A 55,433-nucleotide genomic window follows, 5' to 3' on the forward strand; every position below is an offset into this window, starting at 1 on the left:
ATTATCCGGGAAGTGCCGTCAGCCTGAAGGGTTAAACTCCAGCCATCAGATCCATATTCAAGAGACTCTAGTCTCCTGTCAGAAAATAGTTTGATATTGTCGTGGTTCGCCAGAGTCTGGCAGAAAAGGGCAGGGTTTACCCATCCTGCACTCGGGAAGTAAAGGCCATCATGATCCAGCGGCAGGCCAGCGATCCCGGATAGCTCCTGGCTGGGGAGGGCCCTGAGAAAGTCAGTGGGAAAGAGTTGTGCCAGGTCTTGTTGACGTTTTCGAACTTTCTCATTGATAGCCAGCTGTACGACACCGGATTGTTGCCAGAGCTCCGGTTGGACACTGGTAAATGTGTTCAACAAATGAATGGAGTAGAGGTAGCCCTGGGTGATAAATCGACTGAGAGGCGTTTTACTGGCCGAGAGCTTGGCGTAAAGAATACCCTGAGGATTGCCGGATGCCTCCATGGCCAGAGCCTGATGTTGCTCGATCAGAGTGACCTGCCATCCTCTTTCAGCCAATGCTCTTGCTGTGCTGCAGCCAGCGAGTCCTCCGCCAACGACGATGGCACTCTGAACTGGTCCATCAGTATTACGCTGGTCGGGATTCGCAAACCATATCGGCCTGGTCTTCTGATCTTTGGCTGTTTGTTTCAGCCTGCCTTTGATCATATCCCGTTTGTGCCCGAAGCCCCCGCTTTTTTCGACACTGAAGCCCGCCTGACTGAGTCCGTCTTTGACGGCTCTGGCGGCCGTAAAGGTTGCGTAGGTGGTGCCTGCATGGCTTTTAGCTGCCATAACTGTGAACAGTTCTGGCTGCCACATCAGAGGGTTTTTCGCGGGGCTGAAGCCATCAAGAAACCAGGCATCAACCCGACCTTCCAGCTCAGGCAGTGTGTTTAGCACATCGCCGATGCAGAGTGTCAGTTTGACTCTTCCATCAGCAAAGCTGAAATGCTGATGCCCTTCTATGGCGGGCATGTAGCATTCAATCAGTGGTGTCGTGTACTTTTCCAGTTCTGGCCACAGGGAGAGTGCTTTCTGAAGATCTTTACGGGACAGGGGATACTTTTCGGTTGATACAAAATGAAGTCTTGCCGACTGAGGCGCTTCTTCATCGAAACAGGCCCAGGCACAGAGAAAGTTGAGGCCTGTCCCAAAACCGGTTTCTCCAAGCGTAAAACTTTTGTTCTGGTGCAAAGCGGCGAAGCGCTTTGGCAGATCATTGCCCTCAATAAATACGTGCCGGGTTTCCCTGAGGCCCGAAGCGGTAGAAAAATAAATGTCATCAAATGCAGTGGATGCAGGCTGACCGTTTTCTTTCCATTCCAGGTCTGCATGGGTGACAGGCAGGATTGCAGAATCAGATTTACGGCTCATTTGGCTTCCCTGATAATGTGGGAGAGGGTTTGCAGGCAGGTTTCCCGCTTCACTTTTTCAAACAGTTCACGGGCGTTGTCAGAGCTTTTACTCATTATGCTTAACCACTGCTTAAGCCTGCCATCCAGATAGCGTCTGGGATTGTTGATGAAATAAGGGTGCTCCTGCTCTGGATTATCAGGGGCAGAAACCACTTTTTCGGTAAACCTCTGGATCAGTGAAAGAGTGCGAGTCCAGCGTTCTTCAAGATCCTGGCTATGCTGGCTGGCGACAATGGCAGCAGGCAGATCAGGATCGCGAAGGATACCCCGGCCAATCATAATGTCCTGACAGCCGGATATTTCCCGACACCGTTGGGCATCCTCAACGTTAAAAATATCGCCATTGGCTACCAAGGGAATGGATAGGGCCTCTCGTAGTTGAACCAGCCCCTGCCAGTGAGCAGGAGGCTTATAACCCTGAAGTTTGGTTCTGGCATGAACCACCAGAGAGTTGGCACCGGCACTTTCTATGGCCAGGGCATTGTCCAGGGCAAGGTCACCATCCAGATAGCCCAGTCTCATTTTGGCAGTGACGGGCACCTCATCAGGAACCTCTTTACGAACTCTTGCGACAATCTCATGAATAAGCTCAGGTTCCTTCAGAAGAACTGCGCCACCCTTGTGGCGATTTACCGTTTTGGCAGGACAGCCGAAGTTGATGTCGACCCCCAGTGCGCCTAGTCGGGCAGCCTTGGCCGCGTTGTGGGCCATCATTTCCGGATTGTTGCCAAGAAACTGAATGTGTACAGGTGTTCCGCTTTGTGTACGACAGCCGTGCCTGAGTTCCGGACAGATCCGGTGAAACGTTTGTGTCGGCAGCCGGGTGTCGGTGATACGGATAAATTCTGTTACGCACAGATCAATGCCACCGGCCTCGGTCAGCAGCTCCCGTAGCAGATAGTCGACGACACCTTCCATGGGGGCCAGGGTTATAGTGCTCATGAATGATTAGGGTATAGCTCTCGGGCAAACGAGACAATCTAACAGAAATTTCTGCACCTACAAGTGCTATCTTCTGAAGGCGATCAATAATAACGTATGTCTTTTTATAAGACTCTGTTCCCTCCATTTCTGTCTGTTCTTTGCCCTAATCCTGACTTTTTCGATCACATGCAAGGATATTGTTTGACAGCAATAGTGTCAGCAGTTAAATACTTCAGTCATCTTTCTTTCAGGGTTGGAATATTCTCGATGGAATATAAAACACATGTCGTGCCAGCAAAAAAGAACATTGCACTGGTAGCTCACGATAAAAAGAAGGAAGAGCTGGTAGAATGGGCCCTGCGTCATCGTGATGAGCTGATCAATCATCAGTTATTTGCTACGGGCACAACCGGCAGTCTTCTGGAAAAGACGCTGTCTCTGCCCATCAGGAAGCTCATCAGTGGTCCGCTGGGAGGCGATCAGCAGATCGGTGCATTGATCTCCGAAAGTAAACTGGATCTGTTGGTGTTCTTCTGGGATCCTTTCGAGTCGCAACCCCATGATCCGGATGTGAAAGCGTTGCTGAGAATTGCAGCAGTCTGGAATATTCCAGTGGCCTGTAATCAGAACTCTGCTGAGTTTATGTTTTCTTCAAAAATGATGAGTCAGAGTCACGAAAGAAAGATTCCCGATTATGAGCATTATCTGAAGTCCAGACCCTTTTGATGAATAATACGGCTCGCCGGATAAGGTCAGTCGATTCATGTACAGAGCGCTCAATCATCTGTGTTGGAAGCATGCTTTGATCCTGTGAGCAATATTTCCAAGAGTATTTTTTTCCTGAGTGGGGGCAGTAGTTTGATCGAAATTTAGCTTAGCTTTAAGCCCTTTTCCGAAAAGTTGGTAAGAAATATGCCTGTTTTATGAACAGGTTTTATGAAAATTTATCAGATTTAGAGTGATGCTAAACAATAATTCGAAACAACAGCCAACAGAAAAATTGCCCGCAAAATATTACAGGCAATTTGATTACAATGTAACTCCGGGCAGCTGGAAGTCTTTACTAAGCTAGCCGAATCCAAGCTTTAATTGCCAATAGCTGATTCATAGTGACGACGTTTTTTATAGGTCACTTTCGGAGAGCAAGCCGACTTCTGCTCTTCAATGAAACTTTGACATTCAACAGGTTTTTGAGGCGTGGTTGTAAGTGAATAGTTTTGATGTCGGTACGGTTGATTCAAAGGCTGCCTGTCTGGCTCTTGCTGAAAATCAAGCTCACCATCACTGATATGATTGCAGTCGCCGGACGTTGACTCCTGAATATTGTCTTCCGATTCCTGCATATTTAAGCGCATTCTGTACGGATGACCATAGCCCCTTCTTCTACGAGGTTTATGTGATTTTGGCTCGGGCGGTTTTAAGCCGGTAAATTGCTCATAAACAGTGGCGTAAATATATTTGCTCATTACTGTCTCCAGAGGAGATTCGTCCCGGAAAGATTAATTTGTCTATTTATAACTTGATGATATTAAAACTCCACAAACCCATGTATAGGTAACAATACCTAAATAAAAAAGTCATTACCTAGGAACCGGGAACGGAGAGTTGGGTCGTTTTGCTAACGATGCATTAGTAACTTATGGACATGCTCGTGACCAATGTTGATATGGAATCATTACTATGGCGCGTCGATGTTAGGAGGGAAGAATAGCAGTCGGTGGTTTTTAGGGTTGTTTATTTAAATAATATTTTTGCATTTTGAAAAAATGTTAATAACTAATTAATTAAATGGGTTCAAATTAACGGCTATTTCCAAAAAATAACTGCTTTAAAGTTGATTTGATTATATGGCTCCAAAGCCTATATATGGATAAATTTTGAAAGAATCTTGTGTGGGTGATTTTGTTTTTCTTTGCATTCTGTTGTTATATTTTGGTTGATTTACTCTATGCAGGGTTGTGCTACCTTGTCAGTCATCAAGTTGTTTGCAGTCGTACAGTTGGTCGTGTAAGTCGTAAGTCGAGTAAATGGTTATCTTGGAGGTTAAAGTTTGATAGCTGTCCTGATAGGTATTGGACACGATAGTAGAAAGTAATTGGTTAATATATTTTGTAACTCAATGAGCGACAGTTTTTATCGAACAGAAGGGCAGTCATACTGCACTGCTTTGTAAGATGGTTGTCATTATACCGAGAGATCGTGAGTGGCTTCTGGTATTGCTCGACACAGGTATGCATTTCCTTTCTGTTTGGCCAGACTGATATTTTTTCTGTGAAGATGCGCTCTGTAAGTGTGACAGGATGTTCTTCACGGATATTCAAACACGAGGAGCTGCTATCAATGAGCAATCAAGCCAAAGACCTACCAGCAGGATGGGCAGGGTTTGCCCGGGGTGAATGGACCGAAAACGTCAATGTCCGGGATTTCATCCAGAAGAACTATACCCCTTATGAAGGGGGTGATGATTTCCTCGCCGACGCCACTGAAGCTACCAGGCGTCTCTGGGATGATGTCATGGAAGGGATCAAGGAAGAAAACCGTACACATGCGCCAATCGATTTCGATCATGATCTGCCTTCAACAATTACCTCGCACGAAGCCGGTTATATTCAGAAAGGTCTGGAGAAGATCGTTGGTCTGCAGACTGACAAGCCTCTTAAGAGGGGTATGATTGCCAATGGTGGTATCCGCATGGTGGAAACTTCCTGTGAAGTGTACGGGAAGGTTCTGGACCCCATGGTGAAAAAGATCTTCACTGAATACCGAAAAACCCACAATGCCGGTGTATTTGATGTGTACACGCCTTCTATTCGCAATTGTCGCAAGTCCGGTGTTATCACCGGCCTGCCAGATGCCTATGGTCGTGGACGAATTATAGGAGATTATCGTCGCATAGCTCTGTATGGTATTGATCGTCTGGTTGCAGACAAGAAAGTACAGCATGGAGAACTGGATTCCGTGCTGGAATCGGGAGAGAATCTTGAGCAAACCATTCAACTGCGTGAAGAAATTATGGAGCAGATCCGTGCCTTGATGCAGATAAAAGAGATGGCTGCCAGTTATGATTGCGATATCAGTCAACCAGCAGTAACGGCTCAGCAGGCAGTTCAGTGGACCTACTTCGGTTATCTTGCGGCGGTGAAATCCCAGAATGGTGCGGCCATGTCTCTGGGTCGCACAGCGACTTTCCTGGACGTTTATATCCAGCGTGACCTGGAGGCGGGCAGGATCACTGAAGTTGATGCCCAGGAATTGATCGACCACTTTGTTATGAAGCTTCGTATGGTTCGTTTCCTGCGTACGCCAGAGTACGATGAGCTTTTCTCCGGCGATCCAATCTGGGCGACAGAGTCTATTGGTGGTATGGGCCTTGATGGTCGCACACTGGTTACCAAAAACAGCTTCCGTTTCTTGCATACTCTTTACACCATGGGCCCATCACCCGAGCCTAACATCACGGTGCTCTGGTCCGAGGGCTTGCCTCAGGGCTTCAAGGAATTCTGTGCCAGGGTGTCCATTGATACCAGCTCCATTCAGTACGAGAATGATGACCTGATGCGTCCGGATATGGACAGTGATGATTACGCCATTGCCTGCTGTGTATCGCCAATGGTTGTAGGCAAGCAGATGCAGTTTTTTGGTGCTCGTGCCAACCTGGCCAAAACATTGCTGTACGCCATCAATGGTGGTGTGGATGAAAAACTGAAGGTTCAGATTGGTCCCAAGGTAGCTCCAATTACCGACGACGTTCTGGATTATGACGCTGTTTACGCCAGCATGGATCATCTGATGGATTGGCTGGCAACTCAGTACGTGACGGCTCTGAATGCCATACACTATATGCATGACAAGTATTCCTATGAAGCCTCTCAAATGGCTCTTCATGACCGTGATGTTGTGCGTACGATGGCCACAGGTATTGCCGGCTTGTCTGTTGCTGCCGACTCTCTGTCTGCGATCAAGTATGCCAGGGTCAGGCCTGTTCGTGATGAAGACGGTCTGGCGGTAGACTTCGAGATCGAAGGCGATTATCCCAAGTTTGGTAACAACGAAGAGCGTGTTGATACGATTGCCTGTGAGTTGGTAGAAACCTTCATGAAGAAGGTGGCTGCACACAAAACTTATCGTAATGCCATTCCAACCCAGTCAATCCTGACCATTACTTCCAATGTCGTGTATGGCAAGAAGACCGGTAATACGCCAGACGGTCGTCGTGCAGGCCAGCCCTTTGGCCCAGGTGCCAACCCAATGCATGGCCGTGACACAACTGGTGCGATAGCGTCTCTGAGTTCCGTCGCTAAACTGCCATTCTCTTATGCTAAAGACGGTATTTCTTACACCTTTTCAATAGTGCCAAAAGCACTGGGTAAAGATGAAGACGGTCGTCGTCGTAACCTGGTCGGTCTGATGGACGGTTATTTCCATCATGAAGTTGATCGGGAGGGAGGTCAGCACCTGAATGTGAACGTTCTGAATCGTGAAATGTTGGAGGATGCTGTGGTCAATCCAGACAAGTACCCTTCGCTAACGATTCGCGTGTCTGGCTATGCTGTTCGTTTCAACTCTCTGACTCCTGAGCAACAGAGAGATGTTATTGCCAGGACCTTTACATCAACCCTGTAAACTTTTTGGGTGCTGAGTGAAAGAGGTCGGCTCTGTGTCGGCCTTCTTTTTACGGCTTTTTATTCTTAAAATCCGTTATCCGGGATGACTTGCTGCAGGTCTGCATTTTCGCTATTTGTCATCTTTGAGATGAGGTCAGTTATGGCAATTGGGCGTGTTCACTCTATGGATTCATTTGGAACCGTAGATGGCCCGGGTATTCGTTATGTGGTCTTTATGCAGGGTTGTCTGATGCGATGCCGCTATTGCCACAACCGGGACACCTGGGATCTTCGTGAAGGCGGGGAGCTGAAAAGCCACCAAGAGGTATTTCGGGAAATCAAAAAAGTTAAAAGCTTTCTTTCAGGGGGCCTGACCGTCACCGGCGGTGAGCCTGTTTTACAGGCTGAATTTGTTGCTGACCTGTTTGAAGCGTGCCGTCAGGAAGGGATTCATACCTGTCTGGATACCAATGGCTTTGCCAAGCACATTAACGATGATGTTACTCGTCTGTTAAATAATACCGACCTGGTGTTGTTGGATATTAAGCACATGGATGAAGAGATGCATCATAAGCTGACCTATGTCACCGGCAGTCATACCCGGCACTTTGCTGAATATCTGGCAGAGATTAAAAAGCCTGTCTGGATTCGTTATGTCGTAGTCGATGGTTACACAGTCGACCCTCAGTACGCTGCTATGCTGGCTGAGTTTATCGAGCCCATGAAAAACATTGAGAAGGTTGAAATACTGCCTTATCACAGTCTTGGGGTCCATAAATGGAATTTGTTGAACGACACTTATGAATTGGAAAAGGTGATACCTCCTACTAAAGAGCAGCTTGATCTGATCCGGGATGAGTTTACTTCGAGGGGGATCGTGGCGGCCTACTAAACCTTTCCCGGCAAGCAATTGGATCGGGGTTGTAGAAGGAGCATAAGGTGGGGGTGGCCTTGCCCGAAAGGGGGAAGGCCATAGAAGTCTAGTTAAAGACTCTGTTTTCCTGTTCCTGAACGCGAATAAAGGTGGTTCGCTTGGTCAGTTCTTTCAGGGTGGCTGCGCCTACGTAAGTGCATGTTGAGCGAACGCCACCCAGGATGTCCTGGACTGTATTTTCAACGGGGCCACGGTAAGGCACCTTAACGGTTTTACCTTCAGAGGCGCGATAGTTGGCAACGCCGCCAGAGTGCTTGTCCATGGCAGTCTCGGAACTCATTCCGTAGAACAGTTTGAATTTCTCGCCATCTACTTCCACCTCTTCACCAGCGGACTCGTCGTGACCGGCAAACATGCCGCCAATCATGACAAAGTCAGCGCCACCGCCGAAGGCTTTGGAAACATCGCCTGCACAGGCACAACCACCGTCGGAGATAATCTGACCACCAACACCGTGAGCGGCATCAGCGCATTCTATCGTTGCAGACAGTTGTGGGTAGCCCACGCCAGTTTTGACACGGGTGGTGCACACAGAGCCTGGTCCGATGCCTACCTTGACAATGTCTGCACCCTTGAGAATCAGCTCTTCGACCATTTCACCAGTGACTACGTTACCGGCAATGATGACCTTATCAGGGTGCTGGTTACGAACTTTGGAAACATATTGAACAAAGTGTTCGGAGTAGCCATTGGCAACATCGATACAGATAAAACGAAGATTGTCGTTCAGCGCCAGGATATCGTTGAGTTTGGTGAAGTCGGCATCGGATGTGCCACTGCTTACCATGATATGGTTTTCAATACCTGCGGGTGCGTTGTCCAGAAATGCACCCCATTCTTCAATGGTGTAATGCTTGTGCACTGCAGTCAGCATCTTGTGTTCGGCCAGAGCGAGGGCAATGGAGAAAGTGCCCACTGTGTCCATATTGGCAGCAATGACAGGGACACCAGTCCATTCCCGGGTGGTGTGAACAAATTTGAAGGTGCGTTCCAGGCTTACCTGGGAGCGGCTCTTCAGGGTTGAACGCTTGGGTCTGAACAGAACATCTTTAAAACCCAGCTTGATATCAGCTTCAACACGCATAACTTTCCCGTTAGACCTTTTTACAGGTTAAAGACTAATTTACGGTTAAGGATTTAGTCTTCGACAGATTGATGACAAGGGAGAGTGTACAAGCGGCAGGATTTTGGAGGCTACCTATGAGGAGATACCGGTGACCCGGAAAGCGCGCGCACTTTCTACGCCTATACCGGTCGATTATACAAAAACAGGTACTCAGGTCAAAGGTTGAATTTGCGAAACGTTTTTTTTCGCTCATGGCTGGTTTACCGCCTGGACGGTCTCGCCCACGAGTGTCGGCAGAAGGGCTATGCCCTGCCTGAAATCAGGATCTGACTTATAAAATAGCAGACCTGAAAACAGAGTGTAGACAGGCATGAATTAATCAATCAGATCCTGAATCTTGGTTTTGATAAGGTCAATGGCAATTCTGTTCTTGCCACCGTGGGGAATGATCAGGTCAGCATGCTGGCGGGCAGGCTCAATGAATTGCAGGAACATCGGGCGAACCGTTTCCAGATATTGTCTGATGACCGAATCAACATCACGGCCCCGTTCGAGAATATCTCGCTTCAGTCGTCTTATCAGACAGATGTCCAGTGGCGTGTCCATGTAGAAACGAAGATCAAAGGTTTCACGGATATCCGGACGGGTAAACAACAGAATGCCTTCAATCAGAACCACCCGGGCAGGAGGGATTGTGCGGGTTTCCTTTTTACGGTTGTGCTCTGTGTAATCGTATAGCGGCACATCCACTGTCTGACCTTTTATTAGCAGCTTCATATGCTCCAGCATCAAGTCATGGTCCATGGACTCGGGATGGTCATAGTTCGTCTGAACCCTCTGCTTCATGGCCATGTGCGTCTGATCCTTGTAGTAAGAATCTTCGGAGATGACACAAACGTGCTGAGACTGTAGTTCTTCGACCAGAGTGCTGGCCAGCAGACTTTTACCGGAAGCAGAGGCACCGGCAACGCCGACCAGAATGGTTTTTTGTTTTAGCATTTATATTCCGTTATTTTTCTCTATCCACAGGTTGAGGGCGACCCTGTTCATCAATGGCTACGAAGGTAAAGACGCCTTCCGTCACCTTGATGCGTTGCTGATGAAAAGGCATATTCGTGATCCAGACCTCCAGCTTGATCCGCATAGAAGTGGTGCCAACGTGAATGACCTCAGCGTAACAACAGACTACATCACCGACATTGACCGGATGGTGAAATGACATAGATTCAACGGCTACAGTAGAAATTCGGCTGTGACTTCTCTGATTGGCAGCGATACCACCGGCAATATCCATTTGTGACATTAGCCAGCCACCGAAAATGTCGCCGTTAGGGTTGGTGTCTGCGGGCATGGCGAGGGTTCTGAGCATAAGCTCTCCCTGTGGCTCGGGCATTAGGGGTCTCCAGTGAGCACAAAAAAATCTGGCTCAAATGCTAAAAGCCACGGAAGATCATGTAAATCGGTAGTTTCAGAAAATGTACGTACACAAGTCGATCAAGTCTGGAAAGTCAGCCTCCTGGCCAGTTGATGGCCCATCAATAAGTCATAGATTTTATGACGTTTTCTCATTAATAGAATATTATTCTGTGCTGTGATTTTATTTGCTTGATTGAAGGATGCTATGAACGCTCGAGTTCTCTCTAACCCAAGCCAGTTGGTGGTTCGTAACAGTGAATGGCTGAGCTGCGATAAGATGCTCGTGCTGGGTATGCTTGCTGATGGTCTGGGAAGAGAAATTCTTCAGGAAGGCATTGCAGAAGAAGTTTACGGGCTGGCTCGAGACTTTTCAGTCTACAGGGCCATTAAAGAGGACTGGTCTGCAAGCAGTCAGATGACTCTTCACTATGGCTCTGTGGTCGAATCGACAGCAGGCCACTTTGATGGCGTGCTGATTTTTCTGCAGAAAAGCAAACCTCTGATGGATTTCTGGCTGGCGATGATTGCACCTTTGTTAAAAGAAGACGCTGTCGTCTGGCTGACGGGCGAAAACAGTGAAGGCATAAAATCCTGGCGCAAGCGACTCAGACAGAACTTTTCTGAAGTCAAAAACATGGATAATGCCCGTCATTGCAGTTTAATTGAAGCTTCAGGCTATCTGCACAATGGCGTTGAATTCTCCAGGCCGGATTATTACAGTGCCTATGAACTTAAAGTTCGTGATACATTTATGCCGTTATTCTCTCTACCTGGTGTATTCAGTCATGGACGTGTTGATGTGGGTACTGCAGCACTTCTGGATACCTTTGATCACTGCGCGGCCGAACGTGTTCTCGATTTTGGCTGTGGTGCCGGAGTGGTAGCCGGCTTTCTGGGGCAATTGAACCCCGACGGACATTATACTCTGGTAGACTCCGATGCTCTGGCTCTGGAAAGTTCAACCCGTACCCTGCAGGAAAATAACGTAAGGCACTTTAACGTGATCGCCAGCGACGGTTTATCTGAAATCACTGGTGAGTTTGACCTGATCGTTTCCAATCCTCCATTTCATCAGGGTGTCAAGACTCATTATGCAGTAACGGAACAGTTTCTTGCCCGGTCTGTTGACCTGCTAAAGAAAGGAGGGGAGCTGAGAATTGTGGCGAACAGCTTCCTCCGCTATGAGCCGATCATCAAACAGGCTTTCGGAGATTGTAAAACACTTGTCGTAAAAAAGGGTTTCTCAATCTATCAGGCTTTCAAGCGCTGATCGCAAAAATATTTATATAATATTTTCGCATAAAAACTGATGAAAATGTTATTTCAGTTATAATTGGTGACGCTGATAATCTGCGCTCCTGATTATGGGCAAGCAGCCTTCAGGACCACATTTCATTAGATTAAATGAGTGGTTGAGCACATTGCCCACAGCTGTTCTTAGGGAGACACTCATGTTCGGTCTTACATTTAAAAAAGCTATAACCACCGTCACTCTGGCTATGTCTGTGGTGCTGGCTGGCTGCTCTGATGATCAGTCTGCACAGACACAGGCAGGCAATGATGAAGTTAAGTCTTCTGTCGTTAAAGTCGGTATGTCTGGCACCTATTACCCGTTCACTTTTATGGAGCAGGGTGAACTGAAAGGCTTTGAAGTTGATCTCTGGAAGGAGATCGCTAGTCGCCTGAATAAAGATGTCGAGTTTGTTACGGCACCATTCTCTGGTCTGTTTGGCATGCTGGAAGCAGGTCAGCTGGACACTATTTCCAACCAGATTACGCTGACTGAAGCCCGTGCCGAACGTTATGCTTTCTCCGAGCCTTATGTTTACGACGGTGCCCAGATAGCAGTCCACGAAGACAACAATGATATTAAGTCAGTTGATGATCTGGCAGGCAAGAGAGTTGCTGTGAATCTGGGCTCTAACTTTGAAGCGATCCTGCGTCAGAATGATCCAGAGAACAAAATCAATGTGGTAACCTACGATACCGGCATTGAGCAAGATGTTGTGCTTAAACGTTCTGATGCTTTTGTTATGGATCGTGTCAGCGTAATGGCCCTGATTGATAAGTCTGATTTGCCTCTGAAGTTAGCCGGTGAGCCGATTGAGATCCTGAAAAATGCTATGCCCTTCGTCAATGATCAAGAGGGTCTGGCTCTGAGGGATCAAGTGAACTCTGCTCTGGCTGCCATGGCTGAAGACGGAACTTTGGCTTCTATTTCCGGTAAATGGTTCGGTGGAGACATTACTGTTAAACCTGCAGGGTAAACCTTTCATCCATTACTGTTCTCTGGAATACTGGCCCGTTTGTTCCGAAGTCAGCTACAGGCATTTGAATGATGGATTTTGAATACACTGTCGGAATGCTTCCGACAGTTGCCGTGAATCTGGATACGACGTTTTTTATGACACTGGGTGGTCTGGTGTTATCTCTGTCTCTGGGTCTTGTTCTGGCTCTGGTAAAAATTGCCCGGCCCTTTTATCTTCACCATCTGGCTGACCTGTATATCTCTTTTTTCAGGGGGTCGCCGCTGCTGGTTCAGCTCTTCCTGTTCTACTATGGCCTGCCACAGTTGCTACCTGCTCTTGCAGGTATGCCTGCCATAGTGGCTGTGATCATCGGTCTGGGTCTGCATTTTGCTGCCTATATGTCAGAAAGCATGAGGGCAGCGATCATTAGTATCCATGCAGGGCAGATGGAAGCTGCTTTGAGTGTCGGTATGACCCGGGCCGAGGGCATGAGAAGAATTGTTATTCCTCAGGCGGCAAGGGTGGCTTTTCCAGGATTGATGAACAATGGGATCGATCTGCTCAAGAGCACATCACTTGCCTTTACTCTGGGGGTTGTTGAGATCATGGCCCGCGCCCAGATGGAGGCCGCCAGCAGCTTCCGCTTTTTCGAAAGTTACCTCAGTGTGGCACTGATTTACTGGGGAGTGGTGTTAGTATGCACCTGGCTCCAGAAGTGGGCTGAAGCAAGACTCAATCGAGCATACATTTAGTTGTTCTGTTTTGCGGATGCCGAATCTACGGCACCCGCCTCTCTTCTGCGGTGATTCTGAATTTATAATGTTGTTATTCTGACTTCTACTAATATCGGCGTTATTCATTCTAATTTTTTCCTATACTAACGAAAAGTTATGACCGCGTTTGACCATGGAGAGGTCAGGATGAGTTTAAGAACACGTATAGAGTCCTTGGTACCCCGGCTTGCACATTTCAAGAGTGAAGTGTCACAGCAAGTCAAGGCATTGCACCCTAAAAAAGTGCTGGTTAAAAACTGGGGCCGTTTCGTTCAGGGAATGAAAATAGCGGCCTTCCATGCCAAACGTCTTGCCCACGGTATCTCAGACCGTATCCCCAGAGTTCGTATCACTGCCAGAAGGGTTGTCCAGATCAGGGCTGAGGAAGCCTTGATGGGTAACCGTATCAAGGCAAAGAGTAAAGAAGGTATTCCTCTAAGCTCTGATCAGTCAGAATTTCTCAAGAAGCACGCTGGCTTTGAGGTGAAGTCTCGAGAGGTTGGCTCTGAAGGTAGCAAAACAACTGTTGATTTCCTGGTTAAGGTTAAATCAAGCGCACTGAAAGAAGCTGATAAACAGTTTGAAATCGATCTTGAAGCTTTTGCCAAGGCAAGAGTTGCGTTTGAAGCCAAAATGAAGAAACGCCCTACCGAGGTGACTCAGGAAGAGATTAATGAAGTCAATCAACTGCAGAAGAACCTGGATGACTCGAAATCCCGTCTGGCTTACCTCAGACACATGGCTACAGAGCTCAAGTATAAGGAGCTGGGTGGCCAGTTTGATACTGAGGCTGCCCTTCGCGATGCCATCAGGGTTCAGGTGAAAACTCAGGGCTTGCAGAAAAGTAATGCCTTCAATCTTGTTCAGGGTGTCACCAATAATATCGCCAGTGTGATTCAGGATCGTCTGGATATTGATTCCCGGATCAGAGAGATCAGTGATAAGTACAGAAACAGAGTTTACAAAGACATTATTGCCTTTGTTGATAATCCTGATGAGCATTCAGAACACAATACTCTGGTCAGAGCCCAGCGTAACAGACAGATGATCTGGGGTACTGACAAGCTTCAATTTGCCACAGCAGAAGCGGGTTACTCCAAGCGTTTACCAGGGTTGGATTATTATATGTGTGCAGCCAAAGAAAACTGGCCACAGGGTGAGCCCGTCTATAAAGACCGCCTGGTACTGGAAGCTGTTCGACTCATGCACAATGACTGGTCTCTGTTTGCCAGTGACGTTCAGTCTGAGATTGATAAAATCAGGGTTGATATCGATAAAGAAAATGGCGTTGGCAGTTTTGATTCAGAAAAAATGTGGGAATATCACCACCTGAGAAGTTTCCAGGAAACACTGTCAAAACTGAGAAGGTTTGCAACCAAGGATGCTGACAGCACAAGCCGGGTGGTCGATTTCCTCTCCAGTTATGGTGAAGAGTTGGGACTGGGTGAACACCCGGGCTACAACCTGGATGTGTTGACGAAAGAGGCCCAGGCCAGATACGGTGTCACCAGCTTTAAGCAACTGGAAGAATCAGTGACCAGAACAGAAAAAGGTACGGCTGAGCACCCGGAGTACTTGCCCATTCCTCCTTTTGGTCAGACTCCTCCCCTTATACAACCGGCAGTGAATAACCGGTTTACGGGAGTCGCTTCAATACCATCTACTGATCCATTTCTTTCGGGTTTACAAAAACAACAGGATCCTTCAGAGGTGTTTAAATTGGCTCCATGGCCGACTGATACTGGATCACCTGTATCCAGTCCATTGCCACCGCCACCAGACTTTGGTAATGAATGGGAAGCCTTTGGAGAGCCAGATACGAGTGAATCAGAGGATCCATCCCAGAGCTCTGAAAAAGGTTCCCAAAACAATAGAAATACTTTCTAGCCCTGTTCAAAGAACAAACAAAAAAAACGGCACCTGACCTATAGGTGTCGTTTTTTTCAGGATTCCTTATCCATTTTCTGATAAGCGACAATGTCGTCTACATCGATATTTAAAGCCTCTGATAGCTTCCTTATAGTTTTTATAGACCCGGTTTTTTGTCCACTCTCGATCTGACTGATCATGGAAGCCGATACGCCTGACTTTTCATGTAGCCCTTTCTGGCTAAGCTCTCTGTACTCCCTCCAGACGGTAACGGGGTTATCACCGTTCATGAGCCTGTTTGTGACCTGATCAGGCAAAATCTCATCCTCTCCGTTGAGGAGATCTGCTTTTGCCTCTCTGAAGGCTTCAGAGTCTTCGATGTCTTCCATCTTTTCTAACATCGCCAGATATTCATTGTAAGGCATGACAACGAAAGCTGGTTTTCCTTCGTGATTCAATATTTCAGCCATTTCAAAACTCCGGAGGGACGAAGCCCTTCTCTCTAGTGTTTGTATATTGTTGCAGACTCGACAGGGAGTAAGCAGTTAAAGCTTTAAATAATAGGGCCTGAGAAGATCTATAGTCTCAGTTGTGTACGCTGGGTGTTCGCTGTAGATCGTGATCTGCTCAAGCTTATGTCTTGATCCGGAATGCCCCAGAACCAGCAGGTGACGATGATTTTTATGGGTGTCAGAAGAGCGAATAGCCAAGGTTCGCTCCAGCTTCAAGGGGGTGGCTTGGTGGAGCGCTTCCAAAAACACTGGGCTGGATTCAACCGGCAACAGAATCCAGGCTTTGCCATCTTCAGACATTAGTCTGTCAATATTTTCAGCCAGTTCCAGAAAACTCAAACTGTCTGTGTGACGTGCCAGTGATCGTCTGTCGCAGGGGGCTTTAGAGGCATTTTCAAAGAAGGGAGGGTTGCTGAGTATAAAGTCATAGCGTTTTTCAGGCACAAACGATTGAATGGAGCAGTGATGTAACTTCAGACGACTCTTCCATGGGCTGGCTGAGAAATTTTCCCGGGATTGAATAGCTGCCTGATCGTCCAGTTCAACCGCATCGATGCAGGCTGTCGATCTTTGGGCTGCCATTAAGCTGAGCAGGCCGGTTCCGGCACCAATATCAAGAATGGATTGACTGTTTTCCACCTCTGCTCTGGCGCCAAGAATGCAGGCGTCGGTGGTGATTTTCATGGCAGTCTGGCCCTGTTCTACCCTGAACTGCTTGAATTGAAAATAACTGTTTCTGGCCATCAATAGTTGCTCGCTACCGGAGCTTCTGAAGGCTTTTCAGGCTCTGGTTTTCTTTGTTGAAATACAACGGCTGAAACAATCATCAGCAGCCCCACATAGGTGGAAATATGAATGCTCTCATCCAGAACATTGGCGATGAATATCAGTGAAAGGAAAGGGCTGAGATAGCTGATGTTGCTGATGACTGAGGTGTTTTTTGCCAGTTTGAGGGCTTTGAGCCAGAAAATATAGGCAAATCCCATCTCGACCAGTCCTATATACAAAGCCCCGCTGAGACCTTCCACAGGAATAGGCCAGACACTGGACTGCCAGAAAACAGCCACCGTGATCCAGGGTAATCCAAACAGAAAGCACAACAGCAAGCCAACCTGTGAGTCACCCTTATTTCTGGCGTTTAAAATCCAGTACAAGGCCCAGACCAGGGTGCTGGAAAGCATCAGAATAACACCCTGTGGGCTACCAAAGTTGAGATTTTGCAGCTCCCCCCGGGTACTGATAATTAAGACGCCAAGATAGGCAACGAGACAACAGATGCCATCCTTGAAACTCAGCTTGTTACCCAGCAGCGGCACAGCCAGCAATGTGAGCGCCAGAGGCCAGCTGTAATTCAGTGCCTGAGCCTGCTGGGCGGGCAACAGGTCATAGCCGCCAAACAGGACGATGTGGTAGAGGAAAGGGTTAAGAAAACCTAGCAGGATGTAAAGTCCAAAGTGCTCTCTGCCCTGTTGGATCAGTTGGGGCCACTTGCCCCGGGCAATGACAAAACCTCCCAGAAGAAGGGTTGAAGTTAACACTGACCAGAATACCATTTGCCATGGATCGAGATGGTCGAGGGTAAGCTTGAAGGCGGTAGCAACGGTGGACCACATCAGGGCAGTGGCCAGAGCATAAAGGCAGGCTTTGGTTTGTGAAGACATACACTGTGTCAAGTCGCAACAGTGGGTACCAGCCTGACTCAGGCGGCTAAAACGGGCTTTATATCACGACAGTCAACTTTTCGCCATGTGGGTTTAACAGAGTCAGCCCACGCCGTTCATTTTCAGGAAGTTTTCCAGCACCGCTTCTTGCATCCTCAGGTAGTGAAAGGCAGTTGTCGTGTCGGCCTCAGGGTTTGCCAGCAGAGTTTCCATGGCACTGTTGATGCGCTGACGGGATTCATGGATGAGACGAGTGTCATTTTCCGAGAAGACTTTACTCGGTAGTGAGGTACCAATGGCATATTGATAGCACTGGCGTGTAAAGCTTTTCATCGTATCCTTGAATCGATCGAGAACTTCTTTGCTTTCAAATCCCGGAGTATTCAGAAGAGCCTGATCGATTTGCCTGACATCCTCCGTCTCACAATGAACGACATGCATTGTAAAGGCCGGTTCATCAAGCTCTGGCTTTTTCATGAAGTCTGAGTCTATTCGTAATCCCCTGCTGTTTCTCAATACCAGTGTAGGCAGAGGGTAGGTGGGGATAATGGACACCTGCTCCGGTGCATCCAGCTCGTGGCTGGCTCTTACATCGGCTAATTGCTGCTCAAATACCCAATGATGTAACCGGGCTTTTTCAAGTGGCGTCACAGAATGGTTTTGAAGTTTTCCGGAAGGTTGAACCTGATATTGGGTCGCACTTTGCAAAACAGGATGTTGCTCAGCTGCAGATGTCAACATAGGGTTTGGTTGTCGGTCGGGTAAATCCCCGACACCGTGTTGGGCATAAAGTCTCATGACTTCTGCCTGCATCTGATCATGGTTGAATTTCGTTGCTGTTTTTTCGGGGTCGGGAGCAACACCCTCAATCTTATCGATGAAAATCTCCAGCTCCGCTTTCAGTCTCTCGGTTAATGCTTCCATGCTACTGAGTTCCAGACTTTCAACCAGCCCCTGATGGCGGTGCCCCAGTCGGTCCTGCCAACCCATCAGTTTTCCCTGAAACTGTTTGAGGTCGTGCAGGTTCAGGGCTGAGTCCGGATCTATGTTTCGCTGCAGACAGTGAGCTTTGAAGCCATCATGGCCCGGTAAGAATCGCTTAGCCAGTTGCTGCCTTTTTTCCAGTGTCTTGAGCTGAGCAGCCTGTCCCAGATCTGAAAGCACAAACATGTATTCGGTCACCGCCAGTTTGATAAGATGAGGCAGTGAGTCTGCTTTTTCCATGACGCTTATGACAGTGTCGCAGAAGAATTTTATGTCTTGATAATCTGGAGTGGCTCCATTACCTGTTAGAAAATCTGTGAGCCTGGCTGCCTGATGATCAAAGTTGCGAATTGAGACATCCAGCCCGGTTTCTCTTTTAATCTTTTGCAGGCCCTTACGCAGCCTTCGGATTTGCCACCTTTTGGCTTGCTTGAAAGATATGTTTGAGTCTTCTGGCACTGCGTTATTGCCCGGCATAAGGGCTGTCAGGATTCTTCTGGCTCGTGACGAAGGTTCAGGAAAAGTTTGGTTTTCTTTCGGTGTTTCAACGTATGGAAAGCGGGGAGGGAGTTCAACACCGGAGACCATGTGGGCAGGCAGTGACTGATCGGAAAGCTTTTTGGCCAGAAGGTAGCCTTTACTGATAACAGGGCGTTGCCGGTAATCAGAGCCACTGGTTTTTTTTGGGGGCATTTTACGAACCGGATGTTTGACTGCTTCGGTCTTTTTTCCCCGGAAGCGAGAAACCACATTATCCTTGACGGTTCGGGCAAATCCGGACAGTCCATTATAAACGCTGCTTAAAATGTGCATCCTGCCTTCCCTGGCAATTTCAATCTTTCAGCTACCCGATATTAAAGGCCTGAGCCCGGCGTTTGGCGATTTTCTCAGTATATGTATCGACACTTGAGCTACCGGTATAACCCAAAGCTTTCAGTTTCTTGTCCAGGCCGGTTTTGTCGAATTGGAAGAGTAGAAGGTTGATTTTTTCGTGCATCTCTGGAAAACGATACTGCCTCGTTTTCCAGAGTATTTGGCGCTGTCAAACCTGCGGCAGGTACTTATTTGCCTGGTAGAGGGGATCGGAGGTGTAGCCATTACAGGCCAGAGGTTCCTGATTGCTGTCTGATTGGAGGGAGATAAGGTATTCCGGATAACGGATGTCGTCTATTTCGCCACCAGGGTGGGTAGCGTCCTCAAATAACCGTTTGTTGTCGAGTCCTGGATTATACATGATCGTCTTCCTTTACGATGCTGTTTTTTAAGACTTTAAAACGGGAAAGATTTAAAGCGGTAAATTGTTTAATCAGTTGTCGATGAACGCAGTATTTTTATTTTCTCCGATCTGAAAGTATTCCTGTTAAGCCTTAAAGCTATTGAGATTTGCAGCCCTGAAACATTCTGTCTGTGTTCTTCAGCTGTAAAGACTAAGGTATCGGATTTCTTTTCGACTGTCACTCTTTTGACGTGTGGTATTTTTTTGACAGCATCATCTGGATGCAGGCTCTCGCGGTTAACGCTGACAAATTCAGTTGAAAATGGGGATGCTCTGGAATGAGCGGGGCAAATTACTTATGCGGGTGATGCTATCCCACAGTCGATAGTGAGTGATCTTTACTGCCGAAATGGGCTTTCTGTTATATCATTATCCGTTCTCTAATTTTGAAAATCATTATGCCAGTGACTCAGCCCAAACCCCTGGACCGTAAGTTTTCCGTTGCCCCTATGATGGCATTAACGGACAGACATTGCCGTTACTTTCACCGTTTGCTGTCGGAGCACTCTCTGCTTTATACCGAAATGGTGACTACCGGGGCTCTGGTATTTGGCGATAAAGACCGTTTTCTCAGGCACAATCCTGAAGAGTATCCACTGGCCCTTCAGGTGGGTGGTCATGACCCTCAACATCTTGCCCGGTCAGCCGAGTACGCAGAACAGTCCGGATACCAGGAGATCAACTTGAACGTGGGTTGTCCCAGTGACAGGGTTCAGAATGGTCGTATTGGTGCCTGCCTCATGGCAGAACCCGAGACAGTTGCGGAAGGGGTCAAAGCCATGAAACAGGCGGTGGATATTCCGGTAACAGTGAAGCACAGGGTTGGCATAAACGGTCGTGATTCTTACGAGGAGCTGGTGGATTTTGTCGGAAAAGTGGCTGAAGCCGGTTGCGAAACATTTATTGTGCACGCGCGTATCGCAATTCTTGAGGGTCTGTCTCCCAAGGAAAATCGTGATATTCCTCCTCTAAAGCCTGAGTTGGTTTATCAGCTGAAAAAAGATTTCCCGCAACTGGAAATTACCATCAATGGCGGCATAGGAACCTTTGCCGAGATTGAACAGCATATGGAGCATGTGGATGGTGTTATGTTGGGCAGGGAGGCTTATCATAATCCCTATCTGATGGCTGAAGTCGATAATCGTCTATATGGTACCGGCAAACCGGTGATCGAGCGTCATCAGGTTGTTGAGAGAATGCTGCCCTACATTGAATCCGAGCTGGCAAAGGGCGCATTCCTGAGTCACATAACCCGTCATATGCTGGGTCTTTACCAGGGGCAGCCTGGAGCTCGTAAGTTCCGTCGTTATATCAGCGAAAATGCTCATAAAAATGGCGCGGGGCCAGAGGTGCTGCTTGAAGCAGTCAAGCAGGTTGAAAGTCTGAGGGAAAGAGCACAGGATGCGGCCTGAGATAGTAAAAAAGTCCCAGTGGTAAGCGACGTTGAGCTGAAACCTTCTCTCTGGAATTGATCTTCAGCTCCTGTTTTTGTCTTCCTGTTCATCTTCATCATCTTGATTTTTGTTTTTATCTCGATGTTTATTTTCGTCTTGATTTTTGTCTTCATCAGGGCCATTGGTTTGAATCTGCTCAAGCTGCTTCACCAGTCCACTGAAGGTTTCACGGTTTTCTTCGCTCAGACTCATTAATACCTTATGGGCGTCCAGAACTTTCCTGGCCTGACTGGACTGCTCCAGATTTCCATCGCAGGCAATGTCATGCATGTTCAGATTCAGGTTCAGTTTTTCATAGCCTTCCAGCTCCCTGACTATCACAAACACTCTGTCAAACCCCATACTCAGGAGAATTCGGGTGATGTCATCTTTAGTAGAAATAATAACTGGCACCAGCCCCAGATTTTTTTTGGTTTGAATCGACAATTTGGCCAGGAGGCCCAGAGAGGTGCTGTCGATGGTGTCAGTGTCGGTCAGGTCAATAATGACAGAGGTGAAATCAGGCTTGCTAAGCATCTTTTCAAGAGAAGCACAGAGGGTTAGCCGTACTTCTCCCACCAGTTTCAGAATATAAGTGCCATCGCTTTTTGCGAACAGTATCTTTCCAGTAGTCATTCAGTCTCGAGCCAGGATCAGCAGGGCAACGTCATCTGGAATGGCTTTCATGGTTTCTAGCCCCAGCTTTTCTGTCAGCGCCGATACGGTGACGGCTCCCTCTTTAATAACAGACAACAAGTAGTCTTCCTTCTCCTGAAGTGTCTGCTGTGGCAGTACCTCCAGAATACCGTCGGACAGGATAGTCAAGGTAAATTGCTCGGGCAAGTCAATGGTGACATCTTCAAAAGTGGCGTCTTCAAATAGCCCTACGGGCAACCCCCGGCCTTCAATACAGCGGGTCTCTTCCGGCGTGGAAAGAATGGGCAGAGGGTAGTGACCGCCAAAGGCATAAGTCAGCTTTTTATCACGGGTGTCGACAACACCGCCAAAGACCGCAACATGTTTACCCAGGCCGGTTTCGAGAAGGCTACGGTTGAGGAAGTTGAGCACATGGGAAGGTTTGACCCTGACCCGTCCACCATGAGACTGATATTCCTTGAGCAGGTTCATGGACATGTGTTTCAGTAATACCGTGATAAAGGCCGAAGAAGCACCATGGCCGGAGACATCAGCCAGGTAGAAGGCAAAACTGTGCTCGTTCAGGACGAAGTAGTCAACAAAGTCGCCACTGAGGTAGAGAGACGGGATGATCCGGTGGTCGACCTTGAAATTTTCAAAAATCAGGGGTTCCTGAGGCAGCATCTTCATCTGAACCTGGCGACCGGCCTTCTGGTCCTCCTGCAGCAGGTGCAGGTTGTTTTCCAGTGAGTGAATGGCCTCTTCAAGGCTTTCACGGTAGCGGCGGTTTTCAAGTATCAGCTGAGCATTTTCAAGAGCACGGTTAATGGCGTACTCAAGAACTTCCAGATCGACGATAGGCTTGATGATGTAATCACTGGCACCCAGGCGTAATGCCTGAACGACATCGGTCATGACACCGGCACCGGAAACCACAATAAAGGGTGTATCCGGAGACATCTCCCGGACGTTTCGAAGCACTGCCAGTCCATCCATCTTCGGCATCCGAAGGTCACAGAGAATCAGATCCGGGGAGGTCTCTTTGAATACAGCCAGCCCCTGCTCACCATTTTCTGCCTGAAGAATATTGAATCCGCTGTCTTCGAGATAGGCTACGATGCTTTCTCTGACAATTGTGTCATCATCAATGACCAGGATGGTCCTGCTGGTCATATTTATAATCCTGCCTGCTGGAGAGATCTGTCCAAACCTTTGTCAGGAAAATCTACGTCAAGGAAAACAGAGTGCATCTGACCTTAAACCATTATTGATTTGTCTGTGATGAAACATACTCTCAACCCGGCCTTGCTGCAAGCTGAGGGAAGGTAAAGCAAGGAAATCTATCCGGAGCTGAGGTTCCGTTTTTTCTGGTCTGATCGTCGGATTATATCGAGGCAGAATTGGCCAATTATGCCTCGAATCACTGGGTTAGGAGCCTGATTCAAGGCATTTGAAGAGGTACTACCTGTCAGAAGTCGTCTTCTGGCAGCTGACCTGTAATCAGGTATTCACGGCGTTGCAGATAGGCATCCCGAACAAAGGTATAGCTATCACCCACAATCAAATCTTCAGCGCTGAGCAGGGAGGAACGGGTGCTGACAATGTCCACTCCTCTTACAACCCATTGATTCCGTTCTGGCTCAAATTGTCCCTGAAGGTTCAACATGGAGTCTGGCAATAAGCCGATACCGGATCTGAGTGTTCTGGGCCCGAGAAACGGCAGTACAATATAAGGGCCCGACGGACTGCCCCAGTGAGCAAGCGTCAGGCCAAAGTCTTCATATTGCTGTTCAATCCCCAGTGGGGTGGCGACATCAACCAGTCCCAGCATACCTATCGTAGAGTTAATGCCGAAGCGACCAACTGAAGCCAATGCCTCACCGCCTTTAAACTGTAACAAAGCATTGGCAGCATTACGGATCTCGCCGAGGTTTGAGAAGAAGTTAGTGACCAGCTGCTGAATAGGTTTGGGAGTCACTGCATCATACCCTCTGGCCACTGGCCTCAGGGTATAGTCGTCCAGCGTATGATTGAATGAAAAGATTGCACGATTCGCTCGCTCCCAAGGGTCGTCGTAGGAGACAACAGCAGCACCGGCAGTCGAGATATAACCTGCCAGTAGCAGAGTGGGTATTAATTTAACCATATTTTTTAGAGTATTTTTCAGGTTTGCAGCCAGTGCGCGTCTCACGTTCCTGTCCTCGCTTTCCTTGTTGTTAGAAACTAGCCCAAATCATTGTGTGTAGAGTTATAGTTTGAATCATTTCACAGATGAGTGAAATAATTCATACGGATATTGATCTTTTAAGGATTCAAAAATCTGAAAAATGTATAAAAATCTTTCAATCTTCCTGTGAATCTGCCAAAACCGCGAGCCTGCACCTATTTTACGGTGTTCGTTAAGGATATTTTCTGACCATGCCAGCTAAGGAGTATACGTTTGGACAACCTGGCAATTATTCTCGTACTCGTTTCATCTTTCATGCACGCCGGCTGGAATTGTCTTGGCAAAAAAGTCAGGCCTTCTGGAGCCAGCTTTACCCTGTCCGTAATAATGGGGATGCTGGCTTTTGTGCCTCTGTTGCTTTTCTATATCGACTGGTTGGGAGAAATTTCCCGGGAAATTTGGCATTTGTTGATTCTGAGTGGTCTGTTTCAGGCCATCTACTACCTGGGTTTGGGCCAATCATACCGTTTTGGTGATATGTCGTTGATGTATCCGGTCTCCCGAGCCCTGCCTGTTCTTCTGGTTCCACCGGTTATCGGTTTATTAGGTTGGGGAGCAGAGCTCTCATCGGATAAATGGCTGGCATTCAGCCTGATTGTTTCAGGCTGTATCATCCTGCCATTGTGGCACTGGAGTGATATAAGCTGGTCTCATTACCTCAATTCTGCAACGGCCTTTGCAGTAATGGCTGCTGTAGGTATTACGGGATATTCTGTGGTCGACAGTCAGGCTCTTATGTTGATGAGAGCACTGTGGCCCGTCGAAGGGGTGGCCTTCAAAAGTGCTCTGCTCTATTTGATTCTTCAGGCCATCACAACCTGCCTCTGGCTGGTGCTTTTCACATTTCCTTTTCAGAAGCAGCGAAGGGAAATCGCACAGTTGTTTGCATCTCATCGGGGCACTCTGTTTTTTACAGGAGTGGCGATGTTCATTACTTACAGCATTGTACTGGCCGCCATGGCATTTGCTGATAATGTCAGTCTGATTGTGGCTTTGCGACAAACCAGCATTCCTGTAGGTGTTTTGATGGGTGTTTTTCTGCTAGGAGAGAGGGGGTCGTCACAAAAATGGTGGGGCACCGGATTCATCGTTTCCGGCTTGATTCTGGTAAGTATCTGACGATGCATAAGTAAATGAATCTGGCATGAAACCTGAATGGTAAAAAAGCCATGTTTTGGCACTGGAAGCTGAAAATATCTTGTGAGACTATCGGGTGCTTAGCAATCAGGAGGAATCATGGACGATAGCCGAAAGAACGAAACCGAGACTCGCAGCAGTTTACCCAATTGTCTTAGTGAGACACGGTTACTGGCTCTGAGAAAAGCTTACCTTGCGGGTGAGCTAAGGGTGGACAGTGCCAGAGTGGCAGATAAACTGCTCGCTTTCGAGAGTAAACTTGAATCAGCACTGAGTGACCGGAGTCATCTGAACGACAAAAGCAACTGACTGATTTCGCCGACAGGGATTTATCTTAAGACAGTGCTCAGAACGACTTTAATTCTTGGAAAAATTTCATCGATTCGTTAAAATGAAAGTCAGCCAGCCGGAACGATCTGCCCGCTGGCTTTTCTATGCTCCCTTGGCACAGCTGGATAGCGCGGCCCCCTCCTAAGGGGCAGGTCGGAGGTTCGAATCCTCCAGGGAGCGCCAGATAGAGTAAAGGCTCCAGATTTTGAGCCTTTTTTATCCTTGCGATGGGTCGTCAATAGGTCGGATGCACTACACATTGTCAGAATATTGCTGAGCCAGACTTTCATAGCTTTTTTGCTTGTTCAGCCAGTTATCCAGATCCTCTACCCTGTACCTGACTACTTTTTTGCCCACCCTGAAAAATTTTGGGGGAGCTTCCCCGCAAAGTTCTCCTGAAATCCTTGCTTTATCCAATTCAGATTTTGACAGGCCGATGTACTTTGCTGCTTGTGCTGTATTCAGGACGGCAGGTGAGAGTTCTTTAACGGTATGGTGGTTCATTGAGTTTACCTTTATTGAACAGGTTTATATTTTCAGGTAGCAAACTGCTACTCCAGACTTCATTGGTGATTCTGGTTTTCTGGTACTCGCTTTCATTGATCCAGCCTTGTTGATAGGCAACATCAACAATACGTTCCGTCAGGGCAGTCAAAGATGTGGAGCCTTGCCGTATAAGAACGATGTTGTCAGGAGGCTGCATAAGAAACAGTGCAGGGTATGTGGCAATATTCAGAGATGCAGGTGGCGACCTTTCTATTCGACTGTTTGGGAATGCTGGTATCAACTGTCCATCGGTAGAGATGGTGATCAGTTCAAAGTCGTATTCCATGCTCAGGAGCTGCACTGTCCTGGCCTGAATATGGCAAAGTCTGCAGCTGCCCCGGTAGTAGAAAACCAGGCCGGCTATCCGGGCAACTTTTCTCAAAATAATTTCCCTGGCCTTATGAGCCATATCATCTTTGATTTTTGCCGCTGCCGGAGAGATTGGTCGACGGACATTTTCATCCAGCATGGGGTCGCTTTCGATGATTTGTTTACCAACATAGGCAAACCGTTCTGCTTTTTCTTTTATCAGCCTGTCGAGATAGAGGTATTTACTCACGTTTTCTCTACTGGGAAGGTCGATGGCTTTGTCCAGGTATTGACCGATATTATCTCTGATCCATGCGGTTGTGAGTGGCTGGTGTCTTTTGGTTTGATCGTTGGCTACATTCTCGTCGGTTTCTGGCTCGGCAATCTGCTCATACCAGAACCAGCCTTCGGAGTGGCGACTAAACCATTGTTGTTCAGCTGAAGCAGTCACTGAATATATTCCGACTAATAGCAGAACGAAGGGCATCAGACTTTCTTCTGCCAGTTGGCTGTCCACCATCCCAGACATAGTGCAGCCAGCCAGGCGGCGGCAGGAATCAGCAATACTGGAACCGGCAGAGGGATGATGATTAGATAAAGAAATAAACCCGGAATCCATTTTGATGCCCGTCGGCTCCAGAGGTTTTGCAATGGACTGGTATAGTGAAAATCGTGATAACGGATTTTTCGGATCAAAAGGCCGTCGAGAATAGCTGCAATAAACATTACGCCCCAGAATGGCAGGCAAGCCAGCAATACGGAGATTCGATAGAACAGCTGTCGTATCAGACTAAGCAAGCTCTTAACCACACCCTGAATGAGCTCCATGGCCTTTGCCAACCCTTCACCCGAGCTTCGATCTGTAGTCGTATGTTCCATCAGAAAGTGCTGAATGCCGGATTTTACAATGGTTGTCGCATATAATTGGTCGCCTGTTCGCATAATCCATAGAGCATTCTCCCGCCCCAGCCTCTGGGCATATTGTTGCTGCTCTTTGTACAGATACTGGTTCATCTTTTGGCCAGAAAAAGCAAGCCAGAGCAATATCAGGCCAAGCCCGAAACACCAGATTGCGAATGGACTGGCTTGTTTTTGAGATGTTGTCATAAGAAAGATGGAATCAGATGTTCAGGATTTTGGGGAGCAAAGAATCGGGATTCTGCCTTTCAATAAACGTCCGCCGCCCAATCGTGCAACGTATTCCAGATTGGGCAGCTCACCAAGCAGTTGCGGCGGAAACAAGTCTCCGGTTTCTTCCAATTGCTGTTCACTTAGGTTGCCGGTGAATTCCATAGGGCGGTTAGCGTCGGTGCTGATGCCCTGATTGCGGATAAAGTAGCGGTAACGAACCGGCGGCAGTTTGTCGGTGATAAATTTCTGGGTGTCAGGGTTCTGTGTTCTCAGGCAGATAAGGTGATTGCAGTTGTCTATAAACTGTTGGGCAGCAGCTTTCGAGCCCAACTGAGCTTCAAAATCAGCCAGTGTCTGAGAAGCGACGTATAACCGGAATTGAGCCCCCCGGCCTTTGTTAAGCAGGGACAGAAGTTGAGGGCAAAGCACTTCTGCGGCTTCATCGACAAACAGGTTGATGGGTTTGTCGTTGCTATCTGTGTAGTTATAACGATCCCCCGCCACGGCCGCCAGGTCTGCCAATAGCAACTGTCCAATGGCTTTGCCGACCATAGGATCAGACAGGGAATCGAGCCCAAAATACATCACCTTGTTTTGCTCAATCAGGCTGGCGGTATGGGTACAGGGGCGCAGGTCGTCTGTATCGGTGGGATCAGGTGATAGCAGTCGGGCCAGTGGGCCTCCTGTCAGCATTCCCAGGTCAGGCAGTAAGGTTGCAATCATTTTTCCATAGTGGGCCCGATCATGTTCGAACAGTGAGATCAGTCCTTCCACATCAATACAGGGCGATTCAGGCATGACCTTATCCCGATAGAACTCTATCCAGCGTCGTGCCTTGGCTTCGGCTTTATTCTTGCCTTTAACTTCCTTCGCCAGAATGATATCTGCTGCCTGAGCCAGGTGTCGTGTACAGACAATAGTAAGCGCTCTAATCAGCAGTCTGGTGACGCCACCTTCCAGTCCCTGACGAATCATGACAAGGGTCGGGCGCTGACCACAGAGCAGATAGCCCTGAACTACGGCATCAACGGCTTTTTGGGCAAAAGCCTGAAAGGGGGCATTATCACCACCGGAAGGCATCAATCCAGAAATCCGGCTGGCCAGCTCGCTGGAACGGTTGAAGTTCTGTAGCAGGTTGATACGAATGGAATTTACAGGAAAGCCCGGATGGAACTTCATAAATCGGTATTGATTGCCTGACAGCTCGCAACTTCTGAGGGTATGGCTAGTGTAGTGCGACCTAATTAACAGTACATAAAGACTCCTAACGGTCTACTATGGATGTTATTCCAACCACTGCCTGTTTTTACTATGCGAGTTGCCACAGAGATAATACTTGATGCTTCTGAAGAAATACGACTCAGAAAGATTACTTCATCAAATACTTGCCCTCTTCGCTTGGCCCGCCGTGCCCAGATTGTTCTTCTCTCTGCAGAAGGAAAAAGCAATCTTGAGATTGCGCAAATACTGAAGATCGGTCGTCATCAGGTCAGCCGCTGGCGTGACCGATATGCTCAGGAAGGCTTCTCCGGGATTGAACAGGATCGAGCTCGCAGTGGCCGTAAAAAGAAGATTGATGCTGCTGAGATTGTGAGTCTGACCACAAACACCCTTCCGGAAAATGCCACTCACTGGAGCACCCGAACTATGGCTGCTGTTAGCGGTATCAGTGAGAGAAGTGTTCGCCGGATATGGCATGCATATGGCCTCAAGCCTCACCTGGAAAAGACATTCAAGGTGTCCCGAGACCCGAAATTTGTGGAGAAGCTTGAAGATATTGTCGGACTCTATCTGTCTCCTCCTGAACATGCGTTGGTGCTGTGCTGTGATGAAAAAAGTCAGGTTCAGGCACTCGATCGAACACAGCCTGGCTTACCGTTGAAGAAAGGGCGTGCCGCAACAATGACTCATGATTATAAACGACATGGTACAACCACTCTCTTTGCAGCACTGAATGTACTTGATGGTGCTGTCATCGGTCAGTGCCAGCAGCGTCATACCCATGTGGAATGGTTGAAGTTTCTTAAACAGATAAATAGGGAAACGGCAAAAGACAAAGAGCTGCACCTGATTTGCGACAACTATGCGACTCACAAACACCCGAAGGTGCGAGAATGGCTGGAAAAACATCCTCGTTTTCATATGCACTTTACGCCAACGTCAGCATCATGGTTAAACATGGTTGAGAGATTTTTTCGGGATCTCACGAGTCAGCGTTTACGCCGTGGTGTGTTTGTCAGTGTGCCACAGCTAGTCAGTGCGATTGATGAATATATTGAAAAGCATAATCAAAATCCAAAGCCGTTTATCTGGACTGCTAAGGCAAATGATATCTTAGAAAAAGTCGTTCGGGCTAATCGCCGGTTAAGTTGCAAAAAGAACGACGCACTACACTAGCAAGATCATGGTCGCCTTTTGGGTCGACGATAATAACGGGCTCATTGCGTAATACGGCTTGTGTCACCAACAAATCAAAGAGTCGGGTTTTACCGCTGCCCGGGACACCGATCACCATGGTATGCATCTGAGTCTGTTCAAGAGGCTGATATAACGGCTCCTCATGTTCTTCCATACCGTGAATCCAGCCTGCTCCCATGTTTTTTTCTGATTTGGTTGGCAGGTTATCACTTCGTAATAGGTCCCAGGCTCTTTGCCCGTGGTGTCGTTGCCATTCAAAGCCCCAGCCTAACCAGACGCCTTGCTCCTGATTCTTTGTTTGCAATGAATGGCATTTTTTTTCCGTTAGTTTTAACAGAGCCAGCTTTTTCCCCTTAAGCCGCCGATGCTGTTGCCATCTTGGCAAAGCCTGTCTCAGCCGAATGAACATCATGACTCCGCAGGAAGCAGAGGTCAGGACAAAACCAATCAGTGGCAGTGAACTGAAAAACGATAAGGTATAGGCTGTAATCATGGCGGAGAACCATACGGCAGAAGAACTCAACTCATAAATGGGTCGCCAGTTTTGCAGATATGGGCGATCACTGATCATGCTGTGTCCCCGTGATGTTTTTTGTTGGCAACCATTGTTTGCACTGTTCGGAAATGACAGGTTGCAGAGCAATGACCAGTCGGCCATTACGTCGAAAAATAATCTGATTGCCAACAGGTCTGATCCAACCTCTCTGGTTCCATTGTTTGAGCAGAATATCCGGTTCTGGAGTTTCCCTGGATTTGACCGCATCAGGCCAAGGCAGCAGAAGGCTGTCTTTCGCCCATTTGATATCCTCTGCGTGGAGGTTACCTATAACCAGCTCAAGCCAACCGAGTTCATTATCCTTTTCCTCTGTTGGCTGATCCTCAGTTTTGGACGGTTTTGTGATCTGGTTAAGCGCCTCCCCATTTTCGAAATGCAATTTGATGCTTTTCAGGCGTGCCAGCTCAACGGCATCGATGATTTGCGATACGCCATGGCCGCTTTTTTGTCTGGTAAGCGCACCGATAAAAGTCTGCCAGAGAGCGCCATTATTGCCATCAGGTTGCAGGGCATTGCGAAATGCCTGCGGTGTCAGCTGCGGCAAAAGTAACAGATTGATGGCTGTATATTCTGGCCCTAATGGTTTCCTGGGATCGTTATCACACTGTTTCCAATGGGGTGAGTAATGGCTAATGCGGTGTTGTTGCAACCAGCTTCCAAGAGGTTGCTGGAACGCTGGCCATTGCTCTGCTGATTGCTCTGCGGATGATGTTTGAACAACAAGACAAGAGGTCATTCTCCCACTGTCATATAAAAGTCCGGCGATCCCTGCCATTAACCGCCATAGCGGTTCCCTCGCTCTGCGTTGATCTGGATACAAGTCGTGGTCTCTGTGAATCTGCTGCATGGCTGTGACGGACCAGAAGGCCGTTTCCAGAGCATGGCGGATCGCGCCTGCTGGTTCACAGTGGTGCTGAGGATGAGTAGGTAAGAGATGGAGCCAGTTGGTGAGATTATCCAGTGTTTGGTCAAACATGCGCTGCAGGTCTGCTGGCAAATTCAGCTGCTCGTTTAACTGTTCCAAAAGCTTTTGTTGCTGATGCAGGATTGTTCCTGTGCTCACCTGATACCCAGCGCAACCTGAACCTGGTTGTATAGACTGATCAGCTTCTGGAAGATTGATTGGTAATAGGATTTTTTCATCAGCGTGATGCGGGTGTAACCATTGATTGATAATGGCTAAAGCCTTTGAGGTGGACATGGTTAAAGCCCGAAAATGGAATTAATAATGGTGGGAGTGACCTGCAATCCGACAGCGGCCCCCACTCCGGTAGCAAAGCCGATTAATGAGTTTCGAGCCATGCCGTAGGCCAGTCCGATCAGGACAAAAGAGATAGACAGTGTTCGCCCCAGGTCTCCCTTGATCCAACCCACCAAACGACCATAAATTTCCGCAAAGTCAGTGGAACCTGTCACATTGACAGGATTGGCCGCCTGCAGCTCCTGTGGCAGTAGAGAAAGAATGATCAGAGGTGCCAGCGACACCATCAGTTTCTGCAGCTTCATAACAAGTTGTGGTCTATCAGCAAGCAGTACATACATATTCAGTGACTCCATTAATCATCAGACGGTGAATAGACGGGAATGGCAGACTGCCAGTCTCTTGGTGCGATATCGGTCATCACAACTCCGCCGCTGTGCCAGTTGCCCTGCTTGTCAACCCAGGGTGCAATCCAGATTTTCAGGATTTGAGCGGGTGTGCGGTTGGGTATCGCTTCGGGCGTTACAAAACGAAGATCGGGTTCTGAATAGTTTTTGGGAGCTGAAGGAAACAGGTTTTCAGCAGACGTTGAACCGGTATCCTGATAGACCTGTCTTGCCGATTTGCACACGCCTTTGCCGGGTTCCGGGCAGGCATACTCAGCTTCACCAACACCAAACAGTGAGCAGCCCTGAATAACAGGTACCAGCGAAACCATCAGAAGCAATGCTCTGGTATCGTGTTTACACATGGGTAAATTCTCGAAAGATTAGTTTTTCAGACCACGGGTGAGAATCAGGTCCACCTTACGTTCAGCGCTGATTTCAATGACGGGCACCATCTGGTCAGCCAGCTGCAGGTAAAAATCTGCCAGCTTTTCCAATGCTTTGTTACTGCCCTTTATCAGAGAGCTTTGCAGGGCTCCACTGCCTTTTAAGCCGGACTGAAACGGAGACTGAATCTGGCCGTTCTGGTTGGGAACCAAAGACAATACTGGAACGGGTTTGATATCAAAGGCCTCACTGATACCGCTGAGAAAGCCTGCCATAGCCGCCTTGGCCATAACCTGTCCCTGCTTACTGACCAGCCTGCCACGTAATCCGGCTTTGCCATCTTCTCCGGCGATATAACCTTCTAAAGGTTGTTCAATGACTTGTTCCTTGTCGTTGTATTTGAAGATGCACGACAGGGTTTCACTGCGAAGATAAGCCCGCTCGGAACTCAGATCGCCATAGCCTGATGCCAGAACAAAGCATTCCCTGACGTTAGTGCGATAGCGATTGGGCAAAATGGCAGAAGCTTTGATGCGAATAAGGACAGGATAAGGTTCACGTCTTGCCCCTTGCCCTGTCGGAACATCCAGCCCGGTGATTAACTGGCCGGATAGCAGACTTCCGGCCGGTAAGCGCAGAAGCTTTGGTTTATCCTCTGGTTTTGAATTTAGGGTGACTGCCTGAGGGTTGGTAGTTCCTAATACCCGGATAGGTCTGGGTGGTTGAGGAGGTGTGTCATAGTAATCAGTTTCGTTGTATTGGGTTGTTGGTGATTGACTGTAATGATTCCACTGCAAAACATCCGGAACAGGTTCTGGCAACGAAGGTTCAGGAACAGAGAGTGTGGGTTGATCGGGCTGCTTTAGCTGGCTAATTTCCTGTTGCAACTTCTCTATTTCTTGTTGATGTGCTTTGTGCAAAGCTTTCTGTTGCTGATGGATGCGTTCCAGATCACCACTGATACGGTTCAGAGTTAACTCTTTGGGTGGCACACCGGTAAAGTCTACAGAGGTGTTAGTTTGCTCCGGGGTTTTGATAATGCCTGAATCCTGCCGCTTACTGGTCATAAAAATCAGGGTGACCAGAACCGCTGCGGTACCCAGCACAATGCCATAACGCTTTATTCTTGGTGTTAAATAATGGTTGATGGTGTTCATTGCTTGATGATTATTTGGTCAGCAGAGAAGGGCGCAATATGGGAGCAGATTCATAATCAGGCGTATTCAGAAGAATAAACAGCTCTCTTCGCTGGCCGGGATGCAGTTTGTTGTTTGGCCACATTGCGACAGCGGCGGTGTGGCTGCCCTGACAATTTCTTTCATGGAATGTAAGCGGCTTTTCGGTGTTATTCTGGGCAGTGCCTATCAGAATGCTGAAGTGATGCCCCTGAACCTGCTGGCCTTTGAAAAAATCAAACACCAGGCCGTTCTGCTCGCAATGCTGAATATCGGATTGATGCAAAACGCTCAGTTCATAACCTTCCGGTATTTGCCCCTTAACCAGCGAAGCAAGCACTTCCGTGATAGCCTGCTGATAGTCCGAGGCTTCTTCGAATCGTTTTGCTAATGCCTTGTTATGGTTGATTTTTTGCTGCCATGGTTTTGATAGTGACAGCTGAATTTCTTTAGGAGGCACATCCAGTGGCGTTACCAGCAAAGAAAGGGCATGAGTCTCATTGTCATGAGGGGTGATGTACACGACAAAAGGTTCTTCTTGTTGCGAAGAGAGATAGATCACTGAACCTTCAATCCGAATATCAGCCTGATCAATGGTTCGAATCTGGGGAGCCGCAAAAGGCGTGACAATTCGATTCAGGTGTAGACGACTCAGGTTTACGGGTTGCTGTTGACCCGGTGATACCTGCAACTTGACTGGTGCAGCTGCCAGAGTCAATGAACAGTAAAAACAGACAGCAACAAAAAGCGTTTTGTTCATCGAGGAATCTCTGAATAAAGGAAGGGTTACTTGAGATCAGATTCAATCTGAATAACAGCAAGCACAGGGCGATAACGGCTCAGACTGAACTGAAAGGTAAAGGTTTTCTGCCCAGACAGGCGTTGATGGCCCGATGAGAGAGCACTGTTTCCCGTCACTCTGACCTCATGGGTGTTTTCATCAAATTCAAGCTGCAATGGCTCAAAGCTCAGGGAAACATTGTCTTCCCGTAACTGGTGGAACTGCCGATTCAATGTTTCATGGACTTGCCGGTGCAGATTGGGTGAAAGCAGACTTTGCAGCCTGGACTCAACAAACGACAGATTCTGCGGATTGAGATTGCCCAGTAATTCAGCCAGAGACAGTCCCCACCATTCGTAATAGATCTGAGAAGCCTCACCGGAGTGAATGACGATCTGCCCATCCATCAATGGCAAAGTCAGCTCAACAGCCGGTTTGCGACTGAGGCATTGGAAAAGCAGTAGTGCATTCGTCAGCACCAGTACCAGCAACATCAGCCTGTCCACACAGAGCTGCTGATGCCATTGCTTCAAACGACGCAGATAGTCTTGAATGGTCATTTTCGGGAAGGGTAAAAGACCCGAACATAAGGGTTGGGCAAGGTTCTGGCTTTTACAAAATAAAAGCCCAGCCAGTAAAGCCGGTGGCTCAGGTGGCCGTCAGGGTGACGGTCCCGGAACCGTCGATAGACACGAATCGCCATCCAGCCCAGGAACATGCCAAGCAATAGCTGGTCAAACCAGATACCCCAAATCAGACCCACGGCTACGGGGTAGATTTCATCCAGAGACCAGAACAGGAACTGGATGGGGTCGTTGATGGTGCGGGGGATTTCCATGATGCTTTCGACTCATTTACCGCCTATACTCTGTAAGACATATTCTTACAGGAGGTGCAATATGGCTCGAACATTAACCATCAGCCTTGGAGACGAACTTCAGGGCTATGCTCAACAGCTGGTCGATTCCGGTGCGTACTCATCCGTCAGTGAAGTGGTGCGCGAGGCGTTAAGAAACCTGAGAGAACAGAAAGCTTCCTCAAGCCTGGAGCAATTGAGGGCAATGATTGACGAAGGTGACAACAGTGGTGAACCGGTTGATCTTGAAGTTGAAAAGTTCCTTTCCCAAATGAAAAAACGGTAACCCTTATGCCCCCAAACAAGCAGTACTTGTTCAAGCCCCGTGCACGACAGGATTTGGAAGGCATATATGACTATACCGTTAGTGAGTTTGGAGAAGAGCAGGCTGATCTGTATATCCGAAATCTTTTTGATACCTTTCAACGACTGGCCGAAACACCGGGCTTTGCTCGATGCCGGGATGACCTCAGAAAAGGGCTCAAATCATACCCTGTGAAGGCTCATATCGTTTTCTTCAGAGAAACGGTGAATGGTGTATTAATTGTCAGAGTGCTTCACCAATCGATGGACTTTCAATCACAAAAATACTGATCGATCCTGAGAAATGCTCACTGCTGTCGAAGATTTATAGTTTTGGTGTTTTGATAGTGGTTGAGTTTTGATGGGGTAATGCTGTCGTATCGGGCTTCCAATCGTTTTCGACTGTCCTCCCTGTGCTGGTCGAAATCCAGCCTTGACCCTCTGCCCGTCAGAGTTTCCAGATTCAACTGTTTCAATGTATCAGCATTCAACTCTGGCAGTTTGTTTTGCAATTTTAACAATGCCAGCCACTCGCTAAGGTCAATCTGGTTCCAGTTCACAGCTTGCAGAGTTTCAGGCGTTATACCCGAGCAATCGGGATGTTCGGCAGAGCCGCATCCAGTGTTCAGCTGCTTCCTGATCTGCACTTGCATGATGCGGGAAAGGGGTGAACTGAAACAGCAATAGCGGTTGTACTCCATGCTGCTCAATCCCAAAAACTTGTTTTCCCTGTAGCTGCCGACTTTATGGCAGGTTTTCATCTCCCGTTTGGCGGCTAATTCAAATTCTTCGGTTTCACATTTGTTGGTGATCTGGATAATCCCCTGTGTCAGGAAAGTTGTCGCTGATGGCTTCTGGTAGTTTTACATTGTAACTATCCCAATTGTTAGGAATAATATCGTTATTCTTTGGACTTTCTATTGTCCAACCCCTTCCCTTAGTGTCATCATCAAACCTATCGATTTTTTAGTAGTTATGCCTCTATATGTCTAAAACCATAGCCTTTTATGAAGACAATTCAGATACTTTCTATGACTCTACCGTGAGCGTTGATGCACAGGCATTATACGACCGGTTTCTACCACTATTACCTGATCAAGCTCATATACTCGACGCCGGATGTGGCTCAGGGCGGGATTCTCTGGCTTTTTTGAAAGCTGGTTTTACAGTTACTGCATTTGATGGCAGCAGAAGTATGGCTGAACGAGCTACCTGTCTGACAGGGCTGGATGTCAAACATGCATTGTTTATAGATTACAGCCCCGAAGTAAAGTTTGATGCTATCTGGGCATGTGCCTCACTGCTTCACGTTCCTCTTCAAAATTTGGCTATGACTTTCTCTCACCTTGGTAATTTATTGAAATCAGGTGGACTTTTTTACTGCTCGTTCAAGCTGGGTAGTGGTGAAGAAGAACGGGGGGGAAGGCATTTTACCCATCTCGATGAAAAACGGCTTGAGAAGATTCTGGCAAAAAGTGATTTGAGCATCGCCAGAACCTGGGTCACTCAGGACTTACGGCCTGGCCGTGAAAATGAACACTGGTTAAACGCAATTCTGAAAAAGACTTGATGTATGGAAGCAAGACCGCTTGATCCTTCGTATCCTATTGATAACAATTCTGCTCTGCTGACAACCGGAGGGCTGAATGATCCACTGCTGCCCAAGTTGAGAGATGCTATTAACCGGGCGCGGGAAATTGAGATTACGGTTGCCTTCATACGCATCAGTGGCTTGAAGTTGTTGTTTGGTGCTTTATGCGATGCAGTTGATCGCGGCATAGTGATTAAGGTGCTGACTTCTGATTATCTGGATGTGACTGACCCGCAGGCTTTGCGGGAACTGATGCTGTTAAAAGAGAGGGGCGCAGATATTCGCATTTATCAGTGCGATGGTCAGCAAAGCTTCCATATGAAGTCGTACATCTTTATCCATACCCATGATGGTGATTTTATTGAAGGCAGTGCTTATGTAGGCTCCAGTAATATCAGTAAAGCAGCATTAACCACGGGGCATGAATGGAATCTTCGTCTGCAATGTAAGGGCGACTCTGATGACCTTTATGTTCGGCAGTTTGCCCGTATCCGCCACCAGTTCCATGAAATTTTCAGACATAACCTTGTTCTTCCTTTAAGTCATGACTGGATTGATAGTTACCTGAAACGCCATCGTAAAATGCGGCTGGTGGCTGTTGAAGCTGAAGAACTCATTGAAGCCCCCACGCCCAGTGATATTCAAACTGAGGCTTTGCAGGCATTGCAACAATCACGACTGGATGGATATCAGCGAGGACTGGTGGTTTTGGCAACGGGTCTGGGTAAAACCTGGCTTGCGGCTTTTGATACTCAGCAATGCAAGGCAGAGAAAGTGTTGTTTGTAGCGCATCGTGAAGAGATTCTAATGCAGGCTCAGCAAACCTTTGTGCGAATTCGACCTGATGCACGCACCGGATTTTATAATGGCAAGCAGCGTAATAAAGAGGCTGATATGTTGTTTGCTTCCGTGCAGACCCTTGGGCGGCAGGAACACCTGAAACAGTTCAGCGAAGATCATTTTGATTATATTGTGGTGGATGAATTTCACCATGCCGATGCCAGAACCTACCGTAACCTTCTCAAGCATTTTGAGCCAACATTTTTGCTTGGGCTGACTGCGACACCAGAGCGAACCGATCAGGCTGATATTCTCAGTCTTTGCGACAACAACCTGGTGTTTGAGCGCAATCTGGTACACGGCATTAATGTACGTCTACTGACTCCTTTCCATTATTTTGGTATTAATGACAAATACGTCGATTACGATGAAATTCCATGGCGTAACGGCAAGTTTGATACCGGAGCTCTGGAGAGTGCCTTTGCTTCCCGTAAGCGGGCAGAGCATATTCTGAACCATTGGCAGGAAAAGAAGCAGGTAAGGACGCTCGGGTTTTGTATATCAAAGCGGCATGCAGATTTTATGGCAACGGTATTTACCAAAGCAGGGTTCCGGGCGGCAGCGGTTTATAGCGACTCTGAGCTTCGCCGACATGAAGCCCTGCAAAAGCTGGAAGCAGGTGAGTTGGATGTACTGTTTTCTGTAGACCTGTTTAACGAAGGGACTGACCTGCCTGCCATTGACACTGTGCTGATGCTTCGTCCTACAGAATCTAAAATTTTGTTTCTGCAACAGCTAGGGCGGGGGTTGCGCCTGCATAAAGACAAGCAGTATCTGGTAGTGATTGATTTTATTGGTAACCATAAATCGTTTCTGACCAAGCCGGTTGCCTTACACAATAGTCATTCTATCCGTCAGGTTACAGAGCAAATTAGACAACAGATCACCACTTTGCCCATTGGCTGTTTTGCTAACTATGACCCGGAAGTGGTTGATTTTCTGGAGCGTATGGCTCGCAAGCAAAAACCCAGCATGGTGGATGAGTATCAATCCCTGAAATCACTGCTTGGCTATCGCCCCACTGCGACAGAGTTTTATCATTATCTTGCGGAAACGGAGACTGACTTCAATAGAGTTCGATCTGAGCATGGCAGCTGGTTCAAACTGCTTGAACATTTGAAAGAGTTGAATAAATCCGAGTCGGAAGTGGCCAATAATCATCATCAGTTTTTACTGGATGGTATAGAGCAGACGAACATGACTAAATGCTTCAAGATGATTTTGCTTGATGCCTTTCTGGAGCTGGATGGTTTTATCTCGGCACCGACCACAGAAGCACTGGCCGCCAGAAGCTGGCATCTACTTAAGCGCCGACCAACGCTGTATAACTCTGAACTGCCTGCTGGGCAGCGAGCAATGTCTGCTGAAGATAACGGCTGGCATAATTACTGGAAAAGAAACCCAATCAAAGCGTTTGCTGAGGGAGAAAATACCTTTTTTGAAGTCAGACATGGCCGGTTTACTTTCAAAACGGATATACAGCGGGAACATCGGGATATTTTGCATCGGCTGGTGCAGGAGCTGGTAGAGCTGAGGCTGGAGCAGTACTGTGTGAGGAAGGGGCTGCGACAAAGCTAGTGATCATTAATATCATGCACTGGGCAACCTGTCCGAGCCAGAAATGCCCCACAGATTTTGCTGTCGAGGCAAAAAAACTATGTCTATTCTTTGGACTATTGAATTTCAGACTGCTATAGCTTGGGAAAACTTGAGCTTTATATAGGCAGGCTTTTGTTTCCGTAATGGATGGAGAAACTAAAGTTTCAACGTTAACTATTACAGAAACCCGCACTGCCGTGAGGCACCAAGCACTCTTCGCGAGTCATTCCACTCAGCAGCTTCTCTGCTGTAATGACACCAGAACTCAACCACTCTTGCTACCGGGTTGTTCTGTTCGTCAGAATAACCTGTCACATTTGCTGCCCATTTCTCAGAGCGTGAATACCTGTGTTTGCCATCACCCATTACATCGGGTCACAGGTAAATGCGCACTGAAATCCGGTTACAGCGCATTTTCAAAAAGCCGTTTCAAGAGACCCTTTCTGGATATATTGGCATCCGTACCCTACAGCCAGACCAGTGTCTTCTACCGGCACTTTCTGATGATTTGATCAACTTTTTTATAAGCAGGCGAACGTGCTAAACCCGGCCATTCTTCAGTATTGGTTATAACAGCAACCGCCTCAGCTGCTGGCATCAGCAAAGCTCAGCTCTCTGGAGCAATGAGCGTCACTGCCCGCAACCCTTGCGTTACAGGCTGTCCCGTCTGGCCACTGCGTGATGTGGCTTCGAATTGAACTTTGTTCAGGGTTTCGGGACTGATTGTCCGATGTGCCAGATTGGGATGGAGGGGTAGAGTTGTGTCTCGTTTTTTAAGTCGTAACGACCATAATTTTGGTTTTGGCCGACAATTGTCTTATGCCGGACGAAATGCGCTCAGGGCAATGATGCCGGGTCAGTTTTGTACGGTGGCAACCCATTCTGAGCGATGGAAACAGTTTTGTGCCTGGAGTCATACCCGGAATATTTTTGAAGCCCATCAGGTGAATAACCAGACATTGAAGCACTATGCCGTTTACCTACGGGCAAGGCTGGAGGGGCAGGGCAAACCATTATCTGTCGCCACAGCACAGAATCTGCTGTCTACCTGTAATGTGGTTCTTAAGGCTTTGCGAGGCAATGAAGATATAAGGATAAAACCCTCTGAGGCTTTGCAGGTAAACCGGGAGAAGATTCGCACTGAACCTCCAGAGCTAAGCAGGGAAAAGTTGGCTCAGGCACAAGCTGAGTTAATTTTGAAAGGGCAGGAGCGAATAGCAGCCGTTTTAGGTTTGTGTCGAGAGCTTGGGCTGCGTTCCCGAGAAGCTGTAATGCTTGATTGCCATAGGGCCTTTAAACAAGACAAAGCCTGCGGAAAAGTCGATATAGAGCGGGGTACAAAAGGTGGTCGTGGTAAATCGACGTCTACCAGTCCTTCACGAGTTGAACGGTGGGTTCCAGTATCCGGCTATGCACGTATGGCTTTGTCTCAAGCGGTAAAGTTACAGGGTGACAACGACTGCCTGATACCTGTCGGTAAGAAGCTTGAGGATTTTCTGGCACTGGTGCGAATGCACAGCGGTCCGGTTCTCAAAAAGTATGGGCTGAATAATCGGCACGATCTCCGGGCAGCCTACGCTTGCGAACAATATCAACAAATTACAGGTTGTTCTGCTCCCGTTTTATCAAGTGGTATCACCATTGATAAACACGGCGATCTTCAAGCCCGAAAAGCCATCGCTGATCTGCTAGTGTAGTGCGTCGTTCTTTTTGCAACTTAACCGGCGATTAGCCCGAACGACTTTTTCTAAGATATCATTTGCCTTAGCAGTCCAGATAAACGGCTTTGGATTTTGATTATGCTTTTCAATATATTCATCAATCGCACTGACTAGCTGTGGCACACTGACAAACACACCACGGCGTAAACGCTGACTCGTGAGATCCCGAAAAAATCTCTCAACCATGTTTAACCATGATGCTGACGTTGGCGTAAAGTGCATATGAAAACGAGGATGTTTTTCCAGCCATTCTCGCACCTTCGGGTGTTTGTGAGTCGCATAGTTGTCGCAAATCAGGTGCAGCTCTTTGTCTTTTGCCGTTTCCCTATTTATCTGTTTAAGAAACTTCAACCATTCCACATGGGTATGACGCTGCTGGCACTGACCGATGACAGCACCATCAAGTACATTCAGTGCTGCAAAGAGAGTGGTTGTACCATGTCGTTTATAATCATGAGTCATTGTTGCGGCACGCCCTTTCTTCAACGGTAAGCCAGGCTGTGTTCGATCGAGTGCCTGAACCTGACTTTTTTCATCACAGCACAGCACCAACGCATGTTCAGGAGGAGACAGATAGAGTCCGACAATATCTTCAAGCTTCTCCACAAATTTCGGGTCTCGGGACACCTTGAATGTCTTTTCCAGGTGAGGCTTGAGGCCATATGCATGCCATATCCGGCGAACACTTCTCTCACTGATACCGCTAACAGCAGCCATAGTTCGGGTGCTCCAGTGAGTGGCATTTTCCGGAAGGGTGTTTGTGGTCAGACTCACAATCTCAGCAGCATCAATCTTCTTTTTACGGCCACTGCGAGCTCGATCCTGTTCAATCCCGGAGAAGCCTTCCTGAGCATATCGGTCACGCCAGCGGCTGACCTGATGACGACCGATCTTCAGTATTTGCGCAATCTCAAGATTGCTTTTTCCTTCTGCAGAGAGAAGAACAATCTGGGCACGGCGGGCCAAGCGAAGAGGGCAAGTATTTGATGAAGTAATCTTTCTGAGTCGTATTTCTTCAGAAGCATCAAGTATTATCTCTGTGGCAACTCGCATAGTAAAAACAGGCAGTGGTTGGAATAACATCCATAGTAGACCGTTAGGAGTCTTTATGTACTATTAATTAGGTCGCACTACACTAGGCCATCACAGAAGCACTGTGGTTTCAGCCTACATTGGCAGTAATCAGCGAGATAGAAGCAAAGTGCAACTGCCGAAAAAAAGACGTTGAATTAGCGATCTGAAATAACTGGGCAACACGAAGAATCAGTCACTACGCAACCTGATTAAAATCAATGCGTTCCAGGTTTGCTGTATCGACCACTTGCCTGGCTTTCCACAAGTCAAAGCTCTCCTGAAGTGTCATCCAGCTTTCAGCAGAACCACCCAGTACTTCGGACAGTCGAATGGCCATTTCCGGTGAAACACCTGCTTTTTCATTCAGCAAACGATTGAAAGTACTTCTGGCCACGCCCAGTTGGTCGGCAATTCTGTTAGCGGTCATTGAGGTGAATGGCTCAATATAGGTGCGGTAGATCAATGCCCCTGGGTGAGGTGGGTCAAATTGTTGTATGGCCATCAGTGGTAATCCTCATAGTTTACGATGTAGGCATCTCCGTCTTTAAATTCAAACACAATGCGCCAGTTACGTTGATCTGAATACACAACAGAGGAACTTTATCAGGCAGCCAGAGAATATGTGAAAGCAAAATATAAGGATAAAGAAGTATACAGCCTTGCCTTGAATAGTAATGTAGTACTTAATTGGCAAGGCTTGAGGCACCCATTAAAACCTACTTATTACGACCGAAACCGGGCACTGGTCATTCCGGCACTTCCTAAACTTATCGGCAGTGCGATCAATCCGGTGTTTTTCAAAGGATCGTAGTGAAAGGAAAGACATAAAAGGACTCTACCATCTTGATGCAAAAACACTGGTTAAAGGTCAACCCTTTGATGTGAAGCTAGTGTTCAAGGTTCTGGAAAAAGGCACTAAACAGCATTATCAACTGGAAGCAGAAAAAGAAAACCCCGCTGCAATAACCGGTACTAGCAACATCTCATACGAGGTGGTTGACGTAGTGCTCCGTCCTCCAGCGGGGGATTCATTAACTTTAGACCAGCGCGCCACCGAGAAGTTCAATCCCGGCAAAGGCAAAAACGGCCCAAAGGCCTTCACGGTCGGCCTTCAATGGATGAAGGTGGTAGCCCGGTTTATCCATGTCATTAACGGTTTTTGCTGCACTGCCTATATTTGATAATCATTGTAGTTAGAATCAGGTCATGCAGGTCGCAAACCGCTTAGATCGTTGTCTTGGTAGACTCATAACTTGCATCATCAGACTGATATGAAACCCGCTCAATTCCGCACACAGTGTGTGCTGAATCTCTGAAATAGAAAATAGAATCGTGAATGACTAAAGCCCTAAGCAAGTTGTGGACGACTCGAAAAAATTGAATTACCGATCATGTGTCCTATAGTTACCACTCCTTCCTGGAATATGATCTATGGCGTAGTGACCTCATCCTTGATGAGACCGCTACAACGGTAATGATCAGAATACGATCTCACAGGTCAGTGTGTTTTGCAGATCCGGCAGATAAAACACGCGCAGCGGTGAGGTGGTTGTCACAGGGAAGTGGCATTCCGGAATCAGCCTGTCAGCTTTGCGATCAGGCATTCAGAGCATCAATTTTCAAATGACGTTAGCAGAGAAAGTCTGTTTTCGTGTCCATTGATCGCTTCGGTGATCCACCTACGTCGTATGAGCTTCTGGCTTCGCCAGAATCTTATTCGTGCCTCACGGCAACTGCTCCTGCGTTGCCCTAGCTCCGGCATCCGTGCCGTCGTGCATGGCAGAATTTCTCTGTCATGCGGGGAAGTTCTGTCTTGCATCTTGTTTTTCAGGAAAGTGAGAGAGAACTTCTTATGAATCATTCTTGTGTTGTTAATGATAGTGGCAGTGCCAACGATCTGGTGGCTCGTTTTGCGGAACGCTATGGCTTCCGTGAAGATGAGTTGCTGAATACTTTGGCGCAGACTGCGTTTCGACAGCAGAACGGCAGCGTTCCCACCCGGGAGCAAATGCTGTCTTTGCTGGCAGTGGCAGACAGCTATGGTTTGAACCCATTTATCCGGCAGGTGTGGGCTTTATCCGACAGAAAAGGTGGAGTATTGCCTGTGATATCTGTCGATGGTTGGGTTTGTATCATGAACTCGTATCCAGAAAGTGATGGGATTGAATTCGGTTATCCCGATGAACTTATCCAGTTCGATGAGGATATGAAACCCTGCCATCCCTGGATTGAGTGCACGGTTCACCGTAAAGATCGGGAACATGCGATTCGGGTACGTGAGTATCTTGATGAGCTGTACCGGCCTGCAGTGATAAAGAATGGCAAGAAATTTCCTGGCCCCTGGCAGACTTGTCCTAAGCGAATGCTTCGCCATAAGTCTCAGATTCAGGCCATTCGGATTTCCTATGGTCTCAGCGGATTATTTGAACCGGATGAAGCTGAACGGTTACTGGAAACCCAGATGGGTGATCCTGTGCCTGATCTGCGGGAGTCTGAGTCAAAGCTGGCAGAAGCAGCGGGCAAGAAAGTGAAGGAAAATGCTGGGCTTGTGTCGCCTGAACCGGATGTTCAGGATGACACGCTGGCTGAGATAGCAGGGGAGTTATTACCAGCGAAAGCCATTATTGGTGATGAAGTGCCTGAGCCCAATGGTCTTGAACCACAGGTTGTGTCGTTTATTGAACAGATTGTGGAACGAGCCAGGGGAACAGGAGCTTTTACCGCCGCTCAGGGTTTTGCCCAGGAGCGGTTTAAGGAAGATGGTAATGCTCTGAATTACTGCCTGTTCCGGCTGGATGTGGCGCAAGCCGAATCAGCAGAACAGGCTGTTTAAGGTGATTTGTGATGAAGCAGATCAATCTTGAGCAACGATCCAGGGAATGGTTCGACTGGAGAAGCTGTGGCGTCACAGCCAGTGATGCTGCTGTGATTCTCGGGCAATCGCCTTATAAATCTCGTTGGCAGCTTTGGTGTGAAAAGAAAGGTGCAGAGAAATCAGGGATTCTGAAGGAACCGGATTTATCTTTAAACCCTCATGTTCAACGCGGGATTGAGGATGAAGACGACGCAAGGATTCGGATGGAAGAAGCGTTGGGTGATGCGCCGCTCTTGCCCGTTTGTGGAGAGTGGGAACAGAACCCAAGGCTGCGTGCCAGTTTTGACGGTATGACCAGGGACGGTATTCCGGTAGAACTGAAAGCGCCAAGTGAAAAAGTCTATCAGGATGTGAAGACTTTGAAGGGGCAGTCGGAAGGCTATCGACGCGCATTTGCACAAGTGCAGTTTCAGATGTTGGTTGCAGACTCTAATCGCGCCTGGCTCTGTTTTTATCGAAAAGGTAGGCCGATTCTTCCTGCCTGTATCAGCAGGGACGATCACCTGATTCAGCAGTTGCGGACGGAAGCAGAAGCTTTCTGGCGGCTTGTGGAAGAAGGTGATGAGCCGGAGAAAGATCCGAATCTGGATGTTTATGTGCCAGAAGGTCCGACGGAGCAAGCGCATTGGCTCAAGCTGGCAATGGTCTATCGCAGTAGCCAGTATCGTCTCGATGAGTTGAAAGAGAAGCTGGAAACCGGGAAGTCTCAACAGAAGCGGCTGCAACAGGAGTTGCAAAAGTTGATGGGAGCATTTCGGGTAGCTGAGTCTGATGGTTTACGTATCTGCTGCAGTGAATGCAGTGGTTCCATAGATTATCAGAAAGCGCTGGAAGCATTGTGCAAACAACACCAGCTGGCGTTGCCGGATCTTGATGCTTTTCGCCGCAAGGCGAGAGAGCAGGTAAGGGTAACCTTGTTGGAAAAGAGAGTGGACGACAGAGAGTCAGAAATTGAAGTGTCTGAGAATGATCGGTTGATCTTAAACCCGACCGTCAGTGAACAGAACTTCTATTTCTGAATCCAATTTTCATTAACCCGGGTGGGGCAGTTGTTTTCCCCATCCGGGGGAGATTTCTGCCCTTTTTTTGTTTTTTGAGAGTGCAGGATATTAACAATGGAAAATGATGCTCAGTCTGAGTCAGCGGGTTTGCAACCGGCGTTTTATGAGCTGAATGAAACCTTCGATCTGGATTCCAATCAACTGATTCTGCTCGAAGGTTATAAGGAATGTGGGCATCCGGCAGTACCGGCCGTTCAGTCTTATGTATTTGACAGAGACCGGCTGCGGAAGCTGCTGGCGTTTCTGGATAATCCGGAGGGTGATGGCTTGTATTTGTGCGGTCCGACAGGGTGTGGGAAAACCAGTCTGGTTTCCCAGGCTGCTGCAAGGTTGCACTGGCCAGTGCAGATGGTGCCTGTTCATGGAAGGTTAGAGCTGGATGATTTGCTGGGGCAGAAAGTGTTGGATAAGGGATCAACTCCCTTCCAATATGGCGCTCTCAGTATTGCGGTAAAAGACGGTCATATTCTGATCCTGGATGAGATGGATGTTGCCGACCCGGCAGAACTCGCTGGTTTGTATGATCTGCTGGATGGTGCGCCTCTTGTATTGGCGCAAAACGGCGGAGAAATCATTCCGGTGCATCCACGATTCCGGTTTGTTGCCACCGGTAACAGTGCAGGAGCAGGGGATGGCAGTGGTTTGTATCAGGGAGTATTACGACAGTCATTAGCCTGGTTGGATCGGTTTCGAGTAATTTCGGTGGATTATCCAGACGAATTCACAGAGCTGATGATTCTCAACCAGGTGGTGCCCGACCTGCCCGTTGTCGTCAGAGAAAAGATGGTGAAACTCGCTAACGAGGTGCGTCGTCTGTTCACGGGTGACTCTGATGGAAGAGCCGGAGAAGGCGAATCACAGCTCAGTGTCACTTTGTCCACTCGTGGACTGGTGCGCTGGGCAAGATTATCACTCCGGTTTCAGGGTGCACCCAGAGTATTTGAGTATGCGCTGGAACAAGCCCTGACTGCCAGAGTGGAACCTGCGGAGCGACAGGCGATTCATCGGATTGGGCATGATGTATTCGGAGACTTATGGTCTTCAGGAGTGGACTCATGACAGATCACGCTGTTGTAGACAAAGTTCTGGATCAAATGTCTGTGATTGCCCTGGACTGCTCCATCTGGTCGGGTGCCCGTCGTCTGAAACCAGAGGATTTGGTGCTGGGAAAAGGTGGTCAGTTGCCGTCTGATGAAGTGGTATCGCTGGGAAGCAAAAAACTGTGTAAACGGGAAGTGCTCAAGCCATTTCATCGTCTGAGAGATCAGGCCTGTCGGCTCTGTGGCAGAGAAGGAGTAAGGTTTCTGGGTGGTTATGCTGTGCCCGATCATTATGTTTCAGGATTAAGTCTGAAACTGGATCAGGTTCAGCAGGACTTTAACCAGGAAAAGCAGGTGTTTCTGACAGGCTATGACCAGCATATTCAGGAATGGGTGAGTGCCCATCCTGACTTTGCCGAAGCCATAAGAAGTGCCGTGCCGGATGCTCAGGATGTAGGTCAACGTTTTCATTTTGGTTACACGACTTACAAAGTAGTGGCATCGCCCCAGCCGGAGAACCTGAATCAACAGGTAAACCAGTTGGGTGGCACACTGCGAGAAGAAATCAGCCGGGATGCTCAGGCTCTGTTTGAGCAGACCTTCAAAGGGAAAAACAAAGTCACCCGTAAAGCTCTGAATCCGATTCTTCGGCTCAGAGATAAACTGCACGGTCTGTCGTTTGTTGATCCCGGAATTTCGCCCATAGTGCAACGGCTGGATGCCGGGTTATCGCAATTGCCTAACAACGGAGCATTGGAAGGTGAGGTGCTGACTCAGCTGATGGAACGGGTTTTACTGCTGTGTTCGGTGGAACAAATGGAGCGCTGTGCGGAAGGGTTGACGGCTCTTGAACCTGTGAAGGTGCAGGATCAGGAAATGCCTCAAACCCAGTCGTCGGCATTAAATGAGATAGAGATTCAGGAAGAACCTCTTAAAGAGCAACGGGTTGTGATACCCGAGGAAACGGTGCCTACAGCTACTTTCTACTTCTGAACCGGTTGGTGTAAGCCAGCCACCCCAAGCGGGACATAGTGCCCGCCGGGGCAGGAGCTATGTCCCTTTTCTTATGCATACGAGGTATTTGGATATGGCTCCTGTTTTACACAAAGCACTCCCAATTGTTGGCAGTGCATTGGGCAGAAAAATGGGTGTTCGGGTTGAAGTCTCTGGCCGTAAAGCGTGCACCGATGGCGAGTGCATCTGGATTCCAGCCTTTGACCCGCAGCAACGTGAACAAGAAACCCTTTGTTGGGGATTCTTGAGTCATGAGGCTGCTCATGTGCGTTACACGGATTTTGATCTGGACTATGAAGGCTCTGCTCTTCGGCACAGGCTGACTAACCTGCTTGAGGACATTCGGATCGAAAAAGCAATCAGCCAGGAATACCCCGGTGCTGGCTTTTCGCTCGCAGAAGTCATCCGGCAGTTAGTGGCTGAAGGTCGTGTAGGTGCACCAAAAAAGAGTGATCTACCTGTGAAGGTGTTAAACGACTCTTTATTGTCGATTCTGCGCTACGAGGTGCTGGGACAGATCGCTTTGGAGCAGGAAGCAGCGAAAGCCCGTGAAGTGATGAAAGACTGTTTTTCCAGACAGTTACTGGATTCGCTTGATGAACATTTGGTCAAGGTGCCTGACCTGAAAAGCACGAAGGAAGCTTTGAGTCTGGCTGACCAGATTATCGCGTTATTTCAGAATCTCAGCCATGAGAACGCTGAAAACGAAGATTCAGGTGAGGTAGGTACGGAAAAAACAGAAAATTCGTCAGAAGATCAGGAAACTTATTCTCAGAATTCTGATACACAGGATCAGGAGGATAAATCAGATTCTGTGTCAGGTGATGATCTGGAATCCGATTCTGCGGAAGGAAAAGAAATAAAAACTGAGAATTCGTCAGGAAACGATGATCAATCTGCTTCAGCAAACGGAGCTGCTTCAGACAAGGCTGAAGACCCGTTTCTGAAACAAATCCTGGAGTCGTCTGATGTTGACTGGCCTGAAGACCTCTACGAATCCGTGGCAGGACAGCTTGAATGCTGGAGTTATAAGCAATCACCCAGATTGTCAGCAATAACTACGACACCTGGAATTGATGAAGTGTTCATAAATGATCAAAACAGAGAGGCCGCAAAGGACTTGCTTTGGAAGGTAAAGTCAGAATCCGCTCGTTTAGCTGCACAGCTAGCCGGACTGGTTCAGGCGCAAACCTTAACCAGAGATCGCATCGGCAAGCGAGGTATGAGAATCAATGGTAAACGGCTGCACAGGATAGCTCTGGACGATGGTCGTCTTTTTAAACGACGTTCAGAATCCATAGAAACCAATGCGACTGTTCATATTTCTCTCGATATCTCAGCGTCGATGAGCCCACGGATGGAGCTGGCAAGAGAAGCGGTTCTGGCTCTGATAATGGCATTGAAGCCGATTAAAGGAGTCACTCTGACGGCTTCTGCCTATCCGGGCACTCTGTCTGACTGGGTATACCCAATAGTTTCAGGCAAGGATTCAGATCTGCGAATTGCAGAAATACTCTCTGCTCTGGACAGTCATGGCTCAACCCCCATGGCCACAGGATTGTGGTACGCAGTGCATCAGATTTGCCAGTCAAATGCCGAAAGGCGCTTGATTCTGATGATGACCGATGGAGCACCGGATATTGATCACTATGATGCGGTGGTTGATCTGGTAAAACGTTGTGAGTATTCAGGGATAGATGTTGTGGGGCTGGGGATCGGTATTCAGTTGTCGGAGGAGCTGTTTTCAAAAAATCTGATGATTGAGCAATTAGGTGAATTAAAAAATGGACTCTTCAGCTTGACCAGAGAATGGCTGCTTTGATAAATAAAAAAATGCCACTCGCTGTACCTTTGGACAGTAGAGTGGTTTTTTTAACCAAGATGTTGGAACTTTAAAATCGTGCAAATTTTCGAATAGCACCTTCAATCAAGCTATCCAGAGACTTGTCAGATAAAATATTCCTAAGATAATCATCGCTGTGGTTGGATGAGTCACTGTGCCAGACGTGTTCACGTACAATCTGTTTAAGTCGAGCTTTACTTAGAGAACTTCCGCAGTATCTTGCTGCAGACCCTGTTAAACTTCGAATAACTGGATAAAAGCCTTCACCGCCTTTATGGTCGCCAATTAATGCAAGCCAGTGTTGTCCTCGGGCTGAGTTTTTAAAAGACTCAACACACATCCCATAATAAGGCTGCTTGCTCGCTGCTTGTGTAGAGCTTCGGGACGCCGCTATCGGCTGGCTATCTTCCTTTTCAGCTGCTGAAGACAAGGTAGCAGCAGGCAAACTGTCCATGCTACCTTTCAACAAACCATTTCGGTTGGCTATCCAGTCTGCTAGTCCCATGAAATTTGGACTGGAAACATAAATCAGCTGAGCTGGGCTATATAAAGAAGGGTCAATACAGCAATCATTTTGCCTTGTTTTTGCCCAGGCTTTGATGGTTGCAAGAGCTAATGGGGTGTCCAAAAGAAAAAACAGCCTTGTATAAAGCTGGTTTGAAATGGCTTTCTGGCTGGCGGTGAACTGCCAGTGGCAACTGGTATTAGCAAAAGGTTCTCCCATTGTTGTCAGTGCAAAAGTAATGGCTGCTTCTGGCTCTTTGTTTGCGTCAAAAACAGGTACTGACAATCCATCAATATCTATGATCAGTACTCCTGTTTTTCGATCTCCCAATGTTGCTGGGTAATTATCATCGCTATAAAGCAAGCGGCGAACCCATTCATTCATGGGAAAGGTTTCGAGAGGCTCACCATGCACCAGTCCAAAGTAAAACTGAGTAGCCAGTTGATGAATAAAACAGGACAGCGCTTCAATGGTTTGAAGTGGTTCAGACTTGTGTCGCAGGAAATAACGAACTCTCGGATAAGAAGACGTCTTCAGAACGCCTCTTTGCCAGCAGATCGTTTTGCATAGTGGTTGTCGTGCCTGGAGCAGGGTTAAATGATTCATACCCTGAATCATAGGAGTGCATTAAAAAGATGGACCTTACGCAAGCTTGTCATCCCTTAGACAAGCTTGTCAGCGCTCTGCAAGTTGCCATTGTAGATTAATCTTTACGTTGTAACTCACAACAAAGAGAGACAATTTTTAATGGAAGATGATGATTTCTTTGAAGACTGGTCGGACACCTTTGATGATAAGGATGCCGATGACTGGGAAGGTTTTTACGGTTCTTCAGAACCGGACGAATAGCGGGTTATGCCCGGTATTCGTCTGCTGCTTTTGCCCACCGATGGGTAAAATACCTCATTCGTTTTTCAGTCAACTTTCCAAAGTGGTACCACTGATGAAACCAGACCTTTTGCCCTGGACTGTTCAATTCACAGATCTTATCTCTTTGCCAATCAAAATGCTTCACCTGAATAATATTGTTCAGAACCAGAGTCATAACGAATTGTTCCAGTTCAGGTCGAATACAATCAACGAGATCACAAGCCAGTGAAGCCCTGCCAGCGCTGGGTTTATGTAAAAAGCCGGCATAGCAGTCCATCCCTTTTTCAGAGAGGGCATTATGAGCCAGCTGGTAAAGAAAAGTAGCTCCCAGCGACAACATGGCATTCACTGGATCTCTGGGAGGTAGGCGGTTACGACCAGAGAAGCAAAACTGGGGAGGAACCAGGTTAGACATAGCCTGATAAACCTGCTTTGCAGCACGGGCTTCATTTGCCAGCAATTTTTCATAATGCATTGATCGATTTGTTTTCATTTGGCATTTAACACCTGCTACCTGTTCAGCATAATGCTTTAACCCCATTGCCTTAAGCCAGTGCTGCTGACGGTTTAACTTATACAGTATCAGTGCTCTGACAAGACGAAGGTTGTACGCTGTGTCTGTCAATGCCTGATACTGAGCCTGCCGACGCCTGACGTGAGCTACAGATTCCGGCGTTACTGATACAGAAGCAACCTGAGAGTGAGCATGATAAAAGTGCACGCTTATGCCCGATTTAGCCAAACCATGAAGAACTGATGTGTTTATATCAACAGGTTTGCAAATAATCACCTGTTTTAAACGTTTGAGAGCAATAGACTGTGACTGATTTTGCGAATGAACAACCAGTCGCCCATGCTTGAGGCTAAGTGTCGTATTCTTGCTATCAATATAAAGTGTATCCATCTTTACAGGCTTTCCCATTTCACGGTTGCAGGCCCTCCACTGAAGCGGATACCTTCAGGCAGTAAAGGTTTGCCATACCACTTAATGTTTTCGCCTGCTCTTGCAGGAATAATCCTTATATCATCGGTGCTCTCGTCCATCAGTGTCTGTATGTTTGACACCAGGTTTTCAATATCTTTTCTGCTCAGGTTTGCGTAGAACACAGAGCGTTGGAGAGAAAAGGCTTCCTGCCTTATATAACGATGTATCTTAGCCAGACGACGGGGACATGATATGTCGTAGCAAATAAGCCAGCCATTGTTTTGATTCATTGGATGGTTTCATCTATTTTGTTTTTCAGGGTTTTTGCGTACACCCACAACAGGCGTTTCCAGACCACCGCTTCTGATTCAAAGGTATCCTGAAAGCGGGTTAGGGTGTCTTTCTTTAAAAAAATACCTGAGTTTGTAGTGACAAAATGTCTCTTCCTTACAATTTGCTGATTAAACAACTTCAAAACAAACAGTTCTACCAATGGGCGTAGTGGTTCCATCAGATCACAAGCCATTGCCTGGCGGTTTTTTCCGGGTTTATGATAGAAACCAAGTGCCGGATCAAGTCCACAACATAAAATCATTTGCCATGCCAGCAAGTAGACCCGAGTATAGGTCAGCGATAACAGTGCATTTACGGGGTCTGGCGGCGGACGCTTTTGTCGTTTTTTAAATCCGAGACTTTTCGGTAGCAAAAAACGATAGGCGTAAAACCAGCTTTGTTGAGCTTTGCCCTCCAGTCCTCTCAGCTGGTCAACTGTTTGCAGGAGGGGCAACTGATTTCGGTAATGTTCAGTTTTACGAAGGCAATCAAATAAAATCCGGCGTAGATCCGGGCGACGTTTTATACAGATATCTATCGCTTTTAACATACGATAAAGTTTGGTATCGAGCCAAAAGCGAACCATTTCTAGTGACTCGGGGTGATTAATTAGTTGCAGCTGTTTGAGCCTGCATGAATAAACGGCAGACCCCACTGGCGCAATGGTGAAGCTTCTGGACAGTTGGTGAGTGTTAATATAAACCAACGTAATGCCCATTTCATTGGCAGTACTAATGAGTCGACTGGGCAGGTTTACCGAATGTAATAGGACCAGGGTATCAAGGTGTCGCAGAGGGATAGTCAGAGGTGGTTTGTTTTCCATTCGAATCATGAGTGCCTGCGCCTGACACTCTAAAGATATCACTCTGTCGTTAATAATCAGGTGTGCCATATCACGCCACCAATAGAAAGTCTGTGAATAGTAGCGAATCGGATTGACCCAGCCTAATGATCTTGCGGGAGCAACTGACAGGCACCCAGAACAGCGAGTCTTCTTCAGACAGGAGTGGCGTTAATTGCCAATAAATTTCCTGCAATTGCTGTTCATTCAGCCAGCATTCAAAGACTGACTTCTGGCGGCTGTCGCATATTTTTCGCAGCCGGTACAATGCCTTGTTTCTGGATTTTTGATCCTTAATGTCGTAGCAGATGAGTACGGGTATTCCGGCCATTATTTTTTGCTCTTATTAATTGTCTTGATAAAATTGTATGCTCTGCTGCTACTTAGATGTGGTTAGACAAGCTTGTCAGTTGGTAGGTAGGATTTTGTGTAAACGCAGGGTGGTCAGGATCTTCACGCAGTCTCTATCCCTTCAAAGTCAGGGACGTTCCGGAACAAACACATGCCTGGGAGCAGAGGCTGGCGGAGGGTCTTAATCCCTTCAAAGTCAGGGACGTTCCGGAACGGATAAGCGTACCAGAAAGGACGTTACAGCCATGTCTTAATCCCTTCAAAGTCAGGGGCGTTCCGGAACCTCGTTGATAAGGAAATGAGTGTGGTTAAAACGTCTTAATCTCTTCAAAGTCAGGGACGTTCCGGAACGGCGGTCTTGCTCGATCTGCTGGAACAAATCAGTCTTAATCCCTTCAAAGTCAGGGACGTTCCGGAACCTGGGGGAGGACCCGATTGATCTACTGGAGGCCGTCTTAATCCCTTCAAAGTCAGGGACGTTCCGGAACGACACCAAACCATCCTTCGAGAAACCCACGGAGTCTTAATCCCTTCAAAGTCAGGGACGTTCCGGAACTGGCGCAACCGAGCGCAAACCAAACAACGCCAGTCTTAATCCCTTCAAAGTCAGGGACGTTCCGGAACGAGCTGAAAAAACTGATTAAAAAGTACATAGACGTCTTAATCCCTTCAAAGTCAGGGACGTTCCGGAACAGGGCACTCCAGAAAAAGCCCTTGAATACATGTCTTAATCCCTTCAAAGTCAGGGACGTTCCGGAACAAAAACAAAAGACTTAAGCAGAAGGGCTGAGAGTCTTAATCCCTTCAAAGTCAGGGACGTTCCGGAACTTCGGTGAGTTGTATCAGCAAATAGCCGAAGGTCTTAATCCCTTCAAAGTCAGGGACGTTCCGGAACCAACACGAACAGGAGACACCTCGATGTCCCAACGTCTTAATCCCTTCAAAGTCAGGGACGTTCCGGAATCCTGGCACTGCGCCTATCCAGAACCTGAGCGTGTCTTAATCCCTTCAAAGTCAGGGACGTTCCGGAACATACAATGGAAAGTACTGACCCACTACTCACCGTCTTAATCCCTTCAAAGTCAGGGACGTTCCGGAACTCATTTGAGAAACCCACGGACTCAATCAACGAGTCTTAATCCCTTCAAAGTCAGGGACGTTCCGGAACGTAGAGAGGCAGCAAGGAAAAATAACAACGGGGTCTTAATCCCTTCAAAGTCAGGGACGTTCCGGAACGCTATTATATAGAAAATAAATACGCTGGAAACGTCTTAATCCCTTCAAAGTCAGGGACGTTCCGGAACGCTGAACGTGCCTCATAATATGTTTTTTCATGTCTTAATCCCTTCAAAGTCAGGGACGTTCCGGAACGTGGTGAGCCAATTATAGACGGGAACAGTGTGTCTTAATCCCTTCAAAGTCAGGGACGTTCCGGAACTTGATACGGGTATCATCGAAA

Annotated in this window: 58 protein-coding genes, 1 tRNA gene and 1 CRISPR repeat array (2 of these 60 only partly in view); of the genes, 23 read left to right on the forward strand and 36 right to left on the reverse strand. The window is 47.7% G+C overall.

Annotation, left to right across the window (positions count from 1 at the left end; genetic code table 11):
• Both mnmC and ACOMHB_RS09640 read right to left on the reverse strand, forming a co-directional pair.
• Positions 1–1,370, reverse strand: the 5' portion of a protein-coding gene (mnmC, locus tag ACOMHB_RS09635; RefSeq protein WP_448216440.1) for a bifunctional tRNA (5-methylaminomethyl-2-thiouridine)(34)-methyltransferase MnmC2/FAD-dependent 5-carboxymethylaminomethyl-2-thiouridine(34) oxidoreductase MnmC1. It extends 643 nt beyond the left edge of the window; 1,370 of the gene's 2,013 nt are visible here — the first part of the coding sequence; the start codon lies at positions 1,368–1,370; the stop codon falls past the left edge of the window.
• Positions 1,367–2,353 (reverse strand): tRNA-dihydrouridine synthase, encoded by a 987-nt coding sequence (locus tag ACOMHB_RS09640; RefSeq protein WP_448216441.1) that lies wholly within the window; start codon positions 2,351–2,353, stop codon positions 1,367–1,369. Before ACOMHB_RS09640 ends, mnmC begins: the two co-directional genes overlap by 4 nt.
• A gap of 249 nt (positions 2,354–2,602) precedes the next feature.
• Between ACOMHB_RS09640 and ACOMHB_RS09645 the strand changes: the two genes are divergently transcribed.
• Positions 2,603–3,061 carry a methylglyoxal synthase gene (locus ACOMHB_RS09645; protein WP_448216442.1) on the forward strand — a complete coding sequence of 153 codons (459 nt, stop codon included), beginning with the start codon at positions 2,603–2,605 and terminating at the stop codon, positions 3,059–3,061.
• Positions 3,062–3,420: 359 nt separating this feature from the next.
• Here ACOMHB_RS09645 and ACOMHB_RS09650 read toward each other — a convergent pair whose 3' ends face one another.
• Positions 3,421–3,801: a hypothetical protein gene (locus ACOMHB_RS09650; protein ID WP_448216443.1), complete on the reverse strand. Its 381-nt coding sequence runs from the start codon at positions 3,799–3,801 to the stop codon at positions 3,421–3,423.
• An 874-nt stretch (positions 3,802–4,675) separates the two neighbouring features.
• On the opposite strand from ACOMHB_RS09650, the gene pflB reads away from it, so the two are divergent.
• Together pflB and pflA are read left to right on the forward strand one after the other, a co-directional pair.
• Positions 4,676–6,958, forward strand: a complete 2,283-nt coding sequence (gene pflB, locus ACOMHB_RS09655) for a formate C-acetyltransferase (protein WP_448216444.1) — start codon at positions 4,676–4,678, stop codon at positions 6,956–6,958.
• Positions 6,959–7,099: 141 nt separating this feature from the next.
• Positions 7,100–7,831, forward strand: coding sequence for a pyruvate formate-lyase-activating protein (gene pflA / locus ACOMHB_RS09660; RefSeq protein ID WP_448216445.1), 732 nt, complete (start codon positions 7,100–7,102; stop codon positions 7,829–7,831).
• A gap of 88 nt (positions 7,832–7,919) precedes the next feature.
• On the opposite strand, the gene ACOMHB_RS09665 is transcribed toward pflA, so the two are convergent.
• The 3 genes from ACOMHB_RS09665 to yciA all read right to left on the reverse strand — a co-directional run bounded on the left by ACOMHB_RS09665 (position 7,920) and on the right by yciA (position 10,332).
• Complete coding sequence (locus ACOMHB_RS09665; RefSeq protein WP_422133070.1) at positions 7,920–8,957, reverse strand: GMP reductase; 1,038 nt, start codon at positions 8,955–8,957, stop codon at positions 7,920–7,922.
• 357 nt (positions 8,958–9,314) lie between these two features.
• Positions 9,315–9,938, reverse strand: a complete 624-nt coding sequence (gene udk / locus ACOMHB_RS09670; protein WP_448216446.1) for a uridine kinase — start codon at positions 9,936–9,938, stop codon at positions 9,315–9,317.
• A 10-nt stretch (positions 9,939–9,948) separates the two neighbouring features.
• Complete coding sequence (yciA, locus tag ACOMHB_RS09675; RefSeq protein ID WP_422133072.1) at positions 9,949–10,332, reverse strand: acyl-CoA thioester hydrolase YciA; 384 nt, start codon at positions 10,330–10,332, stop codon at positions 9,949–9,951.
• A 228-nt stretch (positions 10,333–10,560) separates the two neighbouring features.
• Between yciA and ACOMHB_RS09680 the strand changes: the two genes are divergently transcribed.
• From ACOMHB_RS09680 to ACOMHB_RS09695, 4 genes are all read left to right on the forward strand, one after another.
• On the forward strand, positions 10,561–11,625 hold the full coding sequence (locus ACOMHB_RS09680; protein WP_448216447.1) for a class I SAM-dependent methyltransferase: 1,065 nt from the start codon (positions 10,561–10,563) through the stop codon (positions 11,623–11,625).
• 181 nt (positions 11,626–11,806) lie between these two features.
• Positions 11,807–12,622, forward strand: coding sequence for an amino acid ABC transporter substrate-binding protein (locus ACOMHB_RS09685; RefSeq protein WP_448216448.1), 816 nt, complete (start codon positions 11,807–11,809; stop codon positions 12,620–12,622).
• A 68-nt stretch (positions 12,623–12,690) separates the two neighbouring features.
• Complete coding sequence (locus tag ACOMHB_RS09690) at positions 12,691–13,356, forward strand: amino acid ABC transporter permease (protein ID WP_448216449.1); 666 nt, start codon at positions 12,691–12,693, stop codon at positions 13,354–13,356.
• A gap of 168 nt (positions 13,357–13,524) precedes the next feature.
• On the forward strand, positions 13,525–15,264 hold the full coding sequence (locus ACOMHB_RS09695) for a hypothetical protein (RefSeq protein WP_448216450.1): 1,740 nt from the start codon (positions 13,525–13,527) through the stop codon (positions 15,262–15,264).
• 56 nt (positions 15,265–15,320) lie between these two features.
• Here ACOMHB_RS09695 and ACOMHB_RS09700 read toward each other — a convergent pair whose 3' ends face one another.
• From ACOMHB_RS09700 to ACOMHB_RS09720, 5 genes are all read right to left on the reverse strand, one after another.
• A complete protein-coding gene (locus tag ACOMHB_RS09700; protein WP_448216451.1) occupies positions 15,321–15,716 on the reverse strand; it encodes a helix-turn-helix domain-containing protein in 396 nt (131 codons plus the stop codon).
• A 75-nt stretch (positions 15,717–15,791) separates the two neighbouring features.
• A complete protein-coding gene (locus ACOMHB_RS09705) occupies positions 15,792–16,502 on the reverse strand; it encodes a tRNA1(Val) (adenine(37)-N6)-methyltransferase (protein WP_448216452.1) in 711 nt (236 codons plus the stop codon).
• A complete protein-coding gene (locus ACOMHB_RS09710; RefSeq protein WP_448216453.1) occupies positions 16,502–17,419 on the reverse strand; it encodes a DMT family transporter in 918 nt (305 codons plus the stop codon). The genes ACOMHB_RS09705 and ACOMHB_RS09710 overlap by 1 nt, the downstream gene beginning before the upstream one ends.
• Positions 17,420–17,521: 102 nt before the next feature.
• Positions 17,522–19,216: a hypothetical protein gene (locus ACOMHB_RS09715; RefSeq protein WP_448216454.1), complete on the reverse strand. Its 1,695-nt coding sequence runs from the start codon at positions 19,214–19,216 to the stop codon at positions 17,522–17,524.
• 229 nt (positions 19,217–19,445) lie between these two features.
• Entirely contained in the window at positions 19,446–19,637 is a 192-nt protein-coding gene (locus tag ACOMHB_RS09720; RefSeq protein ID WP_422137524.1) for a hypothetical protein, read from the reverse strand.
• Between the two features lie 440 nt (positions 19,638–20,077).
• On the opposite strand from ACOMHB_RS09720, the gene dusA reads away from it, so the two are divergent.
• Entirely contained in the window at positions 20,078–21,091 is a 1,014-nt protein-coding gene (gene dusA / locus ACOMHB_RS09725) for a tRNA dihydrouridine(20/20a) synthase DusA (RefSeq protein ID WP_448216455.1), read from the forward strand.
• Positions 21,092–21,154: 63 nt separating this feature from the next.
• On the opposite strand, the gene ACOMHB_RS09730 is transcribed toward dusA, so the two are convergent.
• From ACOMHB_RS09730 to ACOMHB_RS09740, 3 genes are all read right to left on the reverse strand, one after another.
• Positions 21,155–21,748 carry an STAS domain-containing protein gene (locus tag ACOMHB_RS09730; protein WP_422133083.1) on the reverse strand — a complete coding sequence of 198 codons (594 nt, stop codon included), beginning with the start codon at positions 21,746–21,748 and terminating at the stop codon, positions 21,155–21,157.
• Positions 21,749–22,921: a response regulator gene (locus tag ACOMHB_RS09735; RefSeq protein ID WP_422133084.1), complete on the reverse strand. Its 1,173-nt coding sequence runs from the start codon at positions 22,919–22,921 to the stop codon at positions 21,749–21,751.
• A gap of 295 nt (positions 22,922–23,216) precedes the next feature.
• Positions 23,217–23,939, reverse strand: coding sequence for an MlaA family lipoprotein (locus ACOMHB_RS09740; protein ID WP_422133085.1), 723 nt, complete (start codon positions 23,937–23,939; stop codon positions 23,217–23,219).
• A 249-nt stretch (positions 23,940–24,188) separates the two neighbouring features.
• Here ACOMHB_RS09740 and ACOMHB_RS09745 point away from each other — a divergent pair, with 249 nt between their 5' ends.
• From ACOMHB_RS09745 to ACOMHB_RS09755, 3 genes are all read left to right on the forward strand, one after another.
• Entirely contained in the window at positions 24,189–25,094 is a 906-nt protein-coding gene (locus ACOMHB_RS09745; RefSeq protein WP_448216456.1) for an EamA family transporter, read from the forward strand.
• Between the two features lie 117 nt (positions 25,095–25,211).
• A complete protein-coding gene (locus ACOMHB_RS09750; protein ID WP_448216457.1) occupies positions 25,212–25,421 on the forward strand; it encodes a flagellar biosynthesis anti-sigma factor FlgM in 210 nt (69 codons plus the stop codon).
• Positions 25,422–25,548: 127 nt separating this feature from the next.
• A tRNA-Arg gene (locus ACOMHB_RS09755) sits at positions 25,549–25,625 on the forward strand.
• A gap of 69 nt (positions 25,626–25,694) precedes the next feature.
• Here the strand turns inward: ACOMHB_RS09755 and ACOMHB_RS09760 are convergent.
• The 4 genes from ACOMHB_RS09760 to traD are packed head-to-tail and all read right to left on the reverse strand — an operon-like array spanning position 25,695 to position 28,679.
• A complete protein-coding gene (locus ACOMHB_RS09760) occupies positions 25,695–25,946 on the reverse strand; it encodes a helix-turn-helix transcriptional regulator (RefSeq protein WP_448216458.1) in 252 nt (83 codons plus the stop codon).
• Positions 25,927–26,748: a conjugal transfer protein TraF gene (gene traF / locus ACOMHB_RS09765; protein ID WP_448216459.1), complete on the reverse strand. Its 822-nt coding sequence runs from the start codon at positions 26,746–26,748 to the stop codon at positions 25,927–25,929. The genes ACOMHB_RS09760 and traF overlap by 20 nt, the downstream gene beginning before the upstream one ends.
• Before the next feature lie 35 nt (positions 26,749–26,783).
• On the reverse strand, positions 26,784–27,404 hold the full coding sequence (locus tag ACOMHB_RS09770) for an IncC plasmid conjugative DNA transfer DtrJ family protein (RefSeq protein ID WP_448216460.1): 621 nt from the start codon (positions 27,402–27,404) through the stop codon (positions 26,784–26,786).
• 21 nt (positions 27,405–27,425) lie between these two features.
• Positions 27,426–28,679, reverse strand: a complete 1,254-nt coding sequence (gene traD, locus ACOMHB_RS09775) for a conjugative transfer system coupling protein TraD (RefSeq protein ID WP_448218625.1) — start codon at positions 28,677–28,679, stop codon at positions 27,426–27,428.
• A gap of 60 nt (positions 28,680–28,739) precedes the next feature.
• On the opposite strand from traD, the gene ACOMHB_RS09780 reads away from it, so the two are divergent.
• Positions 28,740–29,825, forward strand: a complete 1,086-nt coding sequence (locus ACOMHB_RS09780; RefSeq protein WP_448218589.1) for an IS630 family transposase — start codon at positions 28,740–28,742, stop codon at positions 29,823–29,825.
• Here ACOMHB_RS09780 and ACOMHB_RS09785 read toward each other — a convergent pair.
• Genes ACOMHB_RS09785 through traL form a run of 8 tightly spaced genes read right to left on the reverse strand, consistent with a single transcriptional unit; the run spans position 29,782 to position 35,170 of the window.
• Positions 29,782–30,417 carry a helicase HerA domain-containing protein gene (locus tag ACOMHB_RS09785; RefSeq protein ID WP_448216461.1) on the reverse strand — a complete coding sequence of 212 codons (636 nt, stop codon included), beginning with the start codon at positions 30,415–30,417 and terminating at the stop codon, positions 29,782–29,784. The genes ACOMHB_RS09780 and ACOMHB_RS09785 overlap by 44 nt on opposite strands.
• Positions 30,407–31,603, reverse strand: coding sequence for a TraI domain-containing protein (locus ACOMHB_RS09790; protein ID WP_448216462.1), 1,197 nt, complete (start codon positions 31,601–31,603; stop codon positions 30,407–30,409). Before ACOMHB_RS09790 ends, ACOMHB_RS09785 begins: the two co-directional genes overlap by 11 nt.
• Before the next feature lie 2 nt (positions 31,604–31,605).
• Complete coding sequence (traA, locus tag ACOMHB_RS09795) at positions 31,606–31,944, reverse strand: TraA family conjugative transfer protein (RefSeq protein WP_422137529.1); 339 nt, start codon at positions 31,942–31,944, stop codon at positions 31,606–31,608.
• Positions 31,945–31,958: 14 nt separating this feature from the next.
• Entirely contained in the window at positions 31,959–32,354 is a 396-nt protein-coding gene (locus ACOMHB_RS09800; RefSeq protein WP_448216463.1) for a TraV family lipoprotein, read from the reverse strand.
• A gap of 18 nt (positions 32,355–32,372) precedes the next feature.
• Positions 32,373–33,533: a TraB/VirB10 family protein gene (locus tag ACOMHB_RS09805; RefSeq protein WP_448216464.1), complete on the reverse strand. Its 1,161-nt coding sequence runs from the start codon at positions 33,531–33,533 to the stop codon at positions 32,373–32,375.
• Positions 33,534–33,543: 10 nt separating this feature from the next.
• Positions 33,544–34,311, reverse strand: a complete 768-nt coding sequence (locus tag ACOMHB_RS09810) for a hypothetical protein (RefSeq protein ID WP_448216465.1) — start codon at positions 34,309–34,311, stop codon at positions 33,544–33,546.
• A gap of 26 nt (positions 34,312–34,337) precedes the next feature.
• Complete coding sequence (locus ACOMHB_RS09815; RefSeq protein ID WP_448216466.1) at positions 34,338–34,892, reverse strand: TraE/TraK family type IV conjugative transfer system protein; 555 nt, start codon at positions 34,890–34,892, stop codon at positions 34,338–34,340.
• Positions 34,889–35,170: a type IV conjugative transfer system protein TraL gene (gene traL / locus ACOMHB_RS09820; RefSeq protein WP_252180164.1), complete on the reverse strand. Its 282-nt coding sequence runs from the start codon at positions 35,168–35,170 to the stop codon at positions 34,889–34,891. The genes ACOMHB_RS09815 and traL overlap by 4 nt, the downstream gene beginning before the upstream one ends.
• Positions 35,171–35,231: 61 nt before the next feature.
• Here traL and ACOMHB_RS09825 point away from each other — a divergent pair, with 61 nt between their 5' ends.
• Both ACOMHB_RS09825 and ACOMHB_RS09830 read left to right on the forward strand, forming a co-directional pair.
• On the forward strand, positions 35,232–35,474 hold the full coding sequence (locus tag ACOMHB_RS09825) for a type II toxin-antitoxin system ParD family antitoxin (protein ID WP_422133102.1): 243 nt from the start codon (positions 35,232–35,234) through the stop codon (positions 35,472–35,474).
• A gap of 5 nt (positions 35,475–35,479) precedes the next feature.
• Positions 35,480–35,782, forward strand: coding sequence for a type II toxin-antitoxin system RelE/ParE family toxin (locus tag ACOMHB_RS09830; RefSeq protein ID WP_448216467.1), 303 nt, complete (start codon positions 35,480–35,482; stop codon positions 35,780–35,782).
• Between the two features lie 17 nt (positions 35,783–35,799).
• Here ACOMHB_RS09830 and traN read toward each other — a convergent pair whose 3' ends face one another.
• Positions 35,800–36,324 (reverse strand): conjugal transfer protein TraN, encoded by a 525-nt coding sequence (traN, locus tag ACOMHB_RS09835; RefSeq protein WP_448218626.1) that lies wholly within the window; start codon positions 36,322–36,324, stop codon positions 35,800–35,802.
• Positions 36,325–36,476: 152 nt separating this feature from the next.
• Between traN and ACOMHB_RS09840 the strand changes: the two genes are divergently transcribed.
• Both ACOMHB_RS09840 and ACOMHB_RS09845 read left to right on the forward strand, forming a co-directional pair.
• Entirely contained in the window at positions 36,477–37,061 is a 585-nt protein-coding gene (locus tag ACOMHB_RS09840; RefSeq protein ID WP_448216468.1) for a class I SAM-dependent methyltransferase, read from the forward strand.
• A gap of 3 nt (positions 37,062–37,064) precedes the next feature.
• Positions 37,065–39,500, forward strand: coding sequence for a DEAD/DEAH box helicase family protein (locus tag ACOMHB_RS09845; protein WP_448216469.1), 2,436 nt, complete (start codon positions 37,065–37,067; stop codon positions 39,498–39,500).
• Positions 39,501–39,698: 198 nt separating this feature from the next.
• Here the strand turns inward: ACOMHB_RS09845 and ACOMHB_RS09850 are convergent, their stop codons facing one another.
• On the reverse strand, positions 39,699–39,836 hold the full coding sequence (locus ACOMHB_RS09850; protein WP_448216470.1) for a hypothetical protein: 138 nt from the start codon (positions 39,834–39,836) through the stop codon (positions 39,699–39,701).
• A 446-nt stretch (positions 39,837–40,282) separates the two neighbouring features.
• On the opposite strand from ACOMHB_RS09850, the gene ACOMHB_RS09855 reads away from it, so the two are divergent.
• On the forward strand, positions 40,283–41,218 hold the full coding sequence (locus ACOMHB_RS09855) for an integrase domain-containing protein (RefSeq protein ID WP_448216471.1): 936 nt from the start codon (positions 40,283–40,285) through the stop codon (positions 41,216–41,218).
• On the opposite strand, the gene ACOMHB_RS09860 is transcribed toward ACOMHB_RS09855, so the two are convergent.
• Positions 41,210–42,295 carry an IS630 family transposase gene (locus tag ACOMHB_RS09860; protein WP_448218589.1) on the reverse strand — a complete coding sequence of 362 codons (1,086 nt, stop codon included), beginning with the start codon at positions 42,293–42,295 and terminating at the stop codon, positions 41,210–41,212. The genes ACOMHB_RS09855 and ACOMHB_RS09860 overlap by 9 nt on opposite strands.
• A gap of 217 nt (positions 42,296–42,512) precedes the next feature.
• Positions 42,513–42,818 carry a HigA family addiction module antitoxin gene (locus ACOMHB_RS09865; RefSeq protein WP_448216472.1) on the reverse strand — a complete coding sequence of 102 codons (306 nt, stop codon included), beginning with the start codon at positions 42,816–42,818 and terminating at the stop codon, positions 42,513–42,515.
• 388 nt (positions 42,819–43,206) lie between these two features.
• Between ACOMHB_RS09865 and ACOMHB_RS09870 the strand changes: the two genes are divergently transcribed.
• Positions 43,207–43,497, forward strand: a complete 291-nt coding sequence (locus tag ACOMHB_RS09870) for a hypothetical protein (protein ID WP_448216473.1) — start codon at positions 43,207–43,209, stop codon at positions 43,495–43,497.
• Positions 43,498–43,794: 297 nt separating this feature from the next.
• Here ACOMHB_RS09870 and ACOMHB_RS09875 read toward each other — a convergent pair whose 3' ends face one another.
• A complete protein-coding gene (locus ACOMHB_RS09875; RefSeq protein ID WP_257253224.1) occupies positions 43,795–43,920 on the reverse strand; it encodes a hypothetical protein in 126 nt (41 codons plus the stop codon).
• Positions 43,921–44,168: 248 nt separating this feature from the next.
• Between ACOMHB_RS09875 and ACOMHB_RS09880 the strand changes: the two genes are divergently transcribed.
• From ACOMHB_RS09880 to ACOMHB_RS09900, 5 genes are all read left to right on the forward strand, one after another.
• Complete coding sequence (locus tag ACOMHB_RS09880) at positions 44,169–45,149, forward strand: recombinase RecT (protein ID WP_448216474.1); 981 nt, start codon at positions 44,169–44,171, stop codon at positions 45,147–45,149.
• 11 nt (positions 45,150–45,160) lie between these two features.
• On the forward strand, positions 45,161–46,210 hold the full coding sequence (locus ACOMHB_RS09885) for a lambda-exonuclease family protein (protein ID WP_448216475.1): 1,050 nt from the start codon (positions 45,161–45,163) through the stop codon (positions 46,208–46,210).
• A gap of 96 nt (positions 46,211–46,306) precedes the next feature.
• The gene (locus ACOMHB_RS09890) at positions 46,307–47,311 is read left to right on the forward strand and encodes an AAA family ATPase (RefSeq protein WP_448216476.1); all 1,005 of its coding nucleotides are present in this window, start codon (positions 46,307–46,309) and stop codon (positions 47,309–47,311) included.
• Positions 47,308–48,285, forward strand: a complete 978-nt coding sequence (locus tag ACOMHB_RS09895) for a DUF3150 domain-containing protein (RefSeq protein WP_448216477.1) — start codon at positions 47,308–47,310, stop codon at positions 48,283–48,285. The genes ACOMHB_RS09890 and ACOMHB_RS09895 overlap by 4 nt, the downstream gene beginning before the upstream one ends.
• A gap of 94 nt (positions 48,286–48,379) precedes the next feature.
• Complete coding sequence (locus tag ACOMHB_RS09900; RefSeq protein WP_448216478.1) at positions 48,380–50,128, forward strand: hypothetical protein; 1,749 nt, start codon at positions 48,380–48,382, stop codon at positions 50,126–50,128.
• A gap of 70 nt (positions 50,129–50,198) precedes the next feature.
• Here the strand turns inward: ACOMHB_RS09900 and ACOMHB_RS09905 are convergent, their stop codons facing one another.
• From ACOMHB_RS09905 to cas2 (ACOMHB_RS09925), 5 genes are all read right to left on the reverse strand, one after another.
• Positions 50,199–51,038 carry a hypothetical protein gene (locus ACOMHB_RS09905; RefSeq protein WP_448216479.1) on the reverse strand — a complete coding sequence of 280 codons (840 nt, stop codon included), beginning with the start codon at positions 51,036–51,038 and terminating at the stop codon, positions 50,199–50,201.
• Positions 51,039–51,507: 469 nt separating this feature from the next.
• Positions 51,508–52,428: a CRISPR-associated endonuclease Cas1 gene (gene cas1, locus ACOMHB_RS09910; protein ID WP_448216480.1), complete on the reverse strand. Its 921-nt coding sequence runs from the start codon at positions 52,426–52,428 to the stop codon at positions 51,508–51,510.
• A 2-nt stretch (positions 52,429–52,430) separates the two neighbouring features.
• Complete coding sequence (gene cas2, locus ACOMHB_RS09915) at positions 52,431–52,739, reverse strand: CRISPR-associated endonuclease Cas2 (protein WP_448216481.1); 309 nt, start codon at positions 52,737–52,739, stop codon at positions 52,431–52,433.
• A complete protein-coding gene (cas1, locus tag ACOMHB_RS09920) occupies positions 52,736–53,674 on the reverse strand; it encodes a CRISPR-associated endonuclease Cas1 (protein ID WP_448216482.1) in 939 nt (312 codons plus the stop codon). Before cas1 (ACOMHB_RS09920) ends, cas2 (ACOMHB_RS09915) begins: the two co-directional genes overlap by 4 nt.
• Position 53,675: 1 nt before the next feature.
• Positions 53,676–53,954: a CRISPR-associated endonuclease Cas2 gene (gene cas2 / locus ACOMHB_RS09925; protein ID WP_448216483.1), complete on the reverse strand. Its 279-nt coding sequence runs from the start codon at positions 53,952–53,954 to the stop codon at positions 53,676–53,678.
• Between the two features lie 129 nt (positions 53,955–54,083).
• A CRISPR array of direct repeats spans positions 54,084–55,433; the repeat unit is 36 nt; unit sequence GTCTTAATCCCTTCAAAGTCAGGGACGTTCCGGAAC (it continues 3,323 nt past the right edge of the window).

The sequence above is a fragment of the Endozoicomonas sp. 2B-B genome (assembly GCF_053470045.1).

What these genes read in the sequence shown, in the direction of transcription:
- ACOMHB_RS09875 (WP_257253224.1), bottom strand. Translation starts at nt 43,920, where the DNA reads ATGCCTGATCGCAAAGCTGACAGGCTGATTCCGGAATGCCACTTCCCT.
- ACOMHB_RS09760 (WP_448216458.1), bottom strand. Translation starts at nt 25,946, where the DNA reads ATGAACCACCATACCGTTAAAGAACTCTCACCTGCCGTCCTGAATACA.
- ACOMHB_RS09810 (WP_448216465.1), bottom strand. Translation starts at nt 34,311, where the DNA reads ATGAACAAAACGCTTTTTGTTGCTGTCTGTTTTTACTGTTCATTGACT.
- ACOMHB_RS09865 (WP_448216472.1), bottom strand. Translation starts at nt 42,818, where the DNA reads ATGGCCATACAACAATTTGACCCACCTCACCCAGGGGCATTGATCTAC.
- udk (WP_448216446.1), bottom strand. Translation starts at nt 9,938, where the DNA reads ATGCTAAAACAAAAAACCATTCTGGTCGGCGTTGCCGGTGCCTCTGCT.
- ACOMHB_RS09690 (WP_448216449.1), top strand. Translation starts at nt 12,691, where the DNA reads ATGATGGATTTTGAATACACTGTCGGAATGCTTCCGACAGTTGCCGTG.
- ACOMHB_RS09790 (WP_448216462.1), bottom strand. Translation starts at nt 31,603, where the DNA reads ATGTCCACCTCAAAGGCTTTAGCCATTATCAATCAATGGTTACACCCG.
- traA (WP_422137529.1), bottom strand. Translation starts at nt 31,944, where the DNA reads ATGTATGTACTGCTTGCTGATAGACCACAACTTGTTATGAAGCTGCAG.
- ACOMHB_RS09815 (WP_448216466.1), bottom strand. Translation starts at nt 34,892, where the DNA reads ATGACCATTCAAGACTATCTGCGTCGTTTGAAGCAATGGCATCAGCAG.
- ACOMHB_RS09665 (WP_422133070.1), bottom strand. Translation starts at nt 8,957, where the DNA reads ATGCGTGTTGAAGCTGATATCAAGCTGGGTTTTAAAGATGTTCTGTTC.
- ACOMHB_RS09785 (WP_448216461.1), bottom strand. Translation starts at nt 30,417, where the DNA reads ATGATCAGTGATCGCCCATATCTGCAAAACTGGCGACCCATTTATGAG.
- ACOMHB_RS09805 (WP_448216464.1), bottom strand. Translation starts at nt 33,533, where the DNA reads ATGAACACCATCAACCATTATTTAACACCAAGAATAAAGCGTTATGGC.
- yciA (WP_422133072.1), bottom strand. Translation starts at nt 10,332, where the DNA reads ATGCCCGAGCCACAGGGAGAGCTTATGCTCAGAACCCTCGCCATGCCC.
- ACOMHB_RS09705 (WP_448216452.1), bottom strand. Translation starts at nt 16,502, where the DNA reads ATGGCCAGAAACAGTTATTTTCAATTCAAGCAGTTCAGGGTAGAACAG.
- ACOMHB_RS09780 (WP_448218589.1), top strand. Translation starts at nt 28,740, where the DNA reads ATGCGAGTTGCCACAGAGATAATACTTGATGCTTCTGAAGAAATACGA.
- ACOMHB_RS09840 (WP_448216468.1), top strand. Translation starts at nt 36,477, where the DNA reads ATGTCTAAAACCATAGCCTTTTATGAAGACAATTCAGATACTTTCTAT.
- pflB (WP_448216444.1), top strand. Translation starts at nt 4,676, where the DNA reads ATGAGCAATCAAGCCAAAGACCTACCAGCAGGATGGGCAGGGTTTGCC.
- ACOMHB_RS09890 (WP_448216476.1), top strand. Translation starts at nt 46,307, where the DNA reads ATGGAAAATGATGCTCAGTCTGAGTCAGCGGGTTTGCAACCGGCGTTT.
- ACOMHB_RS09710 (WP_448216453.1), bottom strand. Translation starts at nt 17,419, where the DNA reads ATGTCTTCACAAACCAAAGCCTGCCTTTATGCTCTGGCCACTGCCCTG.
- pflA (WP_448216445.1), top strand. Translation starts at nt 7,100, where the DNA reads ATGGCAATTGGGCGTGTTCACTCTATGGATTCATTTGGAACCGTAGAT.
- ACOMHB_RS09730 (WP_422133083.1), bottom strand. Translation starts at nt 21,748, where the DNA reads ATGACTACTGGAAAGATACTGTTCGCAAAAAGCGATGGCACTTATATT.
- ACOMHB_RS09770 (WP_448216460.1), bottom strand. Translation starts at nt 27,404, where the DNA reads ATGACAACATCTCAAAAACAAGCCAGTCCATTCGCAATCTGGTGTTTC.
- ACOMHB_RS09800 (WP_448216463.1), bottom strand. Translation starts at nt 32,354, where the DNA reads ATGTGTAAACACGATACCAGAGCATTGCTTCTGATGGTTTCGCTGGTA.
- ACOMHB_RS09645 (WP_448216442.1), top strand. Translation starts at nt 2,603, where the DNA reads ATGGAATATAAAACACATGTCGTGCCAGCAAAAAAGAACATTGCACTG.
- ACOMHB_RS09845 (WP_448216469.1), top strand. Translation starts at nt 37,065, where the DNA reads ATGGAAGCAAGACCGCTTGATCCTTCGTATCCTATTGATAACAATTCT.
- ACOMHB_RS09830 (WP_448216467.1), top strand. Translation starts at nt 35,480, where the DNA reads ATGCCCCCAAACAAGCAGTACTTGTTCAAGCCCCGTGCACGACAGGAT.
- dusA (WP_448216455.1), top strand. Translation starts at nt 20,078, where the DNA reads ATGCCAGTGACTCAGCCCAAACCCCTGGACCGTAAGTTTTCCGTTGCC.
- ACOMHB_RS09695 (WP_448216450.1), top strand. Translation starts at nt 13,525, where the DNA reads ATGAGTTTAAGAACACGTATAGAGTCCTTGGTACCCCGGCTTGCACAT.
- cas1 (WP_448216480.1), bottom strand. Translation starts at nt 52,428, where the DNA reads ATGGATACACTTTATATTGATAGCAAGAATACGACACTTAGCCTCAAG.
- ACOMHB_RS09825 (WP_422133102.1), top strand. Translation starts at nt 35,232, where the DNA reads ATGGCTCGAACATTAACCATCAGCCTTGGAGACGAACTTCAGGGCTAT.
- ACOMHB_RS09735 (WP_422133084.1), bottom strand. Translation starts at nt 22,921, where the DNA reads ATGACCAGCAGGACCATCCTGGTCATTGATGATGACACAATTGTCAGA.
- ACOMHB_RS09895 (WP_448216477.1), top strand. Translation starts at nt 47,308, where the DNA reads ATGACAGATCACGCTGTTGTAGACAAAGTTCTGGATCAAATGTCTGTG.
- ACOMHB_RS09640 (WP_448216441.1), bottom strand. Translation starts at nt 2,353, where the DNA reads ATGAGCACTATAACCCTGGCCCCCATGGAAGGTGTCGTCGACTATCTG.
- ACOMHB_RS09880 (WP_448216474.1), top strand. Translation starts at nt 44,169, where the DNA reads ATGAATCATTCTTGTGTTGTTAATGATAGTGGCAGTGCCAACGATCTG.
- cas2 (WP_448216481.1), bottom strand. Translation starts at nt 52,739, where the DNA reads ATGAATCAAAACAATGGCTGGCTTATTTGCTACGACATATCATGTCCC.
- ACOMHB_RS09885 (WP_448216475.1), top strand. Translation starts at nt 45,161, where the DNA reads ATGAAGCAGATCAATCTTGAGCAACGATCCAGGGAATGGTTCGACTGG.
- ACOMHB_RS09715 (WP_448216454.1), bottom strand. Translation starts at nt 19,216, where the DNA reads ATGCACATTTTAAGCAGCGTTTATAATGGACTGTCCGGATTTGCCCGA.
- traL (WP_252180164.1), bottom strand. Translation starts at nt 35,170, where the DNA reads ATGGAAATCCCCCGCACCATCAACGACCCCATCCAGTTCCTGTTCTGG.
- ACOMHB_RS09720 (WP_422137524.1), bottom strand. Translation starts at nt 19,637, where the DNA reads ATGTATAATCCAGGACTCGACAACAAACGGTTATTTGAGGACGCTACC.
- cas2 (WP_448216483.1), bottom strand. Translation starts at nt 53,954, where the DNA reads ATGGCCGGAATACCCGTACTCATCTGCTACGACATTAAGGATCAAAAA.
- ACOMHB_RS09860 (WP_448218589.1), bottom strand. Translation starts at nt 42,295, where the DNA reads ATGCGAGTTGCCACAGAGATAATACTTGATGCTTCTGAAGAAATACGA.
- ACOMHB_RS09905 (WP_448216479.1), bottom strand. Translation starts at nt 51,038, where the DNA reads ATGAATGAATGGGTTCGCCGCTTGCTTTATAGCGATGATAATTACCCA.
- ACOMHB_RS09650 (WP_448216443.1), bottom strand. Translation starts at nt 3,801, where the DNA reads ATGAGCAAATATATTTACGCCACTGTTTATGAGCAATTTACCGGCTTA.
- ACOMHB_RS09685 (WP_448216448.1), top strand. Translation starts at nt 11,807, where the DNA reads ATGTTCGGTCTTACATTTAAAAAAGCTATAACCACCGTCACTCTGGCT.
- ACOMHB_RS09680 (WP_448216447.1), top strand. Translation starts at nt 10,561, where the DNA reads ATGAACGCTCGAGTTCTCTCTAACCCAAGCCAGTTGGTGGTTCGTAAC.
- cas1 (WP_448216482.1), bottom strand. Translation starts at nt 53,674, where the DNA reads ATGGCACACCTGATTATTAACGACAGAGTGATATCTTTAGAGTGTCAG.
- ACOMHB_RS09900 (WP_448216478.1), top strand. Translation starts at nt 48,380, where the DNA reads ATGGCTCCTGTTTTACACAAAGCACTCCCAATTGTTGGCAGTGCATTG.
- ACOMHB_RS09750 (WP_448216457.1), top strand. Translation starts at nt 25,212, where the DNA reads ATGGACGATAGCCGAAAGAACGAAACCGAGACTCGCAGCAGTTTACCC.
- ACOMHB_RS09700 (WP_448216451.1), bottom strand. Translation starts at nt 15,716, where the DNA reads ATGGCTGAAATATTGAATCACGAAGGAAAACCAGCTTTCGTTGTCATG.